This is a genomic window from Amycolatopsis saalfeldensis (assembly GCF_900110575.1).
GTDB lineage: Bacteria > Actinomycetota > Actinomycetes > Mycobacteriales > Pseudonocardiaceae > Amycolatopsis > Amycolatopsis saalfeldensis.
On sequence record NZ_FOEF01000033.1, the window covers coordinates 1 to 55,952 of the forward strand.

Here is a 55,952-nt window from a genome sequence, read left to right on the forward strand (position 1 = left end):
GTGTTCTCAGTCACAGATAGAGCCTTTCTGGGTCGCCGTCAGCGATCCCGATCTTGGTCCATCCGTGGCTTACACGGTTGTCATGACACGGCCTTTGAACAGCCACCACAACTGGCTGGCGGGCGAACCGGGCGCGAACGTCGTCCACGGCGCCTCGTGCATCGCCAAGCCGTTCGGTATCTGTTCGAGCAGCTCGGTGATCTCCGTCGCGTAAGTAATCGTGGTGTCGACGGCTAGGTGGGCCGCTCGGCGTCATCATTGAAGTAGCGCTTGAGCACGTCGACCGCTGCCGTCCGACCATCGCCAAGGACGTGGAGGTCAAGCAGCCTATGCTGCGATGCGTAGTCACTCACGAGGGGTAATTCGCTGACATCAACCCGCACGGCACCCCTTACGTCGGCGTCAGTACCTGCACCTCTGGTCGCTGCGGACCCGGTGCCGGGCCGGGTGACACTGTTTCCCAGAGCTTTATCTAATTATTTTGATCTCTTATTTTTACCAACTAATATCGTGGCTATCCCGAGACTGATGGCGACAAATGAAATCTCTAATCTTCTTCGCTGGTATCACCGCAGCGATTAGGACGATTGCGACACCAGCGATAATCAAGGTGATTGCTATCACATTCAGACTATCGCTGAATCCGAAAAAGACGAAGATCACCAGAGTTGCACCGATGCTACCGACCAGTCGACGATGCAAGTATCGGTCCCGAATCCACTCGATCTCGCATACCTCTGCTTCGGCGCCTCGCTCGGCAACCCGCCGCGCGGCCGGGCGATCGCGAGCACGATCACCAGCGCGATCCAGGCCAGCAGCAGCCCGCCAGCGACGTTGATCAGCAAGCCCCACCAGAACGACCCTTTCACCGCGGAGCGTGCCGTCCCTCGCGTGTCGGCTGGAAGAACTGCCGTGCCGGTGCGAAGAGACCGGTCAGCGACAGCACGATGAACACGACCTGGTGCACGTGGTCCGTGCCCGGCGGCAGCCCGAACACCAGATGGGCGAGCCAGAACAGCGGATAGAACCACAGCGTGAACCAGGCCCACCGCTCCCGGCGCCGAAACGGCACCACCGCGATCAGCCCGCCGAACAACCCCAACCCCGCCGTCGCCAGCGCGTCCGCGCGATACAACAGCGCATCGCCCGCCGGCGGCGCCACCGCCACCACAAGCCCGAACCCCAGAATCCCGGCACTGACCACAGCCAGACAGATCCAGCCGACCCGCACCACCACAGGTTCCTTGCCCACCCGGCGAACCTACCTCAACGTCCGCGAGACCGGCCTGCTCCACGAGATCCCGTCCAAACCAGCGCCCCGACAGGGCGCCTTCTCCACCTGCCCAACCGCGCCGAAGCGACGTGAACCCGGGTACCTCCCGCCCTGCACCATCGTCCTTCGACGCCGAGTAAGAACCTGAAGGCAATTGCTGCGGTCCGGCATCGGCGTGTGCAGCGTTAAGATCACGTCCGGCCGCAAGACTTTCAAACGATCGACTTCGCACCTATTAAGATAGGCAAAGGATTCGATCCTAACAAGGTAGAAAAAGGCGAGAGGTATCCAGGCCCAACGAAAGTCACCCGCGACGAGTCCCCAGGCGATGAAACCGATCACAGCCAGGACGACGGAGGCCCAGTGGATCCGCTTCTTGAGCGGATCTTTAATCTATTTCATCCCACGTGTCCGATCACCTGGTGGTAGTCGACCTCGACCTTCATCCCGTCCGGCTCGGTCGGCAAGTGGTGCACCTTGCCTGGACCCGCATCCTCGCCGACGGCGCGGGTGGCGTCGCCGTGCGGCGCAACCGCAACTCGGCCACGATGGTGATCCCGCCGGGAACCCGATCAGACACAGCGGGCCGATGCGGTACGACAGCGCGCACCAGCGCGGGTGCGCTGCTGGCGGAACCCGGCGAAGCCCTCTCCTTCATCGGTGCCGGCCAGCGCCACAGCGCCGACGATCGGCCCGCGGGTCCAGTGCATGCGACTGTCCGCGGCGAACTCCGCCGAGACGTCCGCCGCGGACAGGTCCACGTAGGTGCGGCGGTGGTCCACCCGGCCACGCACCGGGACACCCGGCTCGTTCATCAGCTTGGCGGCGGCTTCGTACTGGCGCGACCCGGTGATCCGGGTGCTGTCGAACTCGCCTCGACTCCGGAGCCGTCTCCGCCACGTAGTCAACGCCCTCGACCTCGCCGATGCAGCGCCGGGTAGCCCTTGTTGTCCGACCTGACCGGCAGGTTCCGGTTGGTCATGCTGGTGCCGTGGGTGGCGAACCAGTCGATAACCCCGGCTAGGTGGCCGTCGCGTTCGATGCGCAGCACCGTCGTCTGCGGGTCGATGCCTTCGGGAGTCCGGTGGTCAGGAGAGGTTGAGGGCGGTGTCGTCGAGGACGAACGAGGTCTGCTTGGTGTAGTCCTCGGTGCCGGTGAACTTCACCGTGATGGTTTGCCCGGCGTAGGCGGAGAGGTCGACTCGGTGCTGGACATAGCCGTTGGCGGCGTCGCGGTTGGAGTACGTCGCCGGAGTGGCGAGCACGGTGCCCGCACTGTTGAGGATCTGCAGGGTGAGTGAGTCGTAGGCGGTGGTCGTGCTGGTTTCGGCGGTGTCGACGTGCAACCAGAAGCTCATCGCGTAGGTGGCGCAGCCGGTCGGCAGCGTCACGGTCTGAGCCAGGGTGTCGGTGTGGGCGCTGCCATGTCCGTCGAGCCAGGCGTCCCAGCTCCCGGCGTGCGGCGGTTCCGATGCGCTGTTCTTGATGATCCCGGCCGAGGCCGCCCACGGACTCGGCGTCCCGGTCTCGAAGCCGGGGTTGCCCAGTACCTGTTGTGCCGTACAGCCACCGCCGCCGGCCTGTGCGATGGTCCAGGTGAACGAGGCCGACCCGGACGGGCCGGTCGAGTCGGACGCGGTGACCGTCACCGAGCTCGTCCCGGCCGTGGCCGGAACACCGGAGATCAAGCCGGTGGCCGAGTTGATCGACAATCCGGCCGGTAGCCCGGTGGCGCTGTAGGACAAGGTCCCCGTGGCGGTGTCGGTCGCGGACATCTGCAGGCTGGCCGGTTGGCCGGCGGTGGCGGTCTGGTTGCCGGGGTTTGCCACCGAGACGCTGCCGCCGCTGCTTCCGCCGAACTGGATGTCGAGTACGGCATGGAGCTCGATGCCGTTGGGGGCGACCCCGGTCTGGCCGTGCAGGAAGTCGAAGAACCCCACGCCGGTCACGGTCACCGGGACGTTCGCGGTCTGGAAGCTGCCGGTCGGGGTGTACTTCGCGTTGAACTCGGCGCGGGACTTCTGGATGCTGCTCGTCAGCGGGCTGGCGGAGCCCACGCAGGCGGGGTCGGGGATCTCGGTGATCATCGTGTGGCCGGCGCCGTCCGACATCACGAGGTGGTAGTCGGAGTCGGACTCCAGCTTGTACTGCGTCAGCGTCGCCTTGAGCCGGAACACCGTCGTCTCGGTCGGCTGGATGCGGGTGTCGGCCGGCAGGCTGCCCGGTTTCGGCAAGGCGTCCAGCGCGGCGATCGTCGTGTCGGTGGTGGACTGCAGGGCGATCTTGGAGGCATCGCTGTCGGTCCCGGTCTTGACAGCCCACCGTTCCACCCCGCAGCTCCCGGCGGTCGCGGCGGGCTGGGCGACGAGGGCCTCGTTTTCGACCTCACCGGATTGACCGGCTTGATCGGGATCCTGGGGCGTGGCAGAGGAAAGAGCCGGTATCGACAGGGCCGCACCGGCCGCGATCACGGCGAGGGCGGCAGCGAGGCGAGTGCGTGTTGTGCGCTGCATGGAACTCTCCCAGGGACGCGGTACCACGGGGCCGCGTTCGGTCGCGGCCGAGGCTGGAGATCGTGCGCGGCGGCGCCGGCGGGATCCGGCATTCGGAATGACCGGTGTGACCGACCGGCGAAGTCATCTGGCAGTGTGACGAAAGGCGATGCCCACCCACACCGCCGCGGGGATGAATACCAGGCCAACATTCCTGAGCCGGCGACGCAGTGCGGGAAATGCGCCCGCACAATGGATTCACTGGGACACTCAACCGATCGTCGGGACGACTGGACATGGTAGAAGGTCCACTGTGTCTTATGTAGCGCCGAAAGTAGGGACCGGCGCCAATCTCGCGGAACCGCCGGCGGCGCCCCGGCGATTTACCTGCAGATAACGTGACTCATACGTTTTTCTAACCTTGCCCTGCGAAAGACTGCTATTCCGGCCGGGTGGTAACACTTGCCCGCTGTCCGCCGACAAGTGAGCGGCGCCCCCAGGCACGCGTTTGCCGGTGTTGCTGGGCGCGTCACCGGATTTTCACTCCGTTCTCACCAGGGAGCGCGTGATGACACGATGGCCCCGTCCCCTCATCATCCCCGCGATCGGCCTCACGGTGCTCAGCGCCGCAGCCCTCGGTCTGTCCACCGCGCCGACCGCAACTGCCCAGCCCTTCGGCTACACCCGGCTGAGCAAGATCCAGCAACGCCATGTCTCCGGGCTGTTGTCGACCGTCCTCAACGGTGAAGACCCCGCCACCGGCGGCCGGCGCGCGGCCCCGAACACCGCCAGACCGGCAACCGCGGCGCCGTGCGCGGACCGGTTCGGCGCCAACGTCAAGGTCAACCAGAACTGCCTCAACATCGCCGACGCCGACCTGCAAGGACGGGGCCAAGCCCAGAACGAGACGTGGGCGGCGGCCGACCCGAACAACCCCGACCACATCATCGCCAGCTACAACGACTACCGCCGCGGCGACGGCACCTGCGGCGCGACCTACTCCCTCGACGGCGCGAAGTCCTGGACCGACGCCACCACCCCCGACGGGTTCATCCGCGGGGGAAGCTTCGGTGGTGCGCCACGGGAATACTGGCAGAGCGGCGGGGACACCTCGGTGGCCTGGGATTCGCGCGGCAACGCCTATCTGTCGTGCCAGGTGTTCAACCGCGGCAGCGGCACCTCACCCGACCCCGACCAGTCCAGCGCCTTCCTGGTGTACCGCTCGACCGGCACCAACGGCTCGTCCTGGAACTTCACCGGCCGCCCCGTCACCACCCACGACGACACCGCCGGCGCGGGGAACTTCCTGCTGGACAAGCAATTGCTGACTGCCGACGCCAACCCCCGCAGCCCGTTCCGCGACCGGGTCTACATGTCGTGGACGACGTTCGCCGACGACGGCACCGGCTACATCTACGAGGCCCACTCCGCCGACTACGGCGAGACGTTCTCCGCGCCGGTCCTCGTCAGCGCCGACAGCCCGCAGTGCGCCAACGCCCTGGGACTGCCGACACCTCGCGGGCGGTGCAACCAGAACCAGGACTCTCAGCCGTTCGTCGGGCCGGACGGCGCGCTGTACGTGGTGTACAACAACTTCAACAACAGCGAAGCCTCCCCGGCCGACAACCACAACCAGGTCCTGCTGGCCCGCTCGGCCGACGGCGGCCAGACGTTCTCCGCGCCCGTCCTGGTCGGCGCGTACAACGAACTGCCGGACTGCGCCACCTACCAGAACGGACAGGACCCGGGCCGGGCGTGCGTACCGGAGAAGGGCCCGTCGGCGAACTCGGTGTTCCGGGCCAGCAACTACCCGATCGGCGGCGTCGACCCGCGCCACGGCAACCGGGTCGTGGTGACCTACGGTTCCTACCTCAACCGGAACTCCCAGGAGTCGACCGGCTGCGTCCCGGGCGGGTTCAACCCCGCGTCCGCGGGCAACCTCTACACCGGGGTCAAGAACGGAACCTGCAACAACGACATCGTGCTGTCGACCTCGGCCAACGCCGGTACCAGCTTCACCGGCGGGAGCACCGACGTCCGGGCGCTGCCCGTCGTCACCACCGCCGGCGGCCAGGCCCGTACCGACCAGTTCTGGCAGGGCGCGGCGTTCGCCCCGGACGGGACGCTCGCGGTCAGCTACTACGACCGGCAGTACGGGGCCGATGAGAACCTCGGGTTCGCCGACATCACCACCTCCTTCTCGGCCAATCCCGCCGGGCCGTTCGAGCACACCCGGTCGACGTCGGGCAGCATGCCTCCGCCGACGCAGTTCAGCGGCACGTTCTACGGTGACTACGCGGGAATCGCGGTGACGGCCAAGGCCGCGTTCCCGGTGTGGTCGGACACCCGGCCGACGGACCTGTTCCTGTGCCCCGGCACCGCGACGCCGGGCACTCCACCGCAGACCTGCCAGGCCGGCGCGCCGAACGCCTCGGTCGCCAACGACGAGGACATCTACACCACCAGGGTCGGCTTCCCCTGACCGGCGGCGTGGCCGGGCCGGGTGGCAAGGCCGCGTCCGGGTGATCGGGGACTTCACCGTCGAGAACGATGAATCCCGGCACGGTACAGGTGACAGTGCCCGGTGACCGACCTCGCCGGGCTTGACCCCGGACCGCCTTCCCACCCGGCGGGGATGAGCACCGGCCACGGCACGTCGAGCGGCGAGCCGGACACGCGCGGCATGGGCGCCGGGTTAGGCGGTGGCAAAACCTGGCGAGCCTCGGTCACCGGATGGGCTGACGGCAGGCCATCGGCGATGACCGCCGCGCTTGAATGGTGATCATGAGCAAGCTTCCTCAGATCACGGCGATTTTCTGGATCATGAAGATCGCGGCCACCACGCTGGGCGAGACAGCCGGCGACCTGCTCGCCCAGACGATGCGGGTCGGGTACTTGGCCAGCTCGGTGATCTTGATCGTGCTGTTCCTGGCGAGCCTGCTGACCCAGCTGGCGGTGAAGACATTTCATCCATTGCTGTACTGGACGGTGATTCTCTCGACCAGCACCGCCGGCACGACGATGTCGGACTTCATGAACCGCAGCGCCGGCCTCGGCTACGCCAAGGGCGCGCTGGTCCTCATCGCCGCGCTCACGACGGTGTTCCTCATCTGGAAAGCCAGCGGGCATTCGTTCGCCGTGCAGAAGATCGACTCGTTCAGCGGTGAACTGCTGTACTGGACGGCGATCTTGTTCTCCAACACGTTGGGCACCTCGCTGGGTGACTTCCTCGCCGACGACTCCGGACTCGGTTTCGGCGGTACCGCGATGGTGATCAGCGGCGTGCTGGTTCTGGTCTTGACGGTCATGAAGACGACACGGGTCTCGCGAACACTGCTGTTCTGGGTCGCGTTCGTCCTGACCCGGCCGCTTGGCGCGTCGGCCGGTGACTTCGTCAGCAAACCGAACGCCGCCGGCGGGCTCGGATACGGCACGACCGGCGCTTCCGCGCTGCTCGGCGCGGTCCTGCTCGCGCTGATCGGTTACACCACCTGGCAGCAGCGGCAGGCCCGGACAGTCGAATACGCGGGCTGATCTTTGCTCCGCGGGCCCTGCGCGGCGAAAGCCAAGCGTCCGCAGGGTGGCACGACCCGGGTCCTGTCGACGGCTTTCACCGATCCGGTCGAGGAACGGCGCGTGATCGCCGAGTTCAATGCGGCCCCGTTTAAGCTGAGGCGGTGCCGAAGATCACCGAGGAGCGCCGCGCCGAGCGGCGGCGCCAGATCTTGACCTGTGCGTGGACCTGCTTTTCCCGCAACGGTTTCCATGCGACGTCGATGGACGACATCATCGCCGCGACCGGTATGTCGGCCAGTGGGGTCTACCGGTACTTCGGTGGCAAGGACGAGCTGATCGAGGCGGCCGGGGAGGAGTCCATGGCCGTCTTCCGCGCGCTGTTCGACCGGCTGCGGCACACCGAGCCCGTGCCGGACGTCACCGCCACGATCGCCGCCATCGTGGCGCCGGTCGGCGGGGGCACCAGGGACTACGACCTGTCCAGGGTCGCGATCCAGGCTTGGTCCGAGGCGTTGCGGCAGCCGCGGTTGCGCGAGCGCACCGGCGATTTCCATCGTGAGCTGCGCGCTCAGCTGACCGCGCTGGCCCGCCGCTGGCAGCACGCGGGCCTGCTCGCGCCGGAGGCGAGCCCGGAAGCCGTCGGGATCGTGCTGGCGACGTTGCTGCCGGGGATGCTGGTCGCCCGGCACGCCGCGGACCCGGTGAGCGTGGACCGGGTGCTGGCCGGTCTGCGCGGGCTGACCGGCATCGACCAGCACCGGATGCCACCAAAACATTAACGCACGTTTCCGTTTAGGATGGCGCCATGCCCCGTCTCAGCACCGAACGACGCGACCAGCGCCGCCGGCACGTCCTGGTCAGCGCCTGGTCGTGTTTCTCCCGGGACGGATTCCACGCGACGTCCATGGACGACATCATCGCGGCGACCGGCATGTCCTCCAGCGCCGTCTACCGGTACTTCCGCAGCAAGGACGAGCTGATCGAGGCCTCGGCCGAGGAGGCCCTCACCCTGCTGAGCGGCTTCGTCGCCCGGACGCTCGACACCGAACCGACGCCGGGCCCTGCCGAGGTCCTCGCCGGGCTGCTCGGCGAACTGGCGAACCGGACGGCCGGGCCGGATTACGACCTGTCGAAGATCGCCATGCACTCCTGGTCCGAAGCACTGCGCCGGTCCGACGTGGCCAAGCAGACCAACGCGTTCTACCGAGGCGTCCACGGTCACCTGACCGCACTCGCCGTCCGCTGGAAGGCCGCCGGACACCTCCTGGCCGACGCCGCCCCGGAAGACGTCGCGACGGTCCTGGTCGCGCTGATGCCAGGACTGGTCGTCAACCAGCACCTGCTCGACCCGGTCCCGGCCGAGCAGCTCATCGCCGGGCTCGCCGCACTGGGCGCAGCCGCCGGGGCGGGCTGATCCGGCGGCACCGACCGGGTCCGGGCGAGGCCTGATCCGGGTTCGGGCCGCCGGCCTGTGCGGCACCGATCTCAAGATGGCCGGCGGGAAGACGGGGCCGGACTGGCCCTGCCCGTGGTGATCGGGCACGAGATCGCCGGCGAGGTGGTGTCCACATCGGACGGTTTCATCCCACCCGGCACCCGAGTGGCCCGCCACTCCTGTCTCACCTGTGGACGGTGCGCGTCGTGTGCGCGGGGAACAACGACACCTGCGCCGACATCGCCCTCGTCGGACTCGGCACGCGTTGCACGGACGGGGCCGGGTCAAGGCGGGCGAACGCGTCATCGTGGTCGGCGCGGGCGGGCCAGGGCTCAACGGCGTCCAGATCGCGGCCGGTGCGGGCGCGAAGTCGCAACCCGCAGCGCCGGGAGGTCGCGCCGGCCGACGGCGCAGACCGCGCGGTTCCCATGGCGGACGCGTCGTGTGCTGCGGGTACACCCCGGGGCGCGAGTTCGGGATCGAGTCCACCGGCCCGGCCGGTCGCGAACTGAGCGTGCTCGGCTCGCGTGGTTCGACCTTCGCGGACGCGGCCGCCGCGCTGGCGGCCGTCGATCGCGGCGAGGCCCCCGGATCGACTCGGTGTACCGCCTCGACCAGGTCGACGACGCCTTCACTTGGCTCACGCCAGGCGCTGGGCCGCGTCGTGATCGTGCCCTGACCGACCTCCGCGAGCACGCGGGATGTCCGTCGCCTAACAGCCTACAAAAGGGAACGGTCGTTTGCCTTAAGCATTCCCCGGTGCTACGTTGTCCTTGAAACGGGAACGAACGTTTTCATTAAGGCGATGAGGCTTACCCCTCACCACGGACCGAAACTCCAGGAGGCCGCCATGACGCCGTCATCCAACCCCCCGGCCCCGCCGGCCACGACCGACGTGCTGATCGTCGGTGCGGGCCCGGCCGGTCTCGCCCTGGCCGCGAGCCTCCGCCAGCTGGGCGTGGACCACGTCCTGATCGACCGCCACGACGACGTCCAGCCCGGCAGCAAAGCCGCCGCGATCCAGCCGCGAGCGCTGGAATACCTCGACCGGACCGGGGTGGCCGACCGGCTGATCCAAGCCGGCGACCGGGGCCGCGGCTTCCGCCTGCACGACCGGACCCAGACCCTGCTCAGCGCGTCCTACGACAACCTCGACACGCCATACCCCTTCGTGCTGCTGATCTCCCAGCAAACCACCGAAACCCACCTGCTCGCCCACCTGGACGAACTCGGCGGGAAGGTCCACCGAGGACACACATTCCTCGGCTACACCCCCGACTTCCCGGGCGTCGCAGCCACCATCGCCGGACCGGACGGCATCCAACGCTCGATCTCGGCCCGCTACCTGATCGGCTGCGACGGCGTCCACAGCGCCGTGCGCGCAGCCACCGGGATCGGCTTCCCCGGCAACGCACCCGAGCAACTGTTCGCCATCGCCGACATCCGCACGAACTCGCCCGCCCTACCCCAGGAAGACACCACGTTCTACCTCTCCCCAGCGGGAATGCTGCTCATCTCCCCACTCGCCGGCGGCCTGCACCGCGTCGTCGGCCCCACCCCGAACCCGGCCACCCCGACCGCCGACGACATCAGGCGGCTGCTGGCCGAACGAGGCCCGCACGCCGACGACATCCAAGTAACCGAAGTCGTGTCCGCCTCGACCTACCGCGTCCAGGAGCGGGTGGCCGAACGTTTCAGCGATGGCCCGGTTTTCCTCGCCGGCGACGCCGCCCACACCCACAGCCCGGCCGGCGGCCAGGGCATGAACACCGGCATCCAGGACGCCGGCAACCTGGCCTGGAAACTGCACGCCGTCCTCACCGGACTGGCCCCCACCACCCTCCTGGACACCTACCACCACGAACGACACCCCATCGCGGCCGGACTGGTCGCGTTCACCAGCCAGTTCGCCACACTGGCCAATCTGCGCGACCCGGCCGACGGCGAACTGCGCAACCGCGTCCTCGCCGCCGCCGCGAGCACTCCCGGCGTCACCGAATGGATCGCCACCAAACTCGCCCAACTCGACCTCGGCTACACCAACGAACCCGACCACGGACCCGTCGGCACCCGCGTCTCACCGAACACCGTCCCCACCACCGGCCTGCACTGGACCCTGGCCCTCGACCGACCGGACCACACCGGTGACCACGGCGTGCTGGCCATCCGCCACGTTTCCGGCCTCGAGTCACCGCTGCTGGTTCGGCCCGACGGCTACCTGGCCGCGTACGGCGTGCCCACCGAGCCCGAGAAGGTGCTTGACCAGCTCTCGTCGTACCTGCCGGCGCACCCCACCCGATAAGGAACCCCCCATGGCCACCCTCATTCGCCAGGTCGCCGTTTTCGACGGCACACAACACCTTCCCGGACAGGACGTCCTGATCGACGGCGGCCTGATCGCCGCGACCGGCCCGGCTCTGGCCGTGCCACCGGGCGCCACCGTCATCGACGGCACCGGCAAGACCCTGCTGCCCGGGCTGATCGACGCCCACGTCCACACCACCAGCGCCACCCAGCTGCGCCAGTCACTGGTCTTCGGGGTCACCACCGAACTCGACATGGGCGGCGAACCCGAGATGTCCCGCCGGCTGCGTGCTCTTGCCCGCACGCGCGACGACGTCGCGGACCTCCGCATCGCCACCACCGGGGCCACCGCACCGCACGGCCATCCCGGGCAGCTGGTCGAGATCGGCCTGCTCAAGCCCTTTCCCACCATCGAGGGTCCGGACGACGCCGCGCGGTTCGTGGCGGACCGGATCGCCGACGGCGCCGACCACCTCAAGATCTTCATCGAAGACGGCACGGTGGCCGGCAAGCCCATGCCCACCATGTCCGACGAGACGGTGATCGCTCTGGTCGAGGCGGCTCATGCACACGGGTTGCGCACCGCGGCCCACACCTGGACCCGCGGCGCGGTGCGGCAGGCGATCGCCTGCGGCGTCGACATCCTGGCGCACCCGCCGTCGGACGGACCGTCCGGCCAGAAGCTGATCGAAGCCGTGGCGGCCGCGGGCTGCACCGTAGTCGCCACGCTGCCACCGCTGGCCGGGATGAGCGCGTCGCCGCCCGAGTTCGATCTGGCGCAGGATCCGAGGCTTCGGCCGTACGCCGATCCGGAGTGGCTGGCCGGCCTCGACCGCATCCGCGCGATCGACCCCGGCAGCCGGATGGGACCGCTGGGGGTGCGCACCTCCGACGCCGCCGACGCGTCCGTCCGGATGTTCCGGCTCGGGGTCCCGCTGCTGGCCGGCACGGACGGCACCGGCGGGGACCACCCGACCACCCACGGCATCAGCTACCACGGCGAACTCGGCCTGCTGGTCGCGGCCGGCCTCACCCCGGCCGAGGCACTGACCGCGGCGACCGCCGCCCCGGCCGACGCCTTCGGCCTCGACGACCGGGGCCGCGTCGCCGTCGGGCTACGCGCCGATCTGGTGCTGGTCAACGGAAATCCGCTCGACGACATCACCGTTTTGCGCGACATCACCACGATCTGGCGGAACGGCACCACCGTCGACCGCTCCGCCGGCCTTCCCGAACAGGAGCTGATCCACTCATGAGCACGCAGGAAATCCCGTCCCACCAAGGCATCCACCACCTCAAGCTCCCGGTCACCGACCTCGAACGCAGCACCCGCTGGTACCACGACGTCCTCGGCGCCCGGCGGCTGACCGAACTGGACCACCGCCGGCCCGACGGCACCCTCTTCGCAGTGATCCTCGACATCCCCGGCATCAACGGCAAAGTCGAACTGCGGCTGGACCCGGCCACCGCCGCCGCCCTCAAGGGCTACGACTTCCTCACCCTGACCATCGAGGACCGCCCAGCGCTGGACGCCTGGATCGCCCGCCTCGACGCCCTCGGAATCCCGCACTCGCCCGCCATCGTCGCGATGGTGGGCTGGCTCCTGGTGGCCACCGACCCCGACGGCCAGCGCCTGCGGTTCTACACCAGGCAGCCCCACGGACTCGAACCATCCACTGTGGAGTTCAAGTCACCCTGGCTCGGCACCGGCCCCCTCGCCCCGGAGCAGGACACCGCCGTTTGCGCGGTCGCCACGATGAAAGCGCTTCCCGGCCACGCGGACGAGGTGCGCGAGCTGATGCGCTCGGTCGCGCAAGACACCCGGCAGGAGGACGGCTGCCTGGCCTATCTGGTGCACCAGGCCGAGGACGCACCCGGCACCGTCGTGGTCTACGAACGCTGGGCGAGTCCGGCCGCGCTCGCCGCGCACCACCGGACCGCGCACATGGACGCCTTCAAGAAGGCCACCGGTTCCCTCGTGGAATGGCCGCCGCGGCAGGAAATGCTCACCCCCTGCGACTGACGACCCCCGCCGGCGCTCACGAACTCACACCAGACGCGGTGCCGTCGTGATGTCCTCGGCCGTGAGACGGAACTCGACGGGGTAGGCCTCGGGATCGGTCGCGGTGTCCGGTTCCGTCGAGCGCCAGGAATACCAGCACGCGGTACAGGAACTCATCGTCCAGTGTCCGGGCACAGGCGAAAACGCGACCGGGCCGGCCTCGGCCGATCGGCACCGTGGGCAGATCATCGGGTCAGCTCCCTCAGCAGGTCTTCCCAGGCGGCGGATTCCGGATAAGCGCTGACGGGCTGGCTGTATTCGCCGCGCCGGTCCGGGTGCCGCGGGGTGGTGGCGTCGAGGATGAGCCGGCCGTTGACACCCTGCGGATGCCCCGACGGGTCCAGTGCGATCTCGTACATCCGCGGCAAGGTGATCGCGTCGAACTCCGGGTTGACCTTGACCGACAACGCCCACATGACCTGTTCCAGGTTGAACGGGTCGACTGTCTCGTCCACCACGATGACGATCTTCGAATAGCCGATCCCGTGCGGGGTGGTCAGCGCGCGCAACGCGACCACCCGGCCGAACCCGCCGTGCCGCACCCGGGTGGAGATGATCGTGACCAGGCCGTGGGTGTACATCGCGTTGACCGCCTCGACCTCGGGGAAGTCGGCCTTGAGCCGGCGGTGGATCGGCACGGAGGTGTTGAGGGCGAGCAGGTAGTCGATCTCGGTCCACGGCTGGCCGAGGTAGAGGTGCTCGAAGATCGGGTTCCGTCGCATGTGGACGCGCTTGACCGTGACGACCGGCAGCTCGCGACCGCCGGAGTAGCTGCCGGTGAACTCGCCGAACGGTCCCTCGTACTCGCGTTCGGCGTAGTGGACCTCGCCCTCGATCACGATCTCCGAGCCCCACGGCACGTCGAGCCCAGTGTAGGGCGCCCGCACGATCGGGTAAGGCACCCCGCCACGCCAGGCGCCCGCCATCTCGTACTCGGACTGGTCGTACTCCAGCGGGGTGCTCGCGGCCAGGGTCAGGATGGGATCGTTGCCGATCGCGATCGCGATCGGCAGGCCCTCGCGCAGCTGCTCGGCGTTGACGATGTGCCGGCCGAAGTCGTGCGGCGGCCCGGACTGGATCCCGAGATGATCGGGCCCCTTCACCTGCAACCGGTAGATCCCGACGTTCTGCTTGCCGAAGTTCTCCGGGTCGGCGGAATCCCGGGTGACGACCGCGGCCTTGTCGAGGTAGGGCCCGCCGTCGGCGGGGTTGAGCCGGAAGACCGGCAGCAGCTCGAACAGGTTGATGCCCTCGGCCACCGTGATCTCCTGCCACGGCGCGTCTTCACGGCGGTCGACCGGGACCGGGAACTTCTGCCAGCGCTCGCCCAGTTCGAAGAACTGCTCCTTGATCGAGCTGTTCTTGTCCATCCCGAGCATCAGCGCGTGGTTGGCCCACGAGCCGTGCACGTTGAGCGCGACGCGTGCGTCGTCGAAGCCGTCGATATTGTCGAACAGCAGCGCGGGCGCGGTCTTGCCGTCGAGATTGGCGACGGCCCGGCCGGCCGCGCCGAGATCCGGTTCCGGGTTGACCGGCCGGTCGATGCGCAAAAGCTGCTTCTCGGCGTCCAGCGCGGCCAGGAAGCCGCGCAGGTCGTCAAAGGGCGGATACATGGATCCCCTCTCGGAGCGCGCGGGTGCCTGTCCAGCGGAGGGCGCCCGGCAGGTCGAGCCCGACCTGGTCGAGGATCCGGGCGACCGTCTGGTCGACGAGGTCCGCGACGCTGGTGGGCCGGTGGTAGAACGCGGGCATGGGCGGCACGATCTGGACGCCCATGCGGGCCAGCGCGAGCAGATTGTCCAGGTGGATCTCGGACAGCGGCGTCTCCCGGGGCACCAGGACCAGCTTGCGGCGCTCCTTGATGGTGACGTCGGCCGCGCGGGCGATGAGCCCGTCGCCGTAGCCGGTCCGGATCGCCGCGACGGTTTTCATGCTGGCCGGGACGACGATCATGCCGTCGGTCCGGAACGAACCGCTGGAGACCGGCGCGGCCTGGTCGTTGGCGGCATGGACGTGTGCGGCGAGGGCCCGGACCTCGGACACCGAGCGGTCGGTCTCCAGCTCGATGGTGGCCCGGGCCCAGTGGCTCAGCACCAGGTGGGTCTCAACTCCCATGTCCCGCAACACTTCCAGCACCCGGATGCCGAGGATCGCGCCGGTGGCTCCGGTCATCCCGATCACCAGTCGCATGAAAACGCTCCTCCCTTGCCCGTCGGGACAAACATTCCGTACACGGACAGTCCGTATACGGACGATGCTAGAGTGGTGTGGTGAGCACGTCAACAAGGGCAACCACGGGAACAGCCGGCTCGCTCCCCGGCTGGGAGCACCCGGAACTCGCCCTGCGCGGATCAACCGGCCATCTACTGCGCCGCGCGATGCAGGTGTACACGTCGGTGTGGACGAGCACCGTTTCCGACAAGCTCACGTCACCGCAGTTCGCCGTGCTCGCCGTGCTGTCCACCGAGGAATCGCTGGACCAGCAGACCATCGGCGCCCGGGCCGGGCTGGACAAGTCCACCTGCGGCCACCTCGTCGAGCATCTGGGCAAGCTCGGACTCGTCAGCGCCACCGTCGACCCGGCCAACCGCCGCCGCAAACTGGTGTCGCTCACCGAGCGCGGACGCGACACGCTGCGCACCGCGGCACCACTGCGAGCGCAGGCGGAGGAAACCGCACTCGCGGCCCTCACCGGCAAGGAGAAACGCGAGTTGAGCCGGCTGCTCGGCAAGATGACCGGGCTCAACCAGCCGGAGTGAGCCGGTCAGGATCAGCTCCGGCTTGCCCCGCAGGCGGTCCGCCGGCAGCGGTTCGGTTCGTCGGCGAACCTCGAGGCGAGGCGGTCCCGGCGCCGGTCGCTCCAGGTATCGAGGGTGTTCCGCGATCTGGTTCATGGTCGTCGTCCGATAGCCGCTGGTGACGAACAGATCCAGCGCCGCGCGCCCGCAGCTCCTGGCGGTGGTGGTCACGACGGTCTTCGGCCACGGTGGCCGCGGCCTGTTCCGGCGAGCCCCGTGAGATCCGTCAGCGGACCGTGCCCGGGATGACGACCGGGGCCGCAGCTCTCCATGGCGTGGCTGGCGGCGATCCAGCAGATCGGCCGAGTACAGCACCTCGCCCTCCGGCGCCCAGCCGAACGTGTCGCGCGGCCCGATGTCGACCAGCCGGGCGGTGACCCCGCCGACCGCGATGCCGGGAGTTCCGGCGAGGAGGCCGGTGGTCACTCCGGTTCGGACAGCACCACGCGGAGCTGGTCCACCAGGGTCGCGGTCGGCAAGGAGTTGGTCCTGAGCACGGTCTGGGAGATGAAAGTGCCCAGCCCCAACGCGATCAGCGCCCATGCGCTGTCGGAGCTGACCCGCCTGCCGGGTTGAAGCCGGCCGAGCAGGGTCAGCAGCGCGTCGTGCAGCTGGATCACGTCGTGCCGCTGGGAGTCCCGGATCTGCGGGACCCGGATCGACTCGGCCCAGAACTGGACGATCAGCGACGTCGCCTCGTCGGTGTCGAGCACCGTGGCCATCTCGCGGTGGATCACGTCGATGATCTCGGGCACCCGCAACGGCGGCTCGACCTCCGCCGCGTCGTGCAGGGCGGCCAGCACCGGGCGCATCGCCGAGTCCAGCAACGCTTCGATGATCGCCTGCTTGCTGCGGAAGTACCCGTAGACCGCACCGGAGGACAATCCCACCTCGGCGAAGATGTCCGGCATCGACGTGGCATGGAAACCCTTGCGGGCAAAGCAAAGGGTGGCGGCGTCGAGGATCTGCCGCCGACGCTTGTCGCGGTGCTCCTGGCTCACACGGGGCATACCGCACTGTAGCCCGGCGGCGATCTTGACGACCGGAGCCGCCCAGGCTACCGTAAAACGAATGATCATTCGGTTTACGGTAGCGAGGTAACGCGCCCATGGAGTTCAAGACGATCAACCCCCAGGTGATCGCGCAGTTCCGCAGCGGTCACGAGATCGAGGGCGTGCCGGGGGTGACCCGGGAGAACCACATCCTCCTGACCACCCTCGGCCGCAAGAGCGGCCGCAGGCAGACGATCCCGCTGCGGGTGTTCCACACCCACGGCGACCGGCTGGTCGTGGTGGCCGGGAACGGCGGCCGGGCACCGAATCCGGGCTGGTACCTCAACCTGCTGGCCGAGCCGCGGGTCACGATCGAGGACGCCGCCGAGACCTACGACGCCGTGGCGACCGAGATCACCGGCGGCGAGCGGGACGAGCTCTGGCAGCTGTTCAAGGAACAGAATCCCGGCATGACCGAGTATCTGGCCGGTGCGGCGGGGCGGGTCATCCCCGTCATCGCCCTCACCAGGAGCCGGGCGGCCAAGTGAGCGCCCAGGTCGTGCTGATCACCGGCGGTGGGACCGGCATCGGCCGGGCCACCGCGGAGCTGTTCGCCGAACGGGGCTGGCGGGTGATGATCAGCGGACGGCGGGCGGCCCCGCTCGCGGAAACCGCCGGCCTGAACCCGGGCATCGGCTATCAGGTCGCCGACGTGGCCGCCCCGGAACAGGCGGAAACGCTGGTGGCGCACACCATCGACGTCCACGGGCGCCTCGACGCACTGGTGAACAACGCGGGCATGTTCGCCGCCGCGACCCTGGACACCATCGACGACGATCGGATCACCCGGCTGTTCCGGACCAACGTGTTCGCCCCCTCGCAGCTGCTGCGGGCGGCACTCCCCCACCTCAAGATCACCGGCGGCTCCGTCGTCAACGTGACCAGCGCCGTCGCCCAGCGGCCCCAGGCCTTCGGTGCGGCCTACTACGGCGCTTCCAAGGCCGCCCTGGACCATCTGACCCGCGCGTGGGCGGCGGAACTGGCCGGCGCCGGGGTCCGGGTCAACGCCGTGGCCCCCGGCCCGACCGATACGCCCGTCCAGGAAGTGGGCGGGTCCCCGGAGGAAACCACCCGGCAGAAGGAGGCGCAGGCCGGGAACCTTCCGCTGCGGCGGATGGGTGAGCCCGGCGAGGTCGCCCGCTGGATCCACCTGCTCGCCGACCCCGCCTCGGACTGGGTGACCGGACAGGTCCTCGCGGTCGACGGCGGCCTGACCATCGCCTGATCTTCAAGCACAGCAACGTTCCTCGACACCTTGGGGTGGACATGAGCACACGTATTCTCATCGTCGGCGCCGGCCTGACCGGGCTGGCCCTGGCTTCCGGGCTGCGCCACCGTGGCGTCGACCCGGTCGTGGTGGAGCAGGCGCCGATCATCACCGAGGCGGGCTGGGCGATCGGGCTCGGCCCGCGGCACCTCGCCGCGCTGGACCGGCTCGGCCTTACCGACCGTGGCCACTGGCCCGGCTACCAGGCCGAAAAGTACCTGATGTTCGACGCCCGGACCGGGCTGATCGACAAGATCGTCAACGACGTCCCGCTCATGTTCAACCGGTCCGACCTCCAGTCGGCCTTGCTGGACGGCGTTTCCGACCTGGTGCGGACCGGGGTCCGGCCGAGCGCGATGACCGACGCCGGTGACGTTGTCGAGGTCGAGTTCGACAACGGCGAGCGCGGCACCTTCGATGCCGTCATCGGCGCCGACGGCATCAATTCCTGGACCCGCCGCCGGGTCCTCGGCGGGCCGGACGCCACCTACACCGGGACCTCGGTGGTCCGGTTCCAGGCCGCCACCCCGGACCCGGCGCTGACCGTGACCGGACTCGCCGCCGGCGGGCAGGACGCGACGCTGGCGTACTTCCTGATGGACGGCGGCAAGAAGATCCACGGAGTCGTGTTCCTGCACGGCGCACCGGGAAACCGGCGGGACCTGGGCCCGGCCCGGCTCGCGGACCTCTTCCCGGGCCTCAGCGGCCCGTTGACCGTCCTCACCGACGTGATGCGCACCGACCCGGTCAGCTACTTCACCGACATCAACCAAGCCGTGGTCGAGACCTGGGCCCGCAACCGGGTAGCGATCGCCGGTGACGCCGCCCACGCGATGTCCCCGGTACTCGGTCAAGGAGCCGGAGCCGGGTTCGAAGACGCCGCGATGCTGGCCGAGCTGCTCACCACACCGCGGCTGCCGATCCCGCTCGCACTGGCCAGCTACGAAAAGCTCCGCAAGCCCGAAGCCCAGTCCCTCCAACGGCTTTCCCACGCCACCAGCCAGGCGCTGGGCACGTCCACCCTGCCGAGCCAGATCTTCGGCCAGGTCGCCGACCGTCCCGGCGGGGTCCGGGCATGAGCAACCGGATCCTCATCGTGGGCGGCGGGCTCACCGGACTGGCGCTGGCCGCCGGGCTCCGCCACCGGGGCGTCGACCCGGTGGTCGTCGAGCAGGCACCGGTCATCACCGAGGCCGGCTGGGGCATCGGCCTCAGCGACCCCCACATCGCCGCGCTGGACCGGCTCGGCATCACCGATCGCGACAACTGGACGAGGTTCCGGCCGGACCGGCACCTCATGTTCGACGGCGACACCGGACTGCTCGAGGCCATCCGCCACGAGACCGCGATGCTGTTCTCCCGCACGGATCTGCAGCAGTCGCTGTACGAACCCGTCGCCGACCTCGTCCGCACCGGGATCCGCCCCAGCGCGCTGCACGACCTCGGTGACGCCGTCGAGGTCGAGTTCGACCACGGCGCCCGCGAAACCTTCGACGCCGTCATCGGCGCCGACGGCATCAACTCCTGGACCCGCCGCCACGTCCTCGGCGGACCGGACGCCACCTACACCGGAGTCGCCATCGCGCGATTCCACCTGCCCAACACCGACCCCGCGCTCAGGACCACGGCGCTTTCCCTCGACTCCACCGGGGTGCTCGGATACTTCCTGATGGACGGCGGACGGAAGTTCCACGGCATCGTGATGCTGCCCGGCGAGGAGGACAACCGCAGGGAGCTGAACGTCGCCGAGCTGGCGGCGCTGTTCCCGCGGGTGACGGGCCCGCTCACCGCCTTCAAGAACCTCATGTCCACCAACCCGAAAAGCTACTACGCCAACATCTACCAGGTCATGGTCGACGAGTGGGCACGGAACCGGATCGCGCTCATGGGCGATGCCGCGCACGCCATGAGCCCGATCCTCGCGCAGGGCACCGGAGTCGGCCTGCAGGACGCCGCGGTGCTGGCCGAGCTGCTCACGACCCCGGACCTCCCGGTGCCCATCGCACTGGCCAGCTACGAGAAACTCCGCAAGCCCGCGGCCCAGGCCATGCAACGCGCGTCCTACGAAGCCGGTCTCCAGATCGGCCGCAAGTCCGCGCCGACCGAGCTCTTCCCCGAGTTCATCACCCAGGACCGGCCCGCCGTCAGATGAGGCTCAGACCTCGTTGTTCCACATGCGGAACACACTGCACGCCCCGTCGTCGAAGGTCACGGTCCACAGGTTCGCGAAGGTACCGAGCTTGCGATAGGTCCCGGTGCCGCCGACCGCGGCGGTGTCCCCGCTGATCCCGAGCACGGTCCACGCGAAGCCCCAGCCGCCCTCCTGCCACTCGCGCCGGTCGAGCCAGCCGCGCACGATCTCCGCCCGGCCGATCCAGGACGTCTCGTACGGCCACTCGTGGTACTCGGCGTCCTCGGTGAAGAGCGCGGCGATGTCGGGCTCGGCCTCGGTCTTCCACGCGTGCACGTAGCGCTCGACCCACGCCTGGACCTCCGGCTCGGTGACGGCGTTCATCGTTTCCTCTCGACGGCGGGACCCCGGCAACCAGCATGCGCGACGCGGCCGGAGTCCCGGAACGGCCTGGCTTCCTGGGTGCGCGGCTCCTAGGAAGCGCGCTGTTACCGTGAGGTGGTGAGCGGCTCCGAACTGGGCGAATTCCTGCGCGCGCAGCGGGCCCGGCTGACCCCGGGCGACATCGGGATGCCCAGCCACGGCCCCCGTCGCGTCGCGGGCCTACGCCGTGAAGAGGTGGCCGTGCTGGCCGGCGTCAGCGCGGACTACTACGCACGCCTGGAACAGGGCCGCGAACGCAACCCGTCGAGCCCGGTCCTCGACGCGATCGGCCGCGCGCTGCGGCTGGACCCGGACGCCCTCGGGCACGCCTACCGGCTCGCCGGCCTCACCCCCAGCACCCCCGCACCACCTCGTGACGACGTCGACCCGGCCCTGCTGCGGCTGATGGGCACCTTCCCGGCCGCGGTCGCCTACGTCACCAACCGCCGGCTCGACCTGCTCGCCACCAACGCCCTCGCCGACGCTCTGCTCGCACCGATCGGCAAGCCGGCCAACATGGTGCACGCGCTGTTCACCGATCCGGCCGCCCGCACGCTCTTCGCCGACTGGGACACCATCGCCGCGAGCGCGGTCGACGCGCTACGGCTGGCCAGCGGCTACGACCGGGCCGACGTCGCCGGGATCGTCGGCGAACTGCGCGACGCCAGCCCGGAGTTCGCGGCCAGGTGGCAGGACAACCGGGCCCACGGCCTGGCCGGGACCACCAAACGGTTCGACCACCCCGAAGTGGGCCGCATCGAGCTGACCTACCAGACCTTCGACGTCCGCGGCGCGTCCGGCCAATACCTCCTGGTCGGCACCGCCGAACCGGGCAGCCCCAGCGCCGACGCCCTCGCCCTGCTCGGCTCCCTGCACGCCACCGCCTGAACCAGGGTGCGCCACACCCAGGTAACCGCGCCCTCCTTCCGCCCCCGGCCGGAGCGGCACGCTCGATCGTGAAACCGCCACCCGATCGAGGGGAACACCCGCATGACCACCGGCAGCAAGATCGTCCTGATCACCGGGGCGAGCAGCGGCATCGGTGCAGCGACCGCGCGGCAGCTGGCCGCCGACGGCCACCACGTCGTCCTCGGCGCCCGCCGCACCGACCGGCTTTCCGCACTGGCACAGGAAATCCGGGCCGGCGGCGGCCAGGCCGACCACCACGAACTCGACGCCACCGACCTCGGCGGCATGCGCGCCTTCGCCGAAGCCGCCCACGCACAGCACGGCCGGGTGGACGTCCTCGTCAACAACGCCGGCGTGATGCCACTGTCCACTCTGGACCGACTGCGGGTCGGCGACTGGAACCGGATCATCGACGTCAACCTGCGCGGCACCCTGCACGGCATCGCCGCCGTCCTCCCGCTCATGCGCGCCCGCGGGACCGGCCACATCGTGAACGTCGCGTCCACCTCGGCCTACCGCGTCGACCCGACCGCGGCGGTCTACTGCGCCACCAAGTTCGCCGTCCGGGCCCTGTCCGAAGGCCTGCGCCAGGAGAACACCGCACTGCGCGTCACCATCGTCAGCCGACGTGAACGAACTGGTCGTCCGACCCACCGCGCAGTCCTGAAAGGACCTTCGCCGCCTGCTGCTTCCATGAACGTCACCCACCCCGTGACTCCGACCTGATTCGGCCGGCCGCGGGCACTTCGTCGCAGACGTGGTCGCCGATCATCCGGCGGTACAGGGCGAAGGCGGCCACGAAGCCGAGCGCCGTCATCAGCAGCGTCAGGACGCGGACGATGCCGAGCACACCGACCGATCCGCACAGGTACAGGGGCAGCTGGACCGCCACCGCCACGACGGCCACGATCAGCAGGACAGCGGTCGCCGCCGAGTAGGCGCGGCGCCGCAGCCGGCACCGCCGCCACGCCGTGCCCGACCCGGTCGCCAGCGAGGCGAGCAGCCCGGCCGGGGACAGGCCGGCCAGTTGCAGCGCCACCGCGACGAGAATGCCCAGGCCGGTGAGGACGATCTCGGGCAGGAAGAAGTTGACCGCCGAACTCGACAGCAGTGTCGTCAGCGCGGCGGGGGCCAGCAGGGCGAGCCCGGTCAACGGCCGCAGCGACCGCTCCCCCGCCAGCAGCCGCCACACCGTGAAAGCGGCGGTAAGCAGCACCGCGGTCGTCACGGCAGCGAAAAGGTTGCCGCGCAAGGAAACCACAAGCGTGAACGCCAGTGCGGGCAGCGCTGCTTCGAGGACCGCCCTGATCCGCCCGGCGGTCATGAACGCCTCGTGATCGCCGGGTCGGCGGTCCCGGTGAACGCGACGAAGATCGCCACCGTGATCAGCGCGGCCGCGCTCGCCACCAGCCGGTCGGGGTAGTGCGACATGTGTCCTCCTGGGACGGTGCCGGGGTCAGGGCCGTCACCAGGTGACGGGCAGCGAGTGCACGCCGTAGATCTCCATGTCGGTTCGCAGGACGACCTCCTGCGGACCGACAGCGAGACGCAGCGTGGGGAATCGTTCGAACAGGCGACGAAAACCGATCCGCAGCTCCACCCGCGCGAGCTGCTGGCCGAGGCATTGGTGGATGCCGTGACCGAAGGCGAGGTGGTGGGTCCGCCCGCGGGTGACGTCGAGTTCGTCGGGGCGGTCGGTCAGCGCGGGATCCCGGTTGCTCGCCGACAGCAGGAGCAGGACGGTGTCCCCCGCTTGGATCCGGGCCCCGGCAATGGTGAAGTCGTCGGTGGCCACGCGGCCGGCGATGAACGCCGCGATGCTGAGATACCGCAGCAGTTCCTCGACCGCGCCAGGCAGCAGCTCCGGGTTTTCGCGGAGAAGCCTCAGCTGTCCAGGGTTTTGCAATAGCGCGAAAGTGCCTAGAGAAAGCATGTTGGCGGTGGTTTCGTGCCCGGCGATCAGCAGCAGCATGCCAATGCCGGCGATCTCCCGCTCGGTCAGGTCGGTGTCGGTGACCAGGCCGGAGATCAGGCGCTCGTCGGGACGGGCACGCTTCGCGCGCGCCAGCGCAGCCATGAACTCGAGGTACTCCTGGGCGGCCGCCTGCACCTGTGCCGGACTCAGGGTGCTGTCCTGCATGGCGCCGGACAGGTGCTGGAACAGGTCCCGATCGGCGTAGTCGACACCGAGCAGCTCGCAGATCGTCAGGGACGGGACCGGCAGCGCGAAGGTGCTCACGAGGTCCGCGGGCGCTCCGGCGGCGGCGAGGACGTCCAGCCGGTCGGCGACGATCTGCTCGATCCGGGGTTCCAGGGCACGCATCCGGCGGAGGGTGAACTGGGCCGTGAGCATCCGGCGGTAGCGCGTGTGCTCCGGGGGATCCATCGAGACGAACATCCCGGGCGGCGGCCCGCCCGATTGCCGGCCCGCACCCGGCCGCAGCAGGTGATGGGCGCGCGTGCGGTCGGCACTCAGCCGGGGTTCGGAGAAGAGGGCGCGGGCCTCGGCGTGGCCGGTGACGACCCAGCCGTCGGCGCCACTGGGAAACACGACACGGCTCACCGGGGGCAGGGCGGCCAGGAGGCGGGGCGGATCGAACAGGTTGTCACGCTCGACCGAGAGGCGTGGAGGCGTGCCGTCGGTGATGGTCATGAACCGATACCTCGATCTCGGACGGGTCGGCGAGCGCTGCGCCGTTGACCATCCGAACGTAGCACATACTGTCACTAAGCGACAATTTGTCTTTCAGTGACAGTTGACTAGGATGAGCCGAACGAACGGACCGGCGCACCAGGAGGAGGTGGTTCCGCGATGCGGGAGGCGCAGCCGCGGCAGGCCTCAGCGGTCGGCAATCGCTCCGGCAAGGGGCGGCCGCCGATGACCGATCGGCGCAAAGCCATCCAGCGGCTCGAGATCGCCCGGCAGGCGGCGAAGCTTTTCGCCGCGCAGGGCGTGGCAGGCACCTCCGGCGAGCAGATCGCGGACGCCGTCGGCATCTCGGTCCGCACACTCTGGCGCTACTTCCCCACCAAGGAAAGCTGCGTACAGCCGCTGCTGTCGGAAGGCATCGACGCCTTTCTCGACCAGCTGCGTTCCTGGCCTGCCGGCACGCCCCTGCTGGATCACCTGCGAGCGGCATACTCACACGGCGGCGTCGTGTCCGCGGCAGACGCCGCGGCACGACAGGAGGTCGTGAGGATGTGCCGGGAGGAACCGGGACTGCGTGCCGTCTGGCTGCAGACCCAGCACGACGCCGAGCCGACGTTCGCCGAAGTGATCGCGCACCGCCTCAGCCTTCCCACGGAGGCGCTCGAAGTGCGGGTCCAGGCGGGAATGCTCAACGTCGCCCTCCGCATCGCCGCCGAGGACCAGGCGGACGGCAGGTCCGACGGCCTGATCGAGGCCATCCGGGCCAGCGTCGAAGGCTTCCGGCTCTGACCGTCTGCCGACCTCGACGAGCTGGCCGGCTGCGAAACTCAGGCGAGCAGCCGCTCGAGTGCGTCGGCGGCGGCCGGCGCGCCACCGGCGTCGCGGATCACCTTGGCCATGTCGGCGAGGTTCGCTTTGATCGAGGGGTCGTCCGCGACGGCGTCGACGGTCTCGCGCAGGACGTCCGCGGTCGGCTCCGCGGGCAGCCGGCGCCCGAGTCCGAGTTCCTCCACACGGCGGGCGTTCGCCGACTGCTCGCCCATTTGCGGCACGCTCACCATCGGCACCCCGGCGGCGAGTGATTCCATCGTCGAATTCATCCCCGAGTGGGTGAGGAACGCGGTGGCGCGGCCGAGCACCGCGGGTTGCGGGAAGTACGGCCGCACCTCGAAGTTGGCCGGGATCGGGCCGAGCCCGGCGCGATCCACCTGATCGCCGATCGCCATGGCGACCCGCCAGCTCGTCCCGCCGAACGCCTCGAGGCACAGCCGGAAGAACTCCGGCCGGTTGTTCATGGCGGTGCCCAGCGAGATGAACAACAGCCGGGTACCGGGAGCAGGCGGCTGCCATCCGTCGGCGCCTTCGCGGCCTTCGACGGAGGGGCCGACGAAAACAAACCGGTCGTCGAAGCTGTCTCCCGCGAACTGGAACCGGCGCGGCAGGAAAACGAGGTTCAGCTCTTCGGCCACGGGGGCGAAGAGTGCGCCCACCGGCCGGGAAACGCCGCTCTCCCCGGCGAACCGGCGGATCCGCTCCAGCGCGCCGGCCAGCTCGGGGACGCCGGCGTCGAGCCCGGGGAACAATTCCTCTCGCAGCGCGTAGTGCTCGTTGGAGGCGAAGCTGGTGAACAGCTGTACCGCGGGAACGTCCAGCAGCGCGGCGAGCATCGGCCCGGCGGGCATCATCCCGTCGTAACACACCACGTCGGGCCGGTCTCGTTCGAAACGGGCGAGCAGCTCCGGCAGGGTCCGCCGGGTTTGCGCGATGACCGTGTCCGCCATGATGCCCATGAGCTCCGGGGTGAACTCGATCTTGCCCGGCGGCCGCCTCGGGCGCTCCCATTCCGGCAGCTCGGCGAAGTCCGCGCCGGCGCCGGTGACCGCGCTCCGGAAGGGCTCCGCGATGGGATAAGTGACCCGATGGCCACGGCGGACCAGCTCCCGCACGAGCGGCAGCGTCGGGTTGACGTGGCCGTGCGCGGGCATGCTGACGACGGCGATGTGCTTGGTCATGATCCCCCCTGGGTTGGACCGGCTTGCGCCGACGACGCCGACCGGCTTGTATCGCAGCAGCCGATCCAAGATAGAGGACGTACAGACCTCTATCTTAGGCGTGATCCAGAGAGGTGTGCAAGATCGTCCATGGCGCCCCCCGAACCGTCCGTCGATCACCGCACCCTGAGCCGGCGCCGCGGCAAGGAGCTCGACGACGCCATCCTCGACGCGGCGCTGGCGGAGCTGACCGAGTACGGGTACGCGGCCTTCAGCCTCGACCGGGTCGCCGAACGGGCCCGCACCGGCAAGACCTCGGTCTACAAACGCTGGCCCGGACGCCCGGAGATCGTGATCGCCCTGCTGAGCCGGCTGCCCGACCGCATCGAGCTGCCCGACACCGGTGACCTGCGCGAGGATCTGCTCGCCCTGCTACGGACCTTCGCGGACCGGCTCGCCGGACCGCTCGGCCAGGTGATGCCGGGCCTGCTCGCCGAGTCGATCAAGGACCCCGAACTGCGCGACGCCTTCCGCGCGCACATCTTCGCCGCCCGTCCCCTGCCCACCCAGCAGATCCTGCGGCGGGCCATCGAACGCGGGCAGGCCAGGAGTTCGGCGGCGGACCGGCAGGTGGCGATGGTCGGCCCGGCGCTCGTCCGCGAGCACTTCCTGCTCCACGGCGCCCCCATCCCCGAATCGGTGCTCGTCGACATCGTCGACCACACCGTGCTCCCCCTCGTGACACCGTGACCATGGCGGCGACCAGGCCGGGTGGTCACGCCGAAGTGCGCGGTTTGGCCTCCCATTCCGGGGGAAGCCCGACCACTCGCAGGACCCGGGCCGGCGAAGACCCGGGCGGGCGCCGGGCGGTCAGGGCCGCCAGTGCCGGCAGATCGTCGTTGACGTCGAGGAAGGCGCCGGACAGCACGTCGTAGCGGCCCTCCGCCAGGTCGGCGATCATCCGGGCGGCGGCTTCCGGCGGATCGGGGAATCGCCCGGCCGGAACGAGTCCCCGCTCGAGGGCCTTGGCGACCGAGGGGTTGACGACCCCGCCGGGGTGCAGGCTGAACGCGAGCACGCCGTGGTCGCGGGTCTCGGCGGAGATGCTCTCGCTGAGCCGGATCGCCGCCGCCTTGGCCACCGCGTAGTCGCCGGCCCCGGGCATGGCCGCGGTGCCCGCGCGGCTGGCCACCGTGATGATCCGCCCCGCTTTCCGCGCCAGCATGGACGGCAGCACGGCCCGGGCGAACAGATAGGGCCCGTAGACATTGGCGAGCAGCGTTTCCCGCCATACTCGCGGATCGCTGTCCGCGATGGCCGCGTGGACCGAGGTGGTCCCGCCGGCGTTGTTCACCAAGGTCGTCACCGGGCCGAAAGCCTCCTTCGCCCGCGCCACCGCCGCTTCGGCGTGATCGGGATCCGAGACGTCACCGGGCACCGTTTCGACCTGAACGCCGCGATCACGCAGCTCACCGGCCACCTCGGCCAGAACTTCCCGACGACGCCCGGTGAGTACCAGCGCGGCACCGCGCGCACCGAGCTCGGCCGCGATGGCGCGGCCGATCGTGCCGGTCGCGCCAGTCACCAGGACTACTTCGCCATCGAGCACCTTGTCCTCCTTCTTCGTGAACGTCGGGTCAGGCAGCAGCGTCGGAGAGCGCCGCAAGCTCCGCGGGCGTCAGTTCCAGGGAAACCGACGCCAGGAGGTCCGGCAGCTGCCCGGTAGTGCGAGCGCTGGCAATGGGAGCAGCGACGGTGGGTTGCGCGCCCAGCCAAGCGAGGGAGACCGAGGCAACCGACGCCCGGTGCGCCCTCGCGACCTCGTCGAGCACGGCCAGGACCCGCTCGCCACGGGCATCCAAGTAGGCCAGCGCACCCGCGGCCCGCGGGCTTTTCCCTGCGTCTTCGTCGGAGCGGTACTTGCCGGTCAGGAAGCCGCCGGCCAGCCCGAAGTACGGCAACGTCGCGAGCCCTTCGCGGGCGACCAGCGGCGCCAGTTCCTCTTCGTAGCCGCGTTCGACCAGGTTGTAGTGCGGCTGCAGCGCGACGTACCGCGCGAAACCTTCGCGGTCCGAGACGGCCAAGGCCTCGGCCAGCCGGGACGCGGTGTAATTCGAGGCCGCGATGTAACGGACCTTGCCCGAGCGGACCAGTCCGTCGAACGCCTGCAAGGTCTCCTCGAGAGCGGTACCGGCGTCGTCACCGTGCGCGTAATACAGGTCGAGGTAATCGGTCTGGAGGCGTTCGAGGGAGTCTTCGGCCGCGGCGGCGATGTTCTTCGCCGACAGGCCGGGGCGCGTGCCCAGGCTGCCGACCTTCGTCGCGACCACCACGTCGTCGCGACGGCCGCGCCGGGTCAGCCACTTGCCGATGATCGTCTCGGATTCGCCGCCGACGTGGCCGGGAACGAAGGCGGAGTACGAATCCGCGGTGTCGATGAAGTTCCCGCCGGCCGCCGTGTAAGCGTCGAGAACGTCGAACGACTGCTGTTCATCGGCGGTGAAGCCGAATACGTTGCCGCCGAGGTTCAGTCCGAAGACGTCGAGATCGGAGCTGCCGATTTTCGTCATGTCCCACTGCTCTTTCCGGATAGGTGGTGCAGGCGTTCACACGTGCGGCCGAGGGGCACCGCCGCCTCGGCCAGGCCGATCTGCTCGGCGATCTCGCGCCGCACCACGTCGGAACCCGGGCAACGGGCCCATAGGCGCATGGGTGATCATCGAAGACAGGTTCACGATCACGCCCTGCGCCATCATCGACGGGACGAGCGCGGTGTTGAGCCGGACAGCCGCCAGGAAATTGATGTCCAGCGAGGCCCGCCAGCTCGGCCGGTGGAGGTGGGAATGTCATGGCCTTGTCCTCTCTGGTGCGGGCTACCTCCGGGAGCGCTCAGGAAGTCAGTGCCGGACCGGGCAAGTCGGGCGTCAGGGGCTCGCCGTCGAGCAGCTCGGCCCAGCGCGTGTAGAAGTACCGGGCGCCGATGTCATTGGTCATGTGGCCGGTTTTCCCGTTGAACGGCGGGATCCGGTCGTCGTCATGATCGAGGCCGAAGCCCATCTGGTAGTTCAGCGGCATCTGCCGGGCGATGTGGCCGCGGGACACGGCCTGGATCTCCGACCAGTTCTCGCTGTCGTCGGTCTCGAAGATGCCGGAGGTCGAGAAGCTCAGGGACACCTTGCTGATGAGCTTGCGCCGGGTGTCGTCGTCGGCGTCCGCGGGCACCATGACCCACGACCAGATGTCCATCCCGGCCGGTCCGCGGGGCTGCCAGACCCGGAACAGCCCGCTGCCCAGCGCGGAGAAGTTCGGGAACACGTTCAGGTGCGCCACCCGCAGCGACGGGACGGGTGTGTCGACTTCGGCCCCGCGCATGGACAACGGGAGACGGGCCGGGGTGACCAGCGCACCGGCGTGGCCGAGCGCCGAACCGATCTGCAGGCTGTCGCGGTCCATCCCCATGGCGGTCACGTCGGTGTCCAGGGCGGTCGCCGCGGAGGCGTGCGCGGTCGCACCGTGATAACCGTCACTGGCGAACTGTTCGGCGGCGAGTTTCCAATTGCCGACCAGCCGCCATTTCATCGGGCCGACGAACTCGATGTGGTCGTACCGGGTGAGCATCGGGTCCAGCAGCGGTCCCGCGTCGGCGAGGTATTCGGCCAGCGCCGGCGCTTCCTCGTCCCAGCAGCCGAAGACCAGGCCGTGGTAGGTCTCGATGCGGGGGACCTGGATCAGCGACCAGCCGGGCTTGTCCAGCCGGTGGTGGTAGGCGTGGTCCTCCATCGGCACGTCCACGAGGGCGCCGCCGCCGTTGTAGGACCAGCCGTGGTACGAGCAGGTGAAGCGCTGCGTATTGCCCAGATCCTGCCGGCACACACGCATACCGCGGTGCCGGCAGACATTGAGGAACGCCCTGAGGCCGCCATCACGCTGGCGGCTCACGATGACCGGGTCCTCGCCCATCAGGGCGGTCACGAAGTCACCGGGCTTGGCCAGCTGGGATTCGTGGGTCAGGAACAGCCAGCTGCGGGCGAACACCGTGGCGAGTTCACGCCGGTAGATTTCCTCGGAGTGCAGGACTTCCGGGTTCAGGGTGCCGATCTTGTCGAAGTCGATCAGGTCCTGGTAGGACATTGCTCCTCCGGTTTCGCCAAGCTCAAGGGGTTCAGAAGAAGAGGCCGAGGTTCTTGGCCAGCACCAGCGACTGGGCCAAGTGGATCGTCCGGTCCAGCACGCGGAAAACCGGTTCGCCGCCGGGAGAACCGCCGTCGACGAGCAGATCGTCGCGGTGGCCGGCGAAGGTGTCGACGTCGTCCTGCAGACGGTTGCGGTAGAGCAGGAACGCCGACCGCACCTCGTAGGTGCCGGGCCGCTCGCCCGCCCGCGCTTGGACGCCGGTGATGAGCCGGGTGGTCCGGGGCGGCGGATTGTCCGACCAGGCGGTCGGCTGCTGCACCCGGCGGATGCGGATCGCCAGGCTTTCGTGGCTGTCGTCGTAGTGCGCGAGCTCCCGGCTGCCGGTGCTTTCCAGGGGCAGGTCGCGGTGCAACCGGTTGCGGCGGACCGGCATCCGGTAACGGATGTCTTCGTGCAACAGGTCGTACCAGTCGTTGTAACGGGCTTCGTCCAGGAGCTGGGCTTCGAAGAACAGGAACTGCTCGATGGCGTGCTGGGTCGCCGGCCCGGCAAACGCCGGTCTGGCCACCGCGGGGCCGCCGGCCTGGCGCGGGCGGTAGGCCTGGGTGGAGATCTGCATCAGTCACTCCCCCCGCTCGTGCGGCCGCCGAGGTAGATCTGGCCGTCGTCGACCTGGATCTGCCACGTGGCCACCGGTTCGATCGCCGGGTACGCGAGCGCCTCGCCGGTGCGCAGGCAGAACGTGCCGAAATGGGCCGGGCACTCGACCGTTTCGCCGTCGAGGTAGCCCTCCCGGAGTTCGGCATCACCGTGGGTACAGCGGTTGGCGATCGCCCGGATACCGGTTTCGGTGTGGAACACGGCCACTTCGCCGTCGGGTGTTTCGACCCGGACCGCGTCCCCCACCGGGAGGTCGGCGAGCGCGCCGACCCGGTGCCAAGTGGTGTTCGTCGTCATGCCACGACGGTAGGAGCGGGTTCGGACGCAAGTAAACAGCTGAATACTTCGGCCCGTGTTTACACTGGTAATCAACGTGTATCCGAAGGAGCATTGTTTACATGTCGGAGATCAAGAAGCGCAACGCCGCGAAGACCAAGGCCGCGATCCTGCGCGCGGCCGCGATCTTGTTCGCCAAGCAGGGCTACCAGGAGACCACCGTGCGCGCGATCGCGGCCGAGGCGGGCTGCAACCCGGCCCTGATCAGCCGCTACTTCGACGGCAAGGCATCGCTGTACGCGATGGTCGTCGGCGAGAAGATGCCCGGCCACCGCACGATGACCAGCGACGTGCGAACCGGGGCGCGGGCACGGGAACTCGTCCAGCGGCAGCTCGACCTGGCCCACCGGATCAGCTACGAGGAGCACCGGGACCGGGTCAGCATCCTGCTGCGCTCGGCCGGACCCGGCGCGTCCGGTGAAGCGATCCGCCAACTGCTCGACCAGCTCCTCGCGGCCCCGTTCGGCCAGCACGTCGACGGCCCGGACGCCGGGCTGCGCGCGAGCCTGCTGTTCGTCCAGCTGTTCGGCCTGAGCCTGCTCCGCGACATGGTCGGGCTGCCCCAGCTCGCCGAAGCCTCCGACGCGGAGATCCTCTGGTACCTCACCCCCGCCATCCACCAGATCCTCGTCCCCGCCCGGTCCTACCCGGCCGGCGCGGCCCGGAAGCGCCCCCGCCCGTGAGGTCCCCGGGGTGACGCCGTGCGGCCCATCCCCTACGAGACGCGGCAACGGTCGTCGTGGACCACACCCGCGCACGGGAAGCCCCTTCGTGACCTGAGTCCTTGCCTTCCTCGCGAACGTGCTGCTTTGGCCGTTTCCTGTGCCAGCACCGCGGCGGACGAGGACAGGGTGGCTTTCTCGTCGTCGGATTCGATGCGGCGGATGCGGTTCGCCTCGGTGGCCACGGCGGCGCGGCGGGCTCCGAAGTAGAGCCCGGCGGCTCCGGCGATCACTGCGGCGATCGCGATCAGGTACCTTGGCAGTGAGGGGCTGATCGTGCGGGAACCGTCCGGGATGGTGCTGCTCAGGACGAGCTGGTCGTAGTTGACGACGATCGTCTTCACCGCGTTCAGCGGCTGCTTCGAGAATCCGCCGATGCCGTTGGTGATCTTCGATTCCGCGACGAAGGACTTGCCGAAGTTCGCGTCGTACGCGCCGGGGAACCTCGAGCAGGTGTAGTGGTCGAAATCGTCGGTTGCCGACGACGCGTTCGGCGATGCCAGATCGACATGCTGTCCGGGCGCGGCATACACCGGCGACGAGCGCAGCCGGCGGGCAGCCCGGCCGACCAGGTCTCCCAGCCGGCGAGCACGAGGCAGGCCAGGGTGACGAGCCCGAAGCCGCTCTTCAGGAAACGGCGTGCGCGGGTCATGCGAGGCTCCCCGGCAGGTAGTGGGCGGGGCGGTAGTCATCGCGGCCGAGGAGCTCCGCCACAGTGTCCAATTCGGACTGTGCGGAGTCGGGCGACGCACGGATCAGCCGCTCGTCCAGATTCCGGTCGAACGCGTGCAGCCTTCTCCCGGTTGGCGGATACGCCGCCATCGCGACGAACGGTCACCACTGCGAGCAAGAGAGCTTCGCCTGACGGCTTATGCGCTTACTTGCATGGCAGTCAGAATAACCGGAGCGTATGGCCAGCGACGAGGAACGCCACCGCCGAACACAGGTGACAGCAGAAGCGACCGTCCAAATTGCCGGTCCAGACATCAACGGCTGCGTCGCGAAATCGCCAACCCAGCGCGGCCAAGGCCCAGGTCGGCTCAGGCGCAGGGAACGATCTGAGCAGACCAAAAGGCTTGTTCGGCATCACTCGACACCATCCGACACGCCCAGGTGCCGACGCTCAGCGGCTCCAGTAAGCCGGGATGGCGACTGGGCCGTTGGCGCAACACAACAGCCACCGCAACACTCCTGGCGGGGCTGTCCTCTTGTGCGTTTGCGGACCCAGGCCCGGCCGCCGGGAGGTGGCTGCCAGCGGGTGTCACAGCCGCCCTGATGGCAAACGTGAACACGTCGATCACCGAGCTGGGGCGCCGCTGCCGTCGAGGCCGATTTGGACGGTGCCGAGGTGCTTGGCGGTCGTGGCCTGCGTGCCCGTCACCTCCGCGAAAGGCAGCGAGGTGGTCGGATTCGAGGGCTGCTCGACGAGGTAGGCGGAGCCGGCCGTCACGGGGACGCTCAGTGTGGCGGCGGTGGTCGGTGCGACGACCATGGCGCCGGTGACGCCGTTGACCACTTGGGCTTGGCGGCCGGGCCACGGGTTGCGCACGGCCATGGTCCGGGTTGTGCCGGCGTGGATCGCGGCGGTGGCGATGGTGCCGCCTTGGACCTGGACGTCCACTGTGGAGTTTCCCTGGACGGCGACGGTGCCGGCGACGTCCCAGCCGGACGGCCAGGCGGGCGCGAAGCGCAGGGTTCCGTCGTAATCGGTGGCGAGTGCCTCGTTCAACGCCGTCGCCACGGTGGAGGACTGCTCGATGTACGGCTCGTCGCCGGGTGTGCTGCTGAAGAGCGAAGCGAGGCCGCTGATGTAGGCCTGGTAATGCTGCGTAATGGTGGTCAGGTCGGTGGCGACCTCGGCGGGCAGGCCCAACCGGGCGGCCTGGACCGCGTCGAAGCTCCAATCCGGGTTGTTCTTGTTGGGCCGGGCGCTGTAGGTACGCACGGCCAGCGCGGTCAGGTCGCCGGAGTCGTCGGTGAGGACGCCGTAGGGCCAAACCGGTTCCAGCCCGATGTTCTCGCCGTTGTGGGTCTGCGCTGCCGGCTGGAAGGAATCGGCGATGACGTCGGCGCCCTGGGCGTCGGCCGACGGCGGCAGCAGCTGGGTGTGGGTCGCGGCGTCCGTGCGGGCATACGGCTCGATCTGCTGCTGCGCGGTGCGCAACCGCGCCACCAGGTCCGAGTCGGTGTTCAGCAGCGTCGCCGCGTCGATCGTGGCCGCGAACAGAACCTGATCGGCGGCGAGGTCGGTCGTCGGGTCCTGCACCGCCCACTGGGTTTCGTGCGCGTTCGCGACCGCGTGCAGGAACCCGTCCGAACCGACGCTTTGGTACGCCAGCAGGAAAGTCGCCGCCTGCTGCAGCAGCGGGTAGTACTCGCGCAGGAAGCCGAGGTCGCCGGTGGCCTGGTACTGACGCCAGATCCACTGCGCGATCTCCGCGCCGCTGGTCACCGTCTCGGCGTTGTAACTGGGGCTGGACGCCAGCGCACAGGACGCGTTCTGCGTGGCGTCGCCGCCGTTGTAGAAACCGTTGCCGTTGAACCGCATGGTCTCCGGCACGCACGCGCCCGGCTTGCCGCCCATCTGCGCGCCGGTCCAGGCCTGGATTCCGGGCAGGTCGCGCAGATACATGTCGAAGATCGGCAGGTTCAGTGCGGCGTGGCCCGAGGACAGGTTGGCCGCGAGCTGGCCGCGCAGGTTCCACAGCCAGTACCCGGCCGGGTACCAGTCCTGTTTGTCCTGGGCGTAGGCGAACATGTTCGCGACACCCGCCTGGCTGCCGGGATCGTGCCCGGCGTGCATGGTGGCGGCCTCGGCGTAAAGGTAGACGGTGCGCAGATTCTCCAGGTACTGCGCGGTGCCGTCGGCGGAGTTCAGCTCGACCAGCCCGGTATGCGCCCAATAGTCGTGCCACCAAGCCGATTGCGTGGCCAGCAGCGACGACGTGGCCGCGGTCGCGTCGCCGCCGATCAGGGCCGCGGCGGTTGCCGCCGGGTCGCCGCCGGTCCAGGCCGGAGACGCGGCGATGACCCGGAAAGCGCCGTCCGCGTGGGGAGTGAAGGCGACCTGCACCTGCGTGCCGTTGACCACGGACGCGGCCACGTCCTGCCCGCCGGCGGTGATCGCGGCCATCGCGCCGAACGTCCGGCCGGAGGAGCCGGACTGGGCGTTGTCCACCCAGGTCTGCGCCAGGGCGGCGATCCCACCGGACGCCGACGCCGCCGGCGTCCGGCCGCTCCACAGGTTCAGCGTCGCGGTCTGCCGGGCGGTGCCGGCGCCGGTGACGTCGACGACCAGCTCGTCCTTGCCCGCCGGCACCCACGCCTTCATGGTCATGCCACCGCCGGATTCGGTGAGCACGCCGTCGAAAAGATCGAGCCGGCCGGTGAAGTCCCCCGCCGACGTCATCGCCGACAGGCCCGGAATCTGGATCTGGCCGGGCGAAAGCCGGTAGGGCTGGGTGTCGCCGCGGTTGAGCTGCGCGGTGAAGCCGTTCCCGGCCCACGCCGCGGCACCGAGCGAGCCGTTGCCCAGCGGCAACGACTGCGCGTCCGTGGTGTTCGGCCTGCCGAGCACGATGTCGGAACGGGAGACCACGCCGGCGGTGTCCACCGAGAAGCCTCCGTCGCGCCAAGCCGTGGTGGGGCCCGAGGCCGAGGCTCCGGGGGTGGCTGCGGCGAGACCGGCGGCCGCCAGGGCGCAGGTGATCGCGGCGGCGAGCACGCGGTGCAGAGGGCGTCGAGCGGACACGGGTCCTCCCTGGACGCAAAGCTGCGTCATCGTGTCGAGACGGCTTACATCGGATGTGTTGTAGCGCCCTCGCCTGCCCGCTGTCCAGATCTCCGAAGCCGATGATGCGCCCTCAGACGGACGTCGGGCAGGGCGCGGATCGCTATCTGCGCAGGTCGAGGGCGCATCGAAGTTTCCACCCGACTGTTCGAAATTTTCTTCAGACAATCTGGATATTGCAAACATCGGACCATGCTCGTACCGTTGGGCCCGCAACGCGGACTCTCCCCACACCCCTCACCGTCGAGGACCCGCCCATGCCGTCACTCCCGCTTGTCCGCCGAACGGCGATGCTCGCCCTCGTACTGGCCGTGATCTCCTGGGCTCCGGGCACCGCGACAGCAGCCCCCGGACACCACGCGGCTCTTCCCCCGGCGCCGGCCGCGGCCGGCGCGACGACGCCGTTCACCAGCTATGAAGCCGAAAGCGGCACGCTGGGTGGTGGCGCCGGCGTCGTGTCGCTGACCTCCGCACCGACGACCCAGTACTCCAGCCCGGCACTGGAGGCGTCCGGGCACGCCTACGCCCACCTGGCCGGCACCGGCCAGGAAGTGCGCTGGACGAACGACACCGGGCAGCCGATCAGCTTCGTCAACGTGCGCCTCAGCATCCCGGACTCGCCGTCCGGCGACGGCGTGAGCGCGACCCTCGACCTGTATGTCAACGGCACGTTCCGCCAGGCGCTCAACGTCAACTCCCGGCAGAGCTGGATCTACGAGGGCACCAACTACAACGGCAATGACGACCAGAACCCGGCCGACTCCGACCCGCGGGTGTTCTTCGACGAGTCGCACACGTTCCTCACCGGCGGCCCGATCGCGCCCGGCAGCACCTTCTCGCTCGTCAAGGACTCGTCGAACACGGCGGCGTACTACGACGTCGACGTCGTGGACGTGGAGAACCCGCCGGCGCCGCTCCCCCAGCCCGCCGGCTCGATCTCGATCACCAGCTGCGGCGCCGTCTCCGACGACAACCCGACCAACGGCGCCCCGGACGGCCAAGCGGCCGACAGCACCGGCGCCATCCAGAACTGCATCGACCAGGCCCAGTCCCAGGGCCGGACGCTCTGGATCCCGCCGGGCACCTTCTACCTCAAGGGCACGACCGGCCTGCACGCCCAAGGCATCACCATCGCCGGCGCGGGCATGTGGTACACCACCATCTACCGCGCCGTGCCGCTGCCCAACAACACACCGCTGGCCGCGATCTTTTCGGTGACCTCGTGCACCGTGCAGAACTTCCACCTCGACTCGAGCGAAACCGGGCGCGCCATGGAGTTCGGCGGCGGCGGGGCCATGGACACCACGGGCACGAACTGGGTCGCCGACGGCATCTGGACCCAGCACACCCTGTCCGGCTTCTGGGCGTCGGGCACCGGCGGCACCGTGCGGAACAGCCGTCTCACCGCGATCTGGGCCGACGGCATCAACGTCAACAACGTCGCGCTGAACGCGAACACCGGCAACGACCTGACCGTGCGGAACAACTTCGCCCGCGGCACCGGTGACGACGCGATCGCCATCAACTCCGTGGCCTACAACGGATCCACCACCTACAACGCGATGTCGAACGTCACGGTCACCGGCAACACGTCGATCGCGCCGTGGGGCGGCAAGGGCGTCGCGATCTACGGCGGCAGCGGCCACCACGTCGAGAACAACTACATCAGCGACACCGCGCGCTACATCGGCCTCGGCGCCGGCAAGTTCGGCGTCAACGGCAACGACCTGACCTCGGCGACCGTGTCGGGCAACACGATCGTGCGCTCCGGCGGCAATGCCTACAACCAGGGCCAGCCGGCACTGCATGTCGGCAACGGCGGAGACGGCCACGAGACCGGCACCGTCAGCGACGTCACGGTGTCCGGCAACACCATCACCGACTCGGTGTACGACGCGGTCGGCTTCTCCCAGTCCACCAACACGCAGTTGCAGAACAACACGATCACTTCCCCGTGGCGCAACGGGATCGTGATCGCACCGCCGTTCTACCCGGCGCCCACCGGGTCGGCCACGATCACCGGCAACAACGTCACCGGACTGCGGGCAGGGGCCACGCCGTACTCCAACAACTCCAGCGGCTTCACCGCTTCGGTGAGCGGCAACAGCTGGCAGAACCCGACATCCGAGGGACCGTACGGCGGCACACCGCCCGCGGTGCCGGGCGCAGTGGAGGCGGAGAACTACGACACGGGCGGCCAGGGCGTCGCCTACGACGTCGGTTCGGTCAACGGAAACGCCAACGGCTACCGGCCAGACGGGGTCGACCTGGAGTCCACATCGGACGCCGGCGGTGGCGACGACCTCGGCTGGACCGGTGGCGGGCAATGGTTCCACTACACGGTGAACGTGGGCTCCCCGGGCAGATACACGGTGAGCCTGCGCGTCGCGGCCCCGTCCGCTGTCGCCGGCGCGCTGCACCTGTCCAGCGCGTCGGGCACCGACCTCACCGGCCCCGTCGCCATCCCGGCGACCGGCGGCTGGCAGAACTGGACCACGGTCACCACGACCGCCACCCTGCCCGCGGGCCCGCAGACCCTGACCCTGAACCAGGACAACGGCGGCTGGAACATCAACTCCTTCGCCTTCGCGTTCGCCCAGACCGCCGCGGGCTCGTGGACCGGCACCTGGTCGGTCTCCCCGCAGAGCGGCGGCACGTCGTTCGGCCGGCAGACCCTCCGGCAGGTGGTGCACACGAGCACCGGCGGCACGTCCGCCCGCGTCGAGGTGTCCAACGCCTTCGGCTCCGCGCCGCTGACGATCGCGGATGTCCATGTGGCGCAACGAGCCGACGGGGCGACGATCACGGCCGGCACCGACCGTCCGGTCACCTTCGGCGGGCAGGCGACCGCGGTGATCCCGGCGGGCGGACTCGCCGTGAGCGACCCGGTCGCGTTCACCGTGCCGGCCCTCTCGGATGTCGCGGTCAGCATGTACCTGCCCGATGCCACGGGCCCGTCGACCTTCCACCAGCAGGGCAACGCGACCAACTATGCCGCCTCCGGCGACGTCAGCGGCGACACCACCCTGCCCGGCGCGCAGACCACCGGCAGCTACTTCTTCCTCACCGGCCTCGACGTGCAGAACTCCACCGCCGACGGCTCCGTGGTGACGCTGGGCGCGTCGATCACCGACGGCGTCGCCTCGACGACCGACTCGAACCGCCGATGGCCCGATGACCTCGCGGTCCGGCTGGCCGGCGCCGGGCGCACCGTCGGCGTGCTCAACCAGGGCATCAGCGGCAACCGGCTCCTCGTCGACGGTGCCGGTCAAAGCGCGCTCAACCGCTTCGACCGCGACGTGCTCGCACAGCCCGGCGCCCGGTGGGTGATCTTCTCCGACGACCCGATCAACGACCTGGGGTCCACCAGCCCCCCGCCCGGCTCGGACCAGCTCATCGCCGGGGCCAAGCAGCTCGTGACGCGGGCACACCGGCAAGGCCTGAAGTTCCTGTGCTCAACCCTGACTCCCTACCAGGGGGCGGGTTACTGGACGCAGCAGGGCGAGACGGCACGAGAGGCGTTCAACGCGTTCGTCCGCAGCGGCGACAGCGGCTGCGACGGCATCGTCGACCAGGACCTGGCGACGCACGATCCGGCCGACCCCACCCGCTACCTGGCCGCCTACGACGCCGGCGACCATCTGCATCCCAACGAAGCGGGCCTGCAGGCCATCGCCGACGCGGTCGACCTCACCCTGTTCGCCGCGTGACACGGGAGCACATCCCTCGGCCTGGGCCGATGCCGGCTGCGCCGCCCAAGGAAGTCGGCTGGTGGCAACAAGGCCGGTGACGCTCCCGGCGACGGCTCTCCACCACAACGGGCCTGGACCCCGACGCACCTTGCCGCTTCCGCCGGTCCCCACGCCATCGTGCACGCGCTCGGCTGACAACCCGGTACCCGGCTGGACATCCGCGAAGCCCGAGGACTGCTCCGGATCCACGCCGATCCGCACGGCAGGTTCCGCGTGACCAACCAAAGCCACCACCGCCTGCCCGCACCGGTGCGGCACCACCGCGACCTCGCCCCCGGTGGCCGCGTGCTGCTCGCCGCTCACCCCGACCGGGCTCGCCTGGTCGTGCACCCGCCCGCACTCGACGACATGCCGCGCTCCTCGGCGGTGATCCCGCATGACAACCCGACGTTCCCGCAACCGCGACATCGGCCGATCTGGACGCCGCGCGGCCGCTGCTGTCCCGGATGGGCCCAGCGTCGGAAGGCCTCCTGACCGCACCAGCCAGCGGACCCGCGGTTGCGACGTTCGCCGAATACACCTCATCGCGGTCCTGCGCTGCATATACCGCCACGCCGGAGGCGGCGAACTGATCAACACAGCCACCACCCGGTCAAGAAGGTCGCCAAGTCCCGTCGGCTCCCGTCCACCCCGACGCCGCGCCCGCGGATCGGCGTAGCGCTTCGGCCCAGGCATGGCACAGTCGAGCAAGATGTCGAGGTGCGGCTTTGCTGCGCTAACCGTTCGTAGTGCTGATGTTGTGCACAACCGAAAGCCATTTCCGCGCGGCCGCGACGTTGTCGTGCACCTGGAGTAGCTGGTCCAGCTCCAGCAAGCTGACCGGGCGGCGGACCGCGCGCTGATCGCTCACATTCACACACGGAACCCCGACGGCGTGAGCATCAGCCGATGCGACCAGCAGCGACCTCAAGCATTGTGCCGAGCAGAAGCTGACACGGGTCAGATCTACTATCAGCGCTCTTGGCCGCAACGCGATCTCTTCGGTCAGACGACTCAGCAGATGCCCGGCCGCGGTGCCATCCAGACTGCCGGTGACAGCCACGACGGTCGACTCGGCAGTGCACATGACAGTGCACGTCATATCGTTTCCGTGATCACTGGGCGCAAGATCTTTCATGTCGGGTGGCTCCTCGGTCGAGACTGAGACCTTCACTGCCCGTGAACTTCATGCGCTTTCCAGCCTGGCTGCACGCGACCGAGCCGGAGAACTGGCGCTCAGTACGTGCGGCGGTCCGTAGACGGTAAGACTTCGGTGGCGCAGTTCGAAACGTGTCGAGTGCCGCCGAGGACCAGGGCGGTGGTGGGAGCTGGACTGGCAGCGCGTCACATGATCAATTCATGATCAACATTGGCCATCTCGCTCAAACTGTCCTCATCGTTTCATACGCGATGCAAGGTGGCAACAGTGCCTGCCCGGTCATCCGCTGCCCCGCACCCCGGGTACCGGATGGTCATGGACGATGGCGCGCGCGGTCCGGCGGCCGGACGCGAGGCTCCCCTGGATCGAGCTGGTGTCTCGGTGATCGCCGCAGACGTACAGTCCGGGGTCCAGGCGGACCGGGCGGCGCAGCTCGTGCGGTGGGGTCATGCTCGGCAGGGCGCGCGGAATCCGGTAGTCGGCCAGGAGTTCCCACGTGCCTGTGGCAGTGCGGTAGAGGCGTGCCAACTGGGCGCGGGCCGCCTGTTCGCACTCGGCGCTGGTGTCGAGCGTGGTGGCGGAGATCAGCGCGTGGCCCGCGGGTGCGTAGCTCGGCGCGACGGCGGAGATCACGGCCGTGTTGCACACCGGGCCGTCGCTTCGAGCGTCGATGGTCAGCACGGGGTGCCGCAGCGGCGGCGTGGTGGTGCGGTAGTAGAAGGTGCGCAGCCCTTTCCAGCCCGGCACCGTCAGCGCGGGGATCAGCCGATTCGCGGCAGTGGCATCAGTCGCCACGACGACCGCGCGTGCGTGGTGCGAAGTGCCGTCCATCCGGACCGTCCCGGGCGCGACCGCGTCGACTGGGGTGGCGAGGGAGAGGGTCCCTGGGGCGAGGCGGTCGGCGAGCTGCTGCGGGAGCGCGCCCATCCCGGCGGCGGGCAAAACGGGCGCGGCGCGCAGGAAGCTGCGCCACACCAGGTGAAAGAACCGGCTGGAGGTGTTCAGTTCCGCTTCGGCGAAGACGCCGGACAGGAACGGAGCGAGGACCTGCTCGACGCATCGGTCGGACAGGCCCCAGCGGCGGAACTCGGCCCGGGTCGTCTGGTCCGCGGCCCCGGTGAGCAGCCGGGCCGGGCCGGCCAGATCGCGGACCGAGACAGCGGCCAGCGCGAGGACGTCGCGGATTCCGACCGGACCACGGTCCAGCAGACCGGGAATCGCCCTCGGGGTGTCGAGGGGATGACCGAGCAGCCGGGATCGGTCGCCATCGACGAGACGGATCGCGCGCCAGAACCGCCGCGGGTCGAGAACGGGCAGGTCGATCAGCGCGCGGACCGCCGGATAGGCCGGGTTGAGCAGCTGGAATCCGCGATCGAGGGTGAACCCGTCGATCACGTCGGTGCTCACCCGCCCACCGGCCCGCTCCGCGCCCTCGAACACCCGCACCCGGTAGCCGAAGCGCTGCAGCTCGACCGCGGTCGCGAGACCGGCCAGGCCGGCTCCGACCACGATCACATCCGCGTCGGGCTCCGCTGACATCAGCGGCCTCCAATCCGAACAATCCGAACCGGCGCGGCACTGTTCACTGTGGACTGTGCCGCCGCGGCGTCACGGGACGCGCATCGCCAGTCACATAAGCACCGTACGACACCAACGAGGTGGAGGCTGCCTGACATCCGTTCGCGCGGGCGTCCGGATGGACAACCGGCGCCCCGTGTGCAACGGTTGTGCATCGCAGCACGCCCAGGCTAGGAGCTTCCCGGAAATGGCGGTGTCCATCGCGCTGTTCACGCGCGATCTGCGCGTGCACGACAACCCCGTGCTCGCCGCGGCGGCCGGAGACGACCAGTGCATTCCCCTGTTCGTTCTGGACGATGCCATTCTGAACGGCCCGTTCAACCGGCCCAACCGGGCCGCTTTTCTCGTGGACAGCCTCCGGGACCTCGACCAGGGCCTGGCCCGCGCCGGCGGACGGCTGGTCGTTCGCCGGGGCCGGCTGATCGACGAAGTCCTGACGCTGGTGCGCGAGCACAGCGCACGATCGGTTCACGTGGCCGCCGACGTCAGTGCCTTCGCCCGGCGCCGCGAGGACGCCCTACGCGAGGCTCTCGATCGGGAGAACGTCGACCTGCACGTCCACGAATGCTCGATCACCGCCGTCCCGCCCGGCTCGCTGACTCCTTCCGGCGGCGGCAAGGACCACTTCGCGGTGTTCACGCCCTACTTCCGCCGATGGTCCGAAGTGACCCAACGGGCGGTGATCCGGCCGCCGAGGCGGCTCTCCCTGCCTGCCTTGCGCGCCGGTGGCCTTCCGGCTGTCGAAGAAATCTGCGCGGGTGAGCGCTCGCCCCACCTGGCCGCCGGTGGTGAGGGCGCCGGGCGGCGGCTCTTGACCCGATGGGTGAACCGGGACGTCCGCGAGTACGAGCACCGGCACGACGACCTCGCCGGAGACGGCACGTCCCGGCTGTCCCCGCACCTGCACTTCGGCACGGTTTCGGTGACCGAGCTGCTTGACCGCACCGGTTCGGCCTCCTCGGGCGCCCAGGCGTTCACCCGCCAGCTCGCGTGGCGCGACTTCCACCACCAGGTCCTGGCGGCACGGCCCGAATGCGCCACGCGCGACTACCGTCCCCGCGGTGACCGGTGGCGGCGCTCGGATCGCGACTTCACCGCGTGGCGCGAAGGACGCACCGGGTTCCCGATCGTGGACGCCGCGATGCGCCAGCTCGCCGACGAAGGGTGGATGCACAACCGCGCCCGCTTGATCGTCGCGAGCTTCCTCACCAAGACCCTCTACCTCGACTGGCGGCTGGGGGCCCGTCACTTCGCGGACCTGCTCGTCGACGCCGACACGGCGAACAACCAGATGAACTGGCAGTGGTCGGCCGGCACCGGCACCGACACCCGGCCGAACCGGATCCTCAACCCGCTGCGGCAAGCGGAGCGCTACGACCCGGGCGGCGACTACGTCAGGAAGTACGTTCCCGAACTGTCCGGCATCCCCGGTGGCGCCGTCCACGAACCGTGGAAGCTTCCCCGCCACGAGCTCCAGGACACGGGCTACCCAGCTCGGATCGTCGACCTCAGGGGCGGAGCCGAACGATTCAAGGACGCGCGCGAGGAGTCGAAGACCAGCCGGTGAACCGAGTTCCGGCGATCACTCCCCCGCCGGGGCCGGCATCGCGGCGCCGAGCAGGTGAGCGAGCGCCAGGTCCACTCGCCGGTGCCGGAAGACGTGCCGGCCGTCGAGCAACCGCTGTGGGAGCGCACGTTGACCGGCGAACGCCACCTCGCGAGCGCCTTCCTGGCCCAGCAGCAGTCGCGGCCCCAGGTACGGCACCCTCAGCACAGCCGGACGCCGGAGGACGGCCGCGAGCTTGCGGGTGTACTCGGCGTTGCGGACCGGCGCGGGGCTCACCGCGTTGACCGGGCCGGCCAGGTCGTCGTCGGTCAGCGCCCTCAGGTAGATGTCGGTCAGATCGTCGATGCCGATCCACGGCATCCACTGCCGGCCGTCCCCGAGCGGACCGCCCAGCCCGGCGGCGAACAGCGGGTGCTGCAGCCGCAGCAGGCCACCGCGAGGACTCAGCACCAGACCGGTCCGCACCTGCACGAAGCGTGCGGCTCCGGTGGCCGCGGGCGCGGCGGCTTCCTCCCAGTCGGCGACGACATCGGCGAGGAACCCGCTACCGGCGGCGCTGTCCTCCCTGAGGTTCTCATCGCCGCGATCCGGGCCGTAGTAGCCGACCGCGGAAGCCGAGACGAACACGCGCGGCCCATCGGGGGTGCGCACCGCCAGCTCGGCCAGCGCCCGGGTCGGTCCGATACGGCTTTCGCGCACCGCCCGCTTGTGCCGGTCGCCGAACCGGCCCGCGAGGGAGGCGCCGGCCAGGTGCACCACCGCGTCGATCCCGGCCAGCAGCTGCTCGCCGGGGTCGGCCGGGTGCCACGTTCGCTCATCCGCGGTGCGGGGTTCGCGCCGCACCAGCCGGACCACGCGGTGGCCGCCTGTCGTCAGCAGCGCGGTCAGCGCCGCGCCGACAAGACCGCTCGCGCCGGTAACGACCACCGTCATCGGATCATGCCGGTACCGGTGCTGGGCGGCGAGGTCGTCGGCGAGCTGGCGATGGCGGTAGGCGAACATCGACCGCAGCAGCATCGCGGGCAGCGGGGTGTCGACCTCGTCGGTCATGATCGTGCGATCGGGGCCGTCGGCCTCGAACCGGTGGGTGTGCTTCCACGGCAGCACCGTGGCCAGGCCCGGGGTGGCGAGCCGATCGACGAACTGGACCGGCGGCTGGTAGCCCTCCGCCCGGTGTTCGGCCGTCCACTTCAGACCGCCCGGAAAGACCAGCGTCGCCCGGCCGTCCCGTAACGACCCGGACTCCGAACCCACGCGAACCGGCTGCCAGGGCGGCGACAACCGCACTATGGCGCCGGGCCGCCCGTGCCACTCGAACACCTCGTCCACGGGCGCGGGCACCACACTGGAGAATTCCGGAGACACGCGACCACCTCACTGAGAAGAGGAGAACCAGTCCCCTCGAACCGGAGCCGGCCGAGGGCGAGAACGCGATTCAGTGGCCGGCGGTCCGCATGGCGTACCGCCGCTCGGCGTAGGCGAGGTCGTCTTTCCACAATCTCACCGCGGCCCGCCGCATCAACGGCCGTAGCAGGGGCGCGACCTTGGCGGCCTGGGCGAATCCCGGCCGGCAGGAAGACGCGATGGTCGCCTCGATCACCGCCGTTCGCGGCCGTCCGTCCGCACCGGGACCGAGCGGGGTCGCATGCGTTTCCACGACGCTGCCGACGCCTTCGCCCTCGACGATCGTCATCAGCACCGTCCGCGGCTCGGGGCAGGCGAACTCCGCGATCACCGGTACGCCCAGCCGGCCCGCCAGCCGGAAGGTCACCTCCACGACGAACCGGTCGTCCGCATCCGCGACGTCAAGCGACCGCGGGGCAGCGAGAACTCGCAACCGGGCGAAGGAATACGGATGGAACCAGGCGCCGTGCCAAGGGTCGAGCCGGTTCGCCACCACGTCTTCCGGCTCGCAGACCCCCACCACCGTCGCCACCGCGTCGATCACCGTGCCACCGTGCGGGCGGGCGCCGAGCACCGGCCGATCCGCCGGTGCTTCGCCGCCGAGCCGATCCAAGCGCACCCAGGCCAGCACACCGTCGTCATGGCTCGGCACCGGCGACCAGCCCGGTTGACCGGGTCCCACCCGCAGGCCGTGCCAGCGGCACACCAGCTCGCCGCAGTGCACCCGCGCGCCGGCCAGCGGCGCGCCGAGATGCGGGCACGCTCCCGGGCCCACGACCAGAGCACCGCCGGAGTCTCGCCAGGCAACCAGTTCCTGTCCGCCGACCGTGCGCCCGAACGGTTTGCCCGCAACGATTTCGCGACTGCCCGCGAGGACGAACCAGTTGCCGGCCGGCCGGGCGTCAGCTCGTTTCAGCGCGGCGTCGATCAGACCCGGGGCGCAGTCACCGTAGGTGGGTTCCTGCCGGGCCCAGGCCGGTTCCCCGAAGGCTTGCACGGGCCATCGCGACGGCCATCGTTCGATGATCTGCCGTCTGAGGTCCACCGCGGCCACGCTCCCTGTCGAGGCGCCGCCCGAACCGGCCGGCGCACGATTCATCCTCAGGCATCCGGAGCGGCTCTGCAACGCTTCGAGGCCGAGGTCAGGTCCTCAAGTGGTCGACGACCAGGTCGATCGCCTCGTCGAGGCTGTTCACCCAGGAGCGGCCCCGGCTGCTCAGATCCGCCCAGCCGGGACCGGCCACGGCGACGTCGGCTCCGCCCTGTTCGATCCGCCGGCGCACCAGGTCGTCGACGGTGCCCGCGGACCTCGACCAGACGACCACCAGCGCGGGGTCCAGCTTGGCGGCCATGGCCACGATCGTCTCGGCCGGCACCCTCGCCCCGAGGAACCGGACCGGAATCCCGGCCTCCGCCAGGGCCGCGCGCAGCACTTCCATCGGCAGGGTGTGGCGCTCGTCCGGGCAGCCCGTCAAGAGGACGACGCGTCCGGGCATGGGATCGGCGAACTGGGCGCAGAACCGTTCGAGGGCGAGGGAGATCTCACTCGTCAACGCCCATTCGGACTCGAAACAGGCCTCACCACGCAACCAGCGTCTGCCGAGGGTGTCGAGGATGGGCACCAGGATGTCGTTCCACGTCGAAACGGGACCGGCGGCGTCAAGGGTCTCGGTGAGCAGCGTGGCCAGAACCGGGAAGCCGAGCGACTCGGCCGCGTGCTCGATCTCCGCGATCCGGGAGTCGAGGGAAACCTCCGACGCCGGGCCGGACGAGCCGGTGAACGCCGCCGCGGCGGCCTCACGCGCGCGAACGCCACGATCGATGAGCCGCCTCATGTGCTGCAGCCGCCGAACGTCGGCGTTCGAGTAGCGCCGATGCCGGCCGTCGCCTCGCAGCGTCGGACCGACACCGTAACGGGCGCTCCACGTCCGGAGGGTGACCGGGGAAACGCCCAGCATCTCGGCGACCTTGCCCGCGGTCCACGAGAGGCCGGCGTCCGCCTCCTCGCGGCCGCTCATCGCTTCGAGGTCCACGAGCACCAGGTTCCCACACTGCCGCCGACAGCCGGCTCGACCATTGACGCGGGCGGCACCCCGGCCCCGCGGTCGGTCGCGGCCGGGGCGCCCCCGCCCTAGACTGTGGTCGTTGTTTCGAGAACGATCCATCTCGTGTCAGGCGAGTCCCACCCGGACCCGTGATCTCCCTGCGCAACGAGTGCTTGAGCTACCGACGGGGCAGGCACCGGCGCCCAGTGGACAAGATTCACCCGGTATGAAACGGTCGTGAATCGATTGGCTGCTGGGCTCACCAGGCAGGAGGACACAGCCATGGCGGCGGAGGTGAGGACCGCGGAAGAGTCATCGGACGGGTGGCTGGACGCGACGCGCAAACAGGGGGCAGCCGAGGCCCACGAATTCGTCACAGCACGGGCAGCCGAGCATTTCGCCGGACGCGGCGAAGGCGTTCTCGCGCAGACCGCCTTGCCCGCGTTCGTCGCGGGCGGGAAATTTCTTCGCCCGCTTTTCGCCTATGCCGGCTGGCTTTGCGGCAAACCGGAATCGAGGGCGGCGCTGCGCGCGTCGGCCAGCTTGGAACTGCTGCACTGTTTCGCCTTGGCCCAAGACGACGTGATGGACAATGCGCTGTTGCGCCGGGGCCGGCCCGCATTGCACGTCCAGTTCGCCCGATGGCATGCCGAGCAGGGCTGGAGCGGATCGGCCGAGCGCTTCGGAGAGTCCGCCGCGATTCTGTTCGGCGATCTGTTTCTCGTGTGGTCCGAGCAGATGCTGCGCACGAGCGGCCTGGACCGCACGACACTGGCTCGCGGGTGGGACGCCTACGACCTCATGCGCTCCGAGCTCGCCATCGGGCAGCTCGCCGACCTGGTCAACGACGCGCGAGCGCTGCCGAGCTGGGAGGCCCTGCTCGACATCCTGCGCCGCAAGTCCGGCAACTACACCGTTCGCCGCCCCCTGGAGTTCGGTGCCGCCCTGGCCGGATGCGGCGCCGACGTGCTGGCCGGGCTCGCCGAATTCGGCAGCCTGATCGGCGAAGCCTTCCAGTTCCGCGACGATCTGATCGGCACGTTCGGCCATCCCGAAGTGACCGGCAAGCCCGCCGGGCAGGATCTGCGTGAGCGCAAGGCGACCAGTGTGGTCGTGCTCGCCGCGGAGATGGCCGACCGGCAGCAGGGCGCCGAGCTGGCCGAATTGCTCGAGCTCGACACGATCGGCGACGACGAGGTGCTCCAGTGGCGCGTCCTCATCAGCGCTACCGGGGCCCGGGACCGGCTCGGTGAGCTGATCGGCGAACGCCGCGAGAAGGCGCTCGCGGCGATCGACCCCGCGATCTTCCCGCGTTCGGCAGCCGGAACACTCGCCCGGCTGGCCGCCCGCGCCACGGGGCGGACACGATGAAGACGGTGCCCGGCCGGACGAACCGCGTCGTCGTCGTGGGCGCCGGGCTGGCCGGCCTGGCGGCGGCGATGCATCTGGCCGGCCGTGGTCGCGAGGTCACGGTGCTCGAACGCGATCCCGGTCCCGGCGGCCGAGCCGGGCGCGTGGAGCGCGACGGCTATCTGCTGGACACGGGCCCGACCGTGCTGACCATGCCGGACATCGTGCGCGAGACGTTCGCCGCGGTCGGCGCCGAGCTGGCCGACGAGCTGCCGCTGGTCCGGCTCGACCCGGCCTACCTGGCCCGGTTCGCCGACGGCAGCGCACTCGCGGTCCACGCTGATGCCGGGGCGATGACCCAGGCGGTGCGCGAGTTCGCCGGGCCGGCCGAGGCCGAGGGCTACCTCCGGCTGCGCGACTGGCTGACCAGGTTGTACCGCGCCGAGTTCACCCGGTTCATCGACGCGAACATCGATTCACCGCTGGGCATGCTGCGGCCCGACCTGGCGCGGCTGGCCGCGCTCGGCGGATTCAGCAGGCTGGACAACCGGATCGGCCGGTTCCTGTCCGACGAGCGCCTCAAGCGGGTCTTCACCTTCCAGGCGCTCTACGCCGGTGAATCGCCGATGCGGGCATTGGCGCTATACGCGGTTATTTCCTATATGGACACTGTCGGCGGAGTCTACTTCCCGCCGGGCGGCGTCGGGGCCATGCCGGCCGCGATGGCGCGCGTCGCTGCTTCGGCCGGTGTCGACTTTCACTACGGGGAACGCGTCAGCTCGCTTGAGCGCCGGGGAAATCGTGTCATCGCGGTTCGCACGGAGGAGGGCGAGCGGTTCCCGTGCGACGCCGTGGTGCTGACCACCGAACCGCCGGAAAGCTACCGGTTGCTCGGCCGGGCACCCCGCCGGCCGCTGCGGCTGCGCCCCGCGCCCTCCGCGCTGGTCCTGCACACCGGAGGCCCCGGCGACTGGCCGGACGTCGCGCACCACACGATCTCGTTCGGGGCGGGCTGGCACTCGACGTTCCACGAGCTGATCGTCGCCGGGCAGCGGATGAGCGACCCGTCGCTGCTCATCACCCGGCCCACCGCCACCGACGCCGGTCTCGCCCCGGAAGGGCGCCAGCTGTTCTCGATCCTCGCACCCGTCCCCAACCTCGAGCGGGGTCCGATCGACTGGGCCGGGGAAGCCGGTCCCTACGCCGACGAGCTGCTCGACTCCGTGCGCGGGCTGATGCTTCCGGGGTTCGAACCGGACTTCGCCCACATCATCAGCCCGGCCGAATGGGCCGAACGCGGCCTGGTCGCGGGCACGCCGTTCGGTTACGCGCACTCCTTCGTCCAGACCGGCCCGTTCCGCCCGCGAAACCGGCCACGCGGTACCGGGAACGCCGTGCTCGCGGGCGGCGGCACCGTGCCCGGGGTCGGCGTTCCGACGGTGCTCATCTCCGGCCGGCTGGCGGCGGACCGGATCACCGGCACACCGCGCGAGCGCCGGCGGACGGTACTGGACCTCGCTTCGGAGGGAGCACGGTGACCCGCCACGAACTCGATGCCGCCGGAATCCAGGCACCCGGGCTGCGCGCCGCTTACACGTGGTGCCGCGAACTCAATGCCCGGCACGGCCGCACGTACTTCCTCGCGACCCGCATGCTGGCGCCTGGGCAGCGGCCCGCGATCCACGCGCTCTACGGATTCGCCCGCTGGGTCGACGACCTCGTCGACGAGCCGGATGAGGGCACTGATCCAGCCGTTCTGCGCGATCGGCTGACCGAACTCGAAGCGCAGCTCGTCACCGGCCTCGCCACGGGCACGAGCGACGACCCCGTGCTCACCGCGGTGATCGACACTGCGTCCAGGTACAGGCTGCCGGCCGGGTACTTCCGCGCCTTCTTCACCTCGATGCGGATGGATCTCACGGTCACGCGGTATGCGACCCGCGCCGAACTGGACACCTACGTCCACGGCTCGGCCGAGGTGATCGGCCTGCAGGTCCTCCCGGTGCTCGGCACCGTGGCCCCCCGCGACGAGGCAGCGCCCCGCGCCGCCGCGCTGGGGAAGGCGTTCCAGCTGACCAACTTCCTCCGCGACGTCGCCGAAGACCTCGACCGCGGCCGCGTCTACCTGCCCGCCGACGAACTCGCCGCGCACGGTGTGGACGAAGACCGGCTGCGGTGGTGCGCCGGCCGCGGGAGCGCCGACGCCGCGACCCGCGCCGCGATCCGCGAGCAGATAGCCGTGACCCGGCGGAGCTACGCCGAAGCCCGGCCGGGCATCGCCCTCCTGCATCCGGTGGCACGACCCTGCGTCGCCACCGCGGCCGTGCTGTACGGCCGCATCCTCAACCGCATCGAGGACGCCGGCCACGACGTGTTCGCCGGACGGGCGACCGTTTCCCGCAAGCGGCGCGCCGCCGTGGCCGCCGGGGCACTGGCCCGGGCCGGCTGGGCCCGCCTGCGGCACCCCGATCCAGCGCTCCGCTTACCGGAGTGATCTGAGATGGGCAAAGCCGAGTATCTCGCCGTCCTGGCCGGCTGTGTGCTGGTGACGTTGCCCCTCGAGTTCGCGGGGGCCCGGGTGTACCGGCAGCCGCGGCGGCTCGCGCGCGCGGTGCTTCCGGTCGCGCTGGTCTTCCTGATCTGGGACGCGCTCGCCATCGCGGGCGGCGTCTGGGACTACGCGCCCGAGTTCGTCACCGGGATCCGCGCCCCGTTCGGCTTGCCGCTGGAAGAGATCCTGTTCTTCATCGTCATCCCGGTGTGCGGACTGCTCACCTACGAGATGGTCGAGGTCAGTCTCGCCGCGTTGCGGCGCCGCTCCCGCCGGGCGGCGCGCCGATGATCCCCTGGGGCTACACGGTTCCGGCGGTGGCCGCGGTCGCCGTGGTGGTCGCGGCCGAGCTGACGGTGCTGCGGACCGGGCTGTTCCGGCGGCTCGCGTACTGGATCGCGATCGTGATCGTGACCGGCTTCCAGATCCCGGTCGACGGCTGGCTGACCAAGCTGTCCGGCCCGATCGTGCGCTACTCCCCCGAAGACATCTCGGGCTGGCGCTTTCCCTGGGACATCCCGGTCGAAGACTTCCTGTTCGGTTACGCCCTGATCACCGCGGTGCTCCTGGTCTGGGAACGGACCAGGCCACGAGAGGAGCAATCCCCTTGAGCGAGATGACGCACGACGGCCTGCCTCGTGAGGCCGTCCCGTCGGCCTTCGACGCCGAGGCCCGCTGGTACGACCGGCTGGTCGGGGCCAACCCCGGGTACCACGCGCACCTGCGGCTTTCGGCGCGCCGCCTCCAGCTTCCGGACGCCGGTGCCGGCCTGCGGCTGCTCGACGCCGGTTGCGGGACCGGGGCGTCCACGGCAGCGCTGCTGACCGCCGCTCCCGCCGCCCGGATCACCGCCTTCGACGCCTCGGGCGCGATGCTGGCCCAAGCCCGGGCGAAGAAATGGCCGAGCACCGTCGAATTCGTGCACACCCCGGTCGAGAAACTCACCGGGATCGAAGGGCCCTTCGACGCCATCCTCGCCGCCTACCTGGTGCGCAACCTCGCCGATCCCGACGCGGGACTCCGACGGCTGCGCAGCCTCCTCAAGCCGGGCGGCCGGATCGCCCTGCACGAGTACTCGGTCCGCGACTCCCGGCGCTCCCGGCTGGTCTGGAACGCGGTGTGCGCCGGCATCATCATCCCGCTCGGCCGGATCACCACCGGCGACGCGACCCTCTACCGTCATCTGCGCCGCAGCGTGCTGACCTTCGACGGCGTCGGGAGCCTGGCCGGCCGGCTCACCGCCGCCGGCTTCACCCAGGTCGGTACCGCGACCATGCCCGGCTGGCAGCGCGGCATCGTGCACACCGTGCTGGGCACGAACCCCCAGGAGCAGCCGTGACCTCGCCGGCCGGCACCGACCCCCGGCTGGTCACCCGGCCGGCCCCGCCCGGCGTCGCGGACGCGGGCTGCCTCGACCGGCGTCCTTCAATCGCGGTGGTCGGGGCGGGTATCGCGGGCCTGGCCGCGGCGACCGGGCTCGCCGAACGCGGCGTCGAGGTCACCGTGTTCGAGCGGGAAGAACACCTCGGCGGCCGGGCCGGCGGCTGGCCCACCCGGCTGCCGGACGGGACAGCCGTGACGATGAGCCGCGGCTTCCACGCCTTCTTCCGCCAGTACTACAACTTGCGCTCCCTGCTGGCCAGGACGGACCCGCGCCTCGAGCGGTTGACCCCGCTTTCCGACTACCCGTTGCTGGACGCGCACGGCCGCACCGACACCTTCGCCGGCCTCCCCCGCACGCCACCCTGGAACGCCGTGGCCTTCGCCTGGCGAAGCCCCACCTTCACCCCGCTGGATTTCTTACGGCTCAAGGGCCGCGAAGCCCTCCCGCTGGCCACCGTCAGTGTGCCGGACACGTACCACCGGCTCGACCACCTCGACGCGGCGAGCTTCCTGGAATCGATCAACTTCCCCGCCGCCGCTCGGCACCTGGCGTTCGAAGTCTTCTCCCGCAGCTTCTTCGCCGATCCCCACGACCTGTCCGCCGCGGAGCTGGCGACCATGTTCCACCTCTACTTCCTGGGCTCCAGCGAAGGTCTCGTGTTCGACGTGCCCACCGAGCCGTTCCCCCAGGCCCTGTGGAACCCGCTCGCCGCCTACCTCGCCGACCGCCGAACCGAGATCAGGACGAATGCGAGCGTCACCGGACTGACCCGGACACCCGACGGTTTCGAGGTCAGCACGGACACCGGCACTGAACGTTTCGACGCCGTCGTACTCGCGTGCGACCTGCCCGGCCTCCAGCGAATCCTCACCGCCTCCCCCACGGTCGGTACCGCGGAATGGCGGGAAACGATCGGCGAGCTTCGCACCGCGCCGCCGTTCCTGGTTCGCCGGCTCTGGCTGGACCGTCCCGTCGACAGCGCCCGATCGGCGTTTCTGGGCACAGGCAGCGTCCCGCCGCTGGACAACATCAGCGTTTTGGACCGCTACGAAGGCGAAGCCCGGCGCTGGGCTCAGCGGACCGGGGGCGCTGTCGTGGAGCTGCACGCCTACGCGGCCACCACGGACGACACCGGATTCCTGGCCGCAGCGATGGAAAAACGGCTGCACGAGATCTACCCGGAAAGCGCCGGCGCGGGCGTGGCCGGCGCGATCGACGTCTGGCGGCAGGACTGCCCGCTGTTCGGGCTCGGCGACTTCGCCAGACGACCCGCCGTCGGCACACCGGACCCGGCGCTCGCGCTCGCCGGCGACTGCGTCCGCGTCGACCTCCCCGTGGCGTTGATGGAGCGCGCGGCGACCACGGGCTGGATCGCGGCGAACACCTTGCTGCAGCGGTGGAACGTGGCCGGGCACCCGGTGCGGTCGGTGCCCAACGAAGGCCGGATCAAGGTGCTCAATCGCCTGGCCGCCGGGAAACGAGCCGGACCTTGATTTCGTTCAGGCCGGGATGTCGCCGAGCGCCTTCGGCATGGCCTCGACGACCGCGTCGCCCAGTTTCTCGAACTCCCGCTTGAGGAACGGGCCCGCCAGTTTCGCGAGCCCGTGGAACACGATGGTGGCCCGGTAGGTGATCACGCCGCCGTCCGGGGATGAACTGAAGCTGAGATCGTCGGTCGAGGTCGCGGTCTTGTTCTTCCCGACGAAGACCAGGCGCTCCGGCTCCGAGCGGACGAGCTCGTAGATCAACTCGGTCTCCTTGCCCCGGAACCGGGAGACGTTGCGCCACCTGGACCCGACCTGCACCGGTCCCTCGTCCAGGCGGACACAGGACAGGGTGCCCGGGTCCCAGTGCTCCGTCTGCGCGAAATCCCGCAGATAGTGCACGACAGCGGGCACTGGCCGCTGCACTGAGATAGTCCGCTGTACCTGGACCATGGCAATTCTTCCTTTCTCACGGTTGGCCTTCTTCGACGGCGGGGTGGAAACCCGCTGGTCCGGCGCCGGCGTAGTGCCTGTCGGCCCGCCTTGTCCGTCGTCGCGCGGTCACGGTCCCAGTTTCCTCGCCAGGTCGCCACACCGCCGGACGACGGGGATGGCTCGGCACCGCCTTGCCGCCTTGCATCGCATATGCAACGATATCCGAAGTTCGAGCCGCTGTGGGGCGCCGGAACACCCGAGTCGACCGGCGAGTCGCCCCTCACCGCTCGCACCACCGCCCCAGCCCTTGGCGGCTACCGCTCGGAGATCCGCGGCGCGCCAGGGAGGCGGGCGTTCATGACTCTTCACACGCAAGGACCGGGGAACGGGTCGCCATGGTCGATGTGAGCCGCATCCCGCCCCCGCTGACCACCCTCTGGGACTGGCAGCTCGACGCCGCCTGCCGCGACATCGACAGCACGATGTTCTTCCACCCCGAATACGAACGCGGTGCGGAGAAGACCAGCCGCGACAGCCGCGCCAAAGCGATCTGCCGGCGCTGTCCGGTGATCGAGGCTTGCCGCGGTCACGCGCTGGCCGTCCACGAACCCTATGGCATCTGGGGCGGCCTCACCGCCGCGGAACGCACCGCGCTCCTCGGCGAAAGAGGCAGCGCCATGGGTGAATTCCGGGCGGCGGCAACGGTGAGCACCGGGGCGGAGCAGCTGTTCGAGTATCTGTCCACGGTCAGCAACCTGCCGCTGTACCTCGCACCGATGACGTCGGCCACCCCGAAGGGCGGCCTGTGGTTCAGGGTGGACCGCGACACCCGCCGGATCGAATGGGGCTCCGAAGGGCTCGGCGGCTACCACGGCTTCCTCACGATCACCAGCGCCGGGGACGAAACCGAACTGCGGGTGCGCGTCACGCGCAGGCCCGGCCGCGACGTGCAGCGAGACCTCGACGAGACGCTGGCCACCATCAAACGGCTGGCCGGGTGTGCCGGCTGATCGGGGCCCCGCCGTCGGCGCCCCAGGGGGCGTACCGTCTGCATCGCCGATGAAACGCGAGCGGACGCTCGCCAGGAAGGCGGCAGACCACCGGAAGGGCGGTCAGGATGCGGGGTCACCCCGACGCGACCGAGCCGGTCCTCATCACCGACGCGGCCACCTCCCACGCCGACGAGCTCAAGGTACGCAAACGCCGCTACACCATCATGATGCTGTGCCGGATCCCGTGTCTGGTGCTGGCCGGTCTCACCGCGCACATCTGGTGGCTGGCGGTGATCTTCCTCGCCGTCTCGGTCCCGCTGCCGTGGC

The 55,952-nt window shown here is 69.8% G+C and carries 55 protein-coding genes and 3 pseudogenes (1 of these 58 running past the window's edge); 32 read left to right on the plus strand and 26 right to left on the minus strand.

The window, feature by feature from the left end:
* On the plus strand, positions 1-214 hold a 214-nt coding region (locus tag BMY97_RS48020), incomplete at its 5' end, for a hypothetical protein (RefSeq protein WP_218157009.1).
* A gap of 445 nt (positions 215-659) precedes the next feature.
* Here the strand turns inward: BMY97_RS48020 and BMY97_RS42220 are convergent.
* From BMY97_RS42220 to BMY97_RS42240, 5 genes and pseudogenes are all read right to left on the minus strand, one after another.
* Positions 660-845, minus strand: a complete 186-nt coding sequence (locus BMY97_RS42220) for a hypothetical protein (RefSeq protein ID WP_143086472.1) — start codon at positions 843-845, stop codon at positions 660-662.
* A gap of 20 nt (positions 846-865) precedes the next feature.
* Positions 866-1,252, minus strand: coding sequence for a hypothetical protein (locus tag BMY97_RS42225; RefSeq protein WP_245787784.1), 387 nt, complete (start codon positions 1,250-1,252; stop codon positions 866-868).
* A gap of 593 nt (positions 1,253-1,845) precedes the next feature.
* Complete coding sequence (locus tag BMY97_RS42230; protein WP_177231808.1) at positions 1,846-2,181, minus strand: neutral/alkaline non-lysosomal ceramidase N-terminal domain-containing protein; 336 nt, start codon at positions 2,179-2,181, stop codon at positions 1,846-1,848.
* Positions 2,178-2,345 (minus strand): annotated as a pseudogene (locus tag BMY97_RS42235) (neutral/alkaline non-lysosomal ceramidase N-terminal domain-containing protein); the annotation flags it as partial. The pseudogene BMY97_RS42235 and the gene BMY97_RS42230, both read right to left, overlap by 4 nt.
* 16 nt (positions 2,346-2,361) lie before the next feature.
* Positions 2,362-3,786, minus strand: a complete 1,425-nt coding sequence (locus BMY97_RS42240; protein ID WP_091628837.1) for an Ig domain-containing protein — start codon at positions 3,784-3,786, stop codon at positions 2,362-2,364.
* A 547-nt stretch (positions 3,787-4,333) separates the two neighbouring features.
* On the opposite strand from BMY97_RS42240, the gene BMY97_RS42245 reads away from it, so the two are divergent.
* From BMY97_RS42245 to BMY97_RS47580, 9 genes are all read left to right on the plus strand, one after another.
* Positions 4,334-6,247, plus strand: a complete 1,914-nt coding sequence (locus BMY97_RS42245) for a sialidase family protein (protein WP_091628839.1) — start codon at positions 4,334-4,336, stop codon at positions 6,245-6,247.
* 102 nt (positions 6,248-6,349) lie between these two features.
* The gene (locus BMY97_RS46615) at positions 6,350-6,547 is read left to right on the plus strand and encodes a hypothetical protein (RefSeq protein WP_143086473.1); all 198 of its coding nucleotides are present in this window, start codon (positions 6,350-6,352) and stop codon (positions 6,545-6,547) included.
* A gap of 2 nt (positions 6,548-6,549) precedes the next feature.
* Positions 6,550-7,299, plus strand: coding sequence for a COG4705 family protein (locus tag BMY97_RS42250; RefSeq protein WP_091628921.1), 750 nt, complete (start codon positions 6,550-6,552; stop codon positions 7,297-7,299).
* 143 nt (positions 7,300-7,442) lie between these two features.
* Positions 7,443-8,060, plus strand: coding sequence for a TetR/AcrR family transcriptional regulator (locus tag BMY97_RS42255; protein ID WP_091628841.1), 618 nt, complete (start codon positions 7,443-7,445; stop codon positions 8,058-8,060).
* Between the two features lie 26 nt (positions 8,061-8,086).
* The gene (locus tag BMY97_RS42260) at positions 8,087-8,695 is read left to right on the plus strand and encodes a TetR/AcrR family transcriptional regulator (RefSeq protein WP_091628843.1); all 609 of its coding nucleotides are present in this window, start codon (positions 8,087-8,089) and stop codon (positions 8,693-8,695) included.
* A gap of 57 nt (positions 8,696-8,752) precedes the next feature.
* Positions 8,753-9,493, plus strand: coding sequence for an alcohol dehydrogenase catalytic domain-containing protein (locus BMY97_RS49740; protein ID WP_091628845.1), 741 nt, complete (start codon positions 8,753-8,755; stop codon positions 9,491-9,493).
* A gap of 73 nt (positions 9,494-9,566) precedes the next feature.
* A complete protein-coding gene (locus BMY97_RS42270; RefSeq protein ID WP_177231811.1) occupies positions 9,567-11,018 on the plus strand; it encodes an FAD-dependent monooxygenase in 1,452 nt (483 codons plus the stop codon).
* A gap of 10 nt (positions 11,019-11,028) precedes the next feature.
* On the plus strand, positions 11,029-12,276 hold the full coding sequence (locus BMY97_RS42275) for an amidohydrolase family protein (RefSeq protein WP_091628848.1): 1,248 nt from the start codon (positions 11,029-11,031) through the stop codon (positions 12,274-12,276).
* On the plus strand, positions 12,273-13,043 hold the full coding sequence (locus BMY97_RS47580) for an antibiotic biosynthesis monooxygenase (RefSeq protein WP_177231812.1): 771 nt from the start codon (positions 12,273-12,275) through the stop codon (positions 13,041-13,043). The genes BMY97_RS42275 and BMY97_RS47580 overlap by 4 nt, the downstream gene beginning before the upstream one ends.
* A gap of 24 nt (positions 13,044-13,067) precedes the next feature.
* On the opposite strand, the gene BMY97_RS49275 is transcribed toward BMY97_RS47580, so the two are convergent.
* From BMY97_RS49275 to BMY97_RS42295, 3 genes are read right to left on the minus strand one after another with little or no spacing between them, the layout of a single operon-like run.
* The gene (locus BMY97_RS49275) at positions 13,068-13,271 is read right to left on the minus strand and encodes a non-oxidative hydroxyarylic acid decarboxylases subunit D (RefSeq protein WP_091628849.1); all 204 of its coding nucleotides are present in this window, start codon (positions 13,269-13,271) and stop codon (positions 13,068-13,070) included.
* Positions 13,268-14,695 (minus strand): non-oxidative hydroxyarylic acid decarboxylases subunit C, encoded by a 1,428-nt coding sequence (locus tag BMY97_RS42290; protein WP_091628851.1) that lies wholly within the window; start codon positions 14,693-14,695, stop codon positions 13,268-13,270. Before BMY97_RS42290 ends, BMY97_RS49275 begins: the two co-directional genes overlap by 4 nt.
* On the minus strand, positions 14,679-15,272 hold the full coding sequence (locus BMY97_RS42295; RefSeq protein ID WP_091628852.1) for a UbiX family flavin prenyltransferase: 594 nt from the start codon (positions 15,270-15,272) through the stop codon (positions 14,679-14,681). The genes BMY97_RS42290 and BMY97_RS42295 overlap by 17 nt, the downstream gene beginning before the upstream one ends.
* A gap of 80 nt (positions 15,273-15,352) precedes the next feature.
* On the opposite strand from BMY97_RS42295, the gene BMY97_RS42300 reads away from it, so the two are divergent.
* Positions 15,353-15,841: a MarR family winged helix-turn-helix transcriptional regulator gene (locus BMY97_RS42300; protein WP_143086475.1), complete on the plus strand. Its 489-nt coding sequence runs from the start codon at positions 15,353-15,355 to the stop codon at positions 15,839-15,841.
* Positions 15,842-16,302: 461 nt separating this feature from the next.
* Here BMY97_RS42300 and BMY97_RS42305 read toward each other — a convergent pair whose 3' ends face one another.
* The gene (locus tag BMY97_RS42305) at positions 16,303-16,890 is read right to left on the minus strand and encodes a TetR/AcrR family transcriptional regulator (protein ID WP_091628856.1); all 588 of its coding nucleotides are present in this window, start codon (positions 16,888-16,890) and stop codon (positions 16,303-16,305) included.
* 98 nt (positions 16,891-16,988) lie between these two features.
* Here BMY97_RS42305 and BMY97_RS42310 point away from each other — a divergent pair, with 98 nt between their 5' ends.
* The 4 genes from BMY97_RS42310 to BMY97_RS42325 are packed head-to-tail and all read left to right on the plus strand — an operon-like array spanning position 16,989 to position 20,351.
* Positions 16,989-17,420, plus strand: a complete 432-nt coding sequence (locus BMY97_RS42310; protein ID WP_091628857.1) for a nitroreductase/quinone reductase family protein — start codon at positions 16,989-16,991, stop codon at positions 17,418-17,420.
* Entirely contained in the window at positions 17,417-18,157 is a 741-nt protein-coding gene (locus BMY97_RS42315; RefSeq protein ID WP_245787785.1) for an SDR family NAD(P)-dependent oxidoreductase, read from the plus strand. The genes BMY97_RS42310 and BMY97_RS42315 overlap by 4 nt, the downstream gene beginning before the upstream one ends.
* Positions 18,158-18,198: 41 nt before the next feature.
* Positions 18,199-19,278: an FAD-dependent oxidoreductase gene (locus BMY97_RS42320; protein ID WP_143086476.1), complete on the plus strand. Its 1,080-nt coding sequence runs from the start codon at positions 18,199-18,201 to the stop codon at positions 19,276-19,278.
* Entirely contained in the window at positions 19,275-20,351 is a 1,077-nt protein-coding gene (locus BMY97_RS42325; RefSeq protein ID WP_091628861.1) for an FAD-dependent oxidoreductase, read from the plus strand. Before BMY97_RS42320 ends, BMY97_RS42325 begins: the two co-directional genes overlap by 4 nt.
* A 3-nt stretch (positions 20,352-20,354) precedes the next feature.
* Here BMY97_RS42325 and BMY97_RS42330 read toward each other — a convergent pair whose 3' ends face one another.
* Positions 20,355-20,714, minus strand: a complete 360-nt coding sequence (locus tag BMY97_RS42330) for a nuclear transport factor 2 family protein (protein ID WP_091628863.1) — start codon at positions 20,712-20,714, stop codon at positions 20,355-20,357.
* A 117-nt stretch (positions 20,715-20,831) separates the two neighbouring features.
* On the opposite strand from BMY97_RS42330, the gene BMY97_RS42335 reads away from it, so the two are divergent.
* Together BMY97_RS42335 and BMY97_RS42340 are read left to right on the plus strand one after the other, a co-directional pair.
* The gene (locus BMY97_RS42335; protein WP_091628924.1) at positions 20,832-21,641 is read left to right on the plus strand and encodes a helix-turn-helix domain-containing protein; all 810 of its coding nucleotides are present in this window, start codon (positions 20,832-20,834) and stop codon (positions 21,639-21,641) included.
* Positions 21,642-21,743: 102 nt separating this feature from the next.
* Positions 21,744-22,388 carry an SDR family oxidoreductase gene (locus BMY97_RS42340; protein ID WP_091628865.1) on the plus strand — a complete coding sequence of 215 codons (645 nt, stop codon included), beginning with the start codon at positions 21,744-21,746 and terminating at the stop codon, positions 22,386-22,388.
* Here the strand turns inward: BMY97_RS42340 and BMY97_RS42345 are convergent.
* Together BMY97_RS42345 and BMY97_RS42350 are read right to left on the minus strand one after the other, a co-directional pair.
* Positions 22,363-22,986: a DUF3159 domain-containing protein gene (locus BMY97_RS42345; RefSeq protein ID WP_091628867.1), complete on the minus strand. Its 624-nt coding sequence runs from the start codon at positions 22,984-22,986 to the stop codon at positions 22,363-22,365. The two genes, BMY97_RS42340 and BMY97_RS42345, sit on opposite strands and share 26 nt — an antisense overlap.
* Before the next feature lie 141 nt (positions 22,987-23,127).
* Positions 23,128-24,315 (minus strand): cytochrome P450, encoded by a 1,188-nt coding sequence (locus BMY97_RS42350; protein ID WP_091628869.1) that lies wholly within the window; start codon positions 24,313-24,315, stop codon positions 23,128-23,130.
* 159 nt (positions 24,316-24,474) lie between these two features.
* Here BMY97_RS42350 and BMY97_RS42355 point away from each other — a divergent pair, with 159 nt between their 5' ends.
* On the plus strand, positions 24,475-25,101 hold the full coding sequence (locus BMY97_RS42355) for a TetR/AcrR family transcriptional regulator (protein WP_091628871.1): 627 nt from the start codon (positions 24,475-24,477) through the stop codon (positions 25,099-25,101).
* A 38-nt stretch (positions 25,102-25,139) separates the two neighbouring features.
* On the opposite strand, the gene BMY97_RS42360 is transcribed toward BMY97_RS42355, so the two are convergent.
* Positions 25,140-26,324: a macrolide family glycosyltransferase gene (locus BMY97_RS42360; RefSeq protein ID WP_091628873.1), complete on the minus strand. Its 1,185-nt coding sequence runs from the start codon at positions 26,322-26,324 to the stop codon at positions 25,140-25,142.
* A gap of 129 nt (positions 26,325-26,453) precedes the next feature.
* On the opposite strand from BMY97_RS42360, the gene BMY97_RS42365 reads away from it, so the two are divergent.
* Positions 26,454-27,053 (plus strand): TetR/AcrR family transcriptional regulator, encoded by a 600-nt coding sequence (locus tag BMY97_RS42365; protein WP_091628875.1) that lies wholly within the window; start codon positions 26,454-26,456, stop codon positions 27,051-27,053.
* 25 nt (positions 27,054-27,078) lie between these two features.
* Here BMY97_RS42365 and BMY97_RS42370 read toward each other — a convergent pair whose 3' ends face one another.
* The 5 genes from BMY97_RS42370 to BMY97_RS42390 all read right to left on the minus strand — a co-directional run bounded on the left by BMY97_RS42370 (position 27,079) and on the right by BMY97_RS42390 (position 31,394).
* Positions 27,079-27,912: an SDR family NAD(P)-dependent oxidoreductase gene (locus BMY97_RS42370; protein WP_177231813.1), complete on the minus strand. Its 834-nt coding sequence runs from the start codon at positions 27,910-27,912 to the stop codon at positions 27,079-27,081.
* Between the two features lie 28 nt (positions 27,913-27,940).
* The gene (locus BMY97_RS42375; protein WP_091628879.1) at positions 27,941-28,873 is read right to left on the minus strand and encodes an aldo/keto reductase; all 933 of its coding nucleotides are present in this window, start codon (positions 28,871-28,873) and stop codon (positions 27,941-27,943) included.
* Between the two features lie 319 nt (positions 28,874-29,192).
* A complete protein-coding gene (locus tag BMY97_RS42380; RefSeq protein WP_091628881.1) occupies positions 29,193-30,434 on the minus strand; it encodes an aromatic ring-hydroxylating oxygenase subunit alpha in 1,242 nt (413 codons plus the stop codon).
* 31 nt (positions 30,435-30,465) lie between these two features.
* Entirely contained in the window at positions 30,466-31,056 is a 591-nt protein-coding gene (locus BMY97_RS42385; protein WP_091628883.1) for an aromatic-ring-hydroxylating dioxygenase subunit beta, read from the minus strand.
* Positions 31,056-31,394, minus strand: coding sequence for a non-heme iron oxygenase ferredoxin subunit (locus BMY97_RS42390; RefSeq protein WP_091628884.1), 339 nt, complete (start codon positions 31,392-31,394; stop codon positions 31,056-31,058). Before BMY97_RS42390 ends, BMY97_RS42385 begins: the two co-directional genes overlap by 1 nt.
* A 101-nt stretch (positions 31,395-31,495) precedes the next feature.
* Between BMY97_RS42390 and BMY97_RS42395 the strand changes: the two genes are divergently transcribed.
* Positions 31,496-32,116 (plus strand): TetR/AcrR family transcriptional regulator, encoded by a 621-nt coding sequence (locus BMY97_RS42395; protein WP_091628886.1) that lies wholly within the window; start codon positions 31,496-31,498, stop codon positions 32,114-32,116.
* Positions 32,117-32,148: 32 nt separating this feature from the next.
* On the opposite strand, the gene BMY97_RS42400 is transcribed toward BMY97_RS42395, so the two are convergent.
* Entirely contained in the window at positions 32,149-32,688 is a 540-nt protein-coding gene (locus BMY97_RS42400; RefSeq protein WP_091628887.1) for a hypothetical protein, read from the minus strand.
* A 764-nt stretch (positions 32,689-33,452) separates the two neighbouring features.
* The gene (locus BMY97_RS42405; protein ID WP_177231814.1) at positions 33,453-35,906 is read right to left on the minus strand and encodes a glycosyl hydrolase family 95 catalytic domain-containing protein; all 2,454 of its coding nucleotides are present in this window, start codon (positions 35,904-35,906) and stop codon (positions 33,453-33,455) included.
* Between the two features lie 296 nt (positions 35,907-36,202).
* Between BMY97_RS42405 and BMY97_RS42410 the strand changes: the two genes are divergently transcribed.
* Positions 36,203-39,655, plus strand: coding sequence for a carbohydrate-binding protein (locus BMY97_RS42410; protein ID WP_091628889.1), 3,453 nt, complete (start codon positions 36,203-36,205; stop codon positions 39,653-39,655).
* A gap of 255 nt (positions 39,656-39,910) precedes the next feature.
* Positions 39,911-40,171: a hypothetical protein gene (locus tag BMY97_RS47585; protein WP_177231815.1), complete on the plus strand. Its 261-nt coding sequence runs from the start codon at positions 39,911-39,913 to the stop codon at positions 40,169-40,171.
* Positions 40,172-40,412: 241 nt separating this feature from the next.
* On the opposite strand, the gene BMY97_RS42420 is transcribed toward BMY97_RS47585, so the two are convergent.
* Positions 40,413-40,814 carry an STAS domain-containing protein gene (locus tag BMY97_RS42420; protein ID WP_143086477.1) on the minus strand — a complete coding sequence of 134 codons (402 nt, stop codon included), beginning with the start codon at positions 40,812-40,814 and terminating at the stop codon, positions 40,413-40,415.
* 300 nt (positions 40,815-41,114) lie between these two features.
* A complete protein-coding gene (locus BMY97_RS42425) occupies positions 41,115-42,374 on the minus strand; it encodes an NAD(P)/FAD-dependent oxidoreductase (protein WP_091628892.1) in 1,260 nt (419 codons plus the stop codon).
* A 226-nt stretch (positions 42,375-42,600) separates the two neighbouring features.
* Between BMY97_RS42425 and BMY97_RS42430 the strand changes: the two genes are divergently transcribed.
* On the plus strand, positions 42,601-43,980 hold the full coding sequence (locus tag BMY97_RS42430; protein WP_091628894.1) for a cryptochrome/photolyase family protein: 1,380 nt from the start codon (positions 42,601-42,603) through the stop codon (positions 43,978-43,980).
* A 15-nt stretch (positions 43,981-43,995) separates the two neighbouring features.
* On the opposite strand, the gene BMY97_RS42435 is transcribed toward BMY97_RS42430, so the two are convergent.
* The 3 genes from BMY97_RS42435 to BMY97_RS42445 form a co-directional block, all read right to left on the minus strand.
* A complete protein-coding gene (locus tag BMY97_RS42435; protein ID WP_091628896.1) occupies positions 43,996-45,345 on the minus strand; it encodes a TIGR01777 family oxidoreductase in 1,350 nt (449 codons plus the stop codon).
* Positions 45,346-45,415: 70 nt separating this feature from the next.
* Positions 45,416-46,429 carry a DUF5914 domain-containing protein gene (locus BMY97_RS42440; protein ID WP_091628926.1) on the minus strand — a complete coding sequence of 338 codons (1,014 nt, stop codon included), beginning with the start codon at positions 46,427-46,429 and terminating at the stop codon, positions 45,416-45,418.
* 97 nt (positions 46,430-46,526) lie between these two features.
* Positions 46,527-47,417, minus strand: a complete 891-nt coding sequence (locus BMY97_RS42445) for a MerR family transcriptional regulator (RefSeq protein ID WP_091628928.1) — start codon at positions 47,415-47,417, stop codon at positions 46,527-46,529.
* Positions 47,418-47,711: 294 nt separating this feature from the next.
* On the opposite strand from BMY97_RS42445, the gene BMY97_RS42450 reads away from it, so the two are divergent.
* The 7 genes and pseudogenes from BMY97_RS42450 to BMY97_RS42480 all read left to right on the plus strand — a co-directional run bounded on the left by BMY97_RS42450 (position 47,712) and on the right by BMY97_RS42480 (position 54,207).
* Positions 47,712-48,800 carry a polyprenyl synthetase family protein gene (locus BMY97_RS42450; protein WP_091628898.1) on the plus strand — a complete coding sequence of 363 codons (1,089 nt, stop codon included), beginning with the start codon at positions 47,712-47,714 and terminating at the stop codon, positions 48,798-48,800.
* Positions 48,770-50,317, plus strand: a pseudogene (crtI, locus tag BMY97_RS42455) (phytoene desaturase family protein); the annotation flags it as partial. The gene BMY97_RS42450 and the pseudogene crtI, both read left to right, overlap by 31 nt.
* A complete protein-coding gene (locus BMY97_RS42460; RefSeq protein WP_091628901.1) occupies positions 50,314-51,273 on the plus strand; it encodes a phytoene/squalene synthase family protein in 960 nt (319 codons plus the stop codon). The pseudogene crtI and the gene BMY97_RS42460, both read left to right, overlap by 4 nt.
* 6 nt (positions 51,274-51,279) lie before the next feature.
* Positions 51,280-51,621 (plus strand): lycopene cyclase domain-containing protein, encoded by a 342-nt coding sequence (locus tag BMY97_RS42465; RefSeq protein ID WP_091628903.1) that lies wholly within the window; start codon positions 51,280-51,282, stop codon positions 51,619-51,621.
* Positions 51,618-51,941, plus strand: a complete 324-nt coding sequence (locus tag BMY97_RS42470; RefSeq protein WP_091628905.1) for a lycopene cyclase domain-containing protein — start codon at positions 51,618-51,620, stop codon at positions 51,939-51,941. Before BMY97_RS42465 ends, BMY97_RS42470 begins: the two co-directional genes overlap by 4 nt.
* Positions 51,942-51,946: 5 nt before the next feature.
* Positions 51,947-52,669, plus strand: a complete 723-nt coding sequence (locus tag BMY97_RS42475) for a class I SAM-dependent methyltransferase (protein ID WP_177231818.1) — start codon at positions 51,947-51,949, stop codon at positions 52,667-52,669.
* Positions 52,666-54,207, plus strand: a complete 1,542-nt coding sequence (locus BMY97_RS42480; protein ID WP_091628908.1) for an FAD-dependent oxidoreductase — start codon at positions 52,666-52,668, stop codon at positions 54,205-54,207. The genes BMY97_RS42475 and BMY97_RS42480 overlap by 4 nt, the downstream gene beginning before the upstream one ends.
* A 6-nt stretch (positions 54,208-54,213) precedes the next feature.
* On the opposite strand, the gene BMY97_RS42485 is transcribed toward BMY97_RS42480, so the two are convergent.
* Complete coding sequence (locus tag BMY97_RS42485; protein ID WP_091628910.1) at positions 54,214-54,651, minus strand: SRPBCC family protein; 438 nt, start codon at positions 54,649-54,651, stop codon at positions 54,214-54,216.
* 377 nt (positions 54,652-55,028) lie between these two features.
* On the opposite strand from BMY97_RS42485, the pseudogene BMY97_RS48950 reads away from it, so the two are divergent.
* Positions 55,029-55,292, plus strand: a pseudogene (locus BMY97_RS48950) (WhiB family transcriptional regulator); the annotation flags it as partial.
* Between the two features lie 458 nt (positions 55,293-55,750).
* Positions 55,751-55,952 carry the 5' portion of a DUF3099 domain-containing protein gene (locus BMY97_RS42495; protein WP_091628914.1) on the plus strand. Its footprint extends 116 nt past the window's final position, so the window shows 202 of its 318 coding nt (coding positions 1-202); it begins with the start codon at positions 55,751-55,753; the stop codon falls past the right edge of the window.

What these genes read in the sequence shown, in the direction of transcription:
- BMY97_RS42380 (WP_091628881.1), bottom strand. Translation starts at nt 30,434, where the DNA reads ATGTCCTACCAGGACCTGATCGACTTCGACAAGATCGGCACCCTGAAC.
- BMY97_RS42475 (WP_177231818.1), top strand. Translation starts at nt 51,947, where the DNA reads ATGACGCACGACGGCCTGCCTCGTGAGGCCGTCCCGTCGGCCTTCGAC.
- BMY97_RS42395 (WP_091628886.1), top strand. Translation starts at nt 31,496, where the DNA reads ATGTCGGAGATCAAGAAGCGCAACGCCGCGAAGACCAAGGCCGCGATC.
- BMY97_RS42320 (WP_143086476.1), top strand. Translation starts at nt 18,199, where the DNA reads ATGAGCACACGTATTCTCATCGTCGGCGCCGGCCTGACCGGGCTGGCC.
- BMY97_RS42345 (WP_091628867.1), bottom strand. Translation starts at nt 22,986, where the DNA reads ATGACCGCCGGGCGGATCAGGGCGGTCCTCGAAGCAGCGCTGCCCGCA.
- BMY97_RS49275 (WP_091628849.1), bottom strand. Translation starts at nt 13,271, where the DNA reads ATGATCTGCCCACGGTGCCGATCGGCCGAGGCCGGCCCGGTCGCGTTT.
- BMY97_RS42355 (WP_091628871.1), top strand. Translation starts at nt 24,475, where the DNA reads ATGCGGGAGGCGCAGCCGCGGCAGGCCTCAGCGGTCGGCAATCGCTCC.
- BMY97_RS42270 (WP_177231811.1), top strand. Translation starts at nt 9,567, where the DNA reads ATGACGCCGTCATCCAACCCCCCGGCCCCGCCGGCCACGACCGACGTG.
- BMY97_RS42360 (WP_091628873.1), bottom strand. Translation starts at nt 26,324, where the DNA reads ATGACCAAGCACATCGCCGTCGTCAGCATGCCCGCGCACGGCCACGTC.
- BMY97_RS42350 (WP_091628869.1), bottom strand. Translation starts at nt 24,315, where the DNA reads ATGACCATCACCGACGGCACGCCTCCACGCCTCTCGGTCGAGCGTGAC.
- BMY97_RS42295 (WP_091628852.1), bottom strand. Translation starts at nt 15,272, where the DNA reads ATGCGACTGGTGATCGGGATGACCGGAGCCACCGGCGCGATCCTCGGC.
- BMY97_RS42250 (WP_091628921.1), top strand. Translation starts at nt 6,550, where the DNA reads ATGAGCAAGCTTCCTCAGATCACGGCGATTTTCTGGATCATGAAGATC.
- BMY97_RS42275 (WP_091628848.1), top strand. Translation starts at nt 11,029, where the DNA reads ATGGCCACCCTCATTCGCCAGGTCGCCGTTTTCGACGGCACACAACAC.
- BMY97_RS42375 (WP_091628879.1), bottom strand. Translation starts at nt 28,873, where the DNA reads ATGACGAAAATCGGCAGCTCCGATCTCGACGTCTTCGGACTGAACCTC.
- BMY97_RS42260 (WP_091628843.1), top strand. Translation starts at nt 8,087, where the DNA reads ATGCCCCGTCTCAGCACCGAACGACGCGACCAGCGCCGCCGGCACGTC.
- BMY97_RS47580 (WP_177231812.1), top strand. Translation starts at nt 12,273, where the DNA reads ATGAGCACGCAGGAAATCCCGTCCCACCAAGGCATCCACCACCTCAAG.
- BMY97_RS42325 (WP_091628861.1), top strand. Translation starts at nt 19,275, where the DNA reads ATGAGCAACCGGATCCTCATCGTGGGCGGCGGGCTCACCGGACTGGCG.
- BMY97_RS42430 (WP_091628894.1), top strand. Translation starts at nt 42,601, where the DNA reads ATGGCGGTGTCCATCGCGCTGTTCACGCGCGATCTGCGCGTGCACGAC.
- BMY97_RS42420 (WP_143086477.1), bottom strand. Translation starts at nt 40,814, where the DNA reads ATGAAAGATCTTGCGCCCAGTGATCACGGAAACGATATGACGTGCACT.
- BMY97_RS42425 (WP_091628892.1), bottom strand. Translation starts at nt 42,374, where the DNA reads ATGTCAGCGGAGCCCGACGCGGATGTGATCGTGGTCGGAGCCGGCCTG.
- BMY97_RS42245 (WP_091628839.1), top strand. Translation starts at nt 4,334, where the DNA reads ATGACACGATGGCCCCGTCCCCTCATCATCCCCGCGATCGGCCTCACG.
- BMY97_RS42290 (WP_091628851.1), bottom strand. Translation starts at nt 14,695, where the DNA reads ATGTATCCGCCCTTTGACGACCTGCGCGGCTTCCTGGCCGCGCTGGAC.
- BMY97_RS42485 (WP_091628910.1), bottom strand. Translation starts at nt 54,651, where the DNA reads ATGGTCCAGGTACAGCGGACTATCTCAGTGCAGCGGCCAGTGCCCGCT.
- BMY97_RS42470 (WP_091628905.1), top strand. Translation starts at nt 51,618, where the DNA reads ATGATCCCCTGGGGCTACACGGTTCCGGCGGTGGCCGCGGTCGCCGTG.
- BMY97_RS42310 (WP_091628857.1), top strand. Translation starts at nt 16,989, where the DNA reads ATGGAGTTCAAGACGATCAACCCCCAGGTGATCGCGCAGTTCCGCAGC.
- BMY97_RS42330 (WP_091628863.1), bottom strand. Translation starts at nt 20,714, where the DNA reads ATGAACGCCGTCACCGAGCCGGAGGTCCAGGCGTGGGTCGAGCGCTAC.
- BMY97_RS42305 (WP_091628856.1), bottom strand. Translation starts at nt 16,890, where the DNA reads ATGCCCCGTGTGAGCCAGGAGCACCGCGACAAGCGTCGGCGGCAGATC.
- BMY97_RS42340 (WP_091628865.1), top strand. Translation starts at nt 21,744, where the DNA reads ATGACCACCGGCAGCAAGATCGTCCTGATCACCGGGGCGAGCAGCGGC.
- BMY97_RS42240 (WP_091628837.1), bottom strand. Translation starts at nt 3,786, where the DNA reads ATGCAGCGCACAACACGCACTCGCCTCGCTGCCGCCCTCGCCGTGATC.
- BMY97_RS42465 (WP_091628903.1), top strand. Translation starts at nt 51,280, where the DNA reads ATGGGCAAAGCCGAGTATCTCGCCGTCCTGGCCGGCTGTGTGCTGGTG.
- BMY97_RS42385 (WP_091628883.1), bottom strand. Translation starts at nt 31,056, where the DNA reads ATGCAGATCTCCACCCAGGCCTACCGCCCGCGCCAGGCCGGCGGCCCC.
- BMY97_RS42390 (WP_091628884.1), bottom strand. Translation starts at nt 31,394, where the DNA reads ATGACGACGAACACCACTTGGCACCGGGTCGGCGCGCTCGCCGACCTC.
- BMY97_RS42365 (WP_091628875.1), top strand. Translation starts at nt 26,454, where the DNA reads ATGGCGCCCCCCGAACCGTCCGTCGATCACCGCACCCTGAGCCGGCGC.
- BMY97_RS42410 (WP_091628889.1), top strand. Translation starts at nt 36,203, where the DNA reads ATGCCGTCACTCCCGCTTGTCCGCCGAACGGCGATGCTCGCCCTCGTA.
- BMY97_RS42450 (WP_091628898.1), top strand. Translation starts at nt 47,712, where the DNA reads ATGGCGGCGGAGGTGAGGACCGCGGAAGAGTCATCGGACGGGTGGCTG.